The 57,671-nt window shown below is 43.3% G+C and carries 53 protein-coding genes (2 of these 53 only partly in view); 47 read left to right on the top strand and 6 right to left on the bottom strand.

From position 1 onward, the window contains the following. The 26 genes from atpD to NI389_RS10020 form a co-directional block, all read left to right on the top strand. Nucleotides 1–107, top strand: the 3' end of a protein-coding gene (gene atpD / locus NI389_RS10145) for a F0F1 ATP synthase subunit beta (RefSeq protein ID WP_208841942.1). Its footprint begins 1,279 nt before the window's first position; only the last 107 of its 1,386 coding nucleotides appear in the window; its start codon lies beyond the left edge, outside the window; the stop codon is at nt 105–107. A 13-nt stretch (nt 108–120) separates the two neighbouring features. After that, on the top strand, nt 121–537 hold the full coding sequence (locus NI389_RS10140) for a F0F1 ATP synthase subunit epsilon (protein ID WP_208841941.1): 417 nt from the start codon (nt 121–123) through the stop codon (nt 535–537). Nucleotides 538–675: 138 nt separating this feature from the next. After that, entirely contained in the window at nt 676–2,799 is a 2,124-nt protein-coding gene (locus tag NI389_RS10135; RefSeq protein ID WP_308359727.1) for a winged helix-turn-helix domain-containing protein, read from the top strand. 587 nt (nt 2,800–3,386) lie between these two features. After that, nucleotides 3,387–3,533, top strand: coding sequence for a hypothetical protein (locus tag NI389_RS10130; protein WP_208841938.1), 147 nt, complete (start codon nt 3,387–3,389; stop codon nt 3,531–3,533). 48 nt (nt 3,534–3,581) lie between these two features. Then, a complete protein-coding gene (locus NI389_RS10125) occupies nt 3,582–4,082 on the top strand; it encodes a hypothetical protein (RefSeq protein ID WP_308359724.1) in 501 nt (166 codons plus the stop codon). Nucleotides 4,083–4,848: 766 nt separating this feature from the next. Then, nucleotides 4,849–5,199, top strand: coding sequence for a hypothetical protein (locus NI389_RS10120; protein WP_308359722.1), 351 nt, complete (start codon nt 4,849–4,851; stop codon nt 5,197–5,199). Beyond that, nucleotides 5,199–6,443: an HlyD family secretion protein gene (locus NI389_RS10115; protein WP_308359720.1), complete on the top strand. Its 1,245-nt coding sequence runs from the start codon at nt 5,199–5,201 to the stop codon at nt 6,441–6,443. The genes NI389_RS10120 and NI389_RS10115 overlap by 1 nt, the downstream gene beginning before the upstream one ends. Continuing rightward, nucleotides 6,443–8,653 carry a peptidase domain-containing ABC transporter gene (locus tag NI389_RS10110; protein WP_308362540.1) on the top strand — a complete coding sequence of 737 codons (2,211 nt, stop codon included), beginning with the start codon at nt 6,443–6,445 and terminating at the stop codon, nt 8,651–8,653. Before NI389_RS10115 ends, NI389_RS10110 begins: the two co-directional genes overlap by 1 nt. Before the next feature lie 3,163 nt (nt 8,654–11,816). Then, entirely contained in the window at nt 11,817–11,957 is a 141-nt protein-coding gene (locus NI389_RS10105) for a hypothetical protein (RefSeq protein ID WP_308359718.1), read from the top strand. 124 nt (nt 11,958–12,081) lie between these two features. Next, entirely contained in the window at nt 12,082–12,234 is a 153-nt protein-coding gene (locus tag NI389_RS10100) for a hypothetical protein (RefSeq protein WP_208841934.1), read from the top strand. A gap of 17 nt (nt 12,235–12,251) precedes the next feature. After that, a complete protein-coding gene (locus tag NI389_RS10095; RefSeq protein WP_280117639.1) occupies nt 12,252–12,380 on the top strand; it encodes a hypothetical protein in 129 nt (42 codons plus the stop codon). A 21-nt stretch (nt 12,381–12,401) separates the two neighbouring features. Then, a complete protein-coding gene (locus tag NI389_RS10090) occupies nt 12,402–12,530 on the top strand; it encodes a hypothetical protein (protein ID WP_308359715.1) in 129 nt (42 codons plus the stop codon). Nucleotides 12,531–12,602: 72 nt separating this feature from the next. Continuing rightward, the gene (locus NI389_RS10085; protein WP_308359713.1) at nt 12,603–12,770 is read left to right on the top strand and encodes a hypothetical protein; all 168 of its coding nucleotides are present in this window, start codon (nt 12,603–12,605) and stop codon (nt 12,768–12,770) included. A gap of 1,598 nt (nt 12,771–14,368) precedes the next feature. Beyond that, a complete protein-coding gene (locus NI389_RS10080; RefSeq protein WP_308359711.1) occupies nt 14,369–14,542 on the top strand; it encodes a hypothetical protein in 174 nt (57 codons plus the stop codon). 17 nt (nt 14,543–14,559) lie between these two features. Beyond that, nucleotides 14,560–15,483, top strand: coding sequence for an ATP-grasp domain-containing protein (locus tag NI389_RS10075; protein ID WP_308359709.1), 924 nt, complete (start codon nt 14,560–14,562; stop codon nt 15,481–15,483). A 39-nt stretch (nt 15,484–15,522) separates the two neighbouring features. After that, a complete protein-coding gene (locus NI389_RS10070) occupies nt 15,523–15,678 on the top strand; it encodes a hypothetical protein (protein ID WP_208841929.1) in 156 nt (51 codons plus the stop codon). Nucleotides 15,679–16,238: 560 nt separating this feature from the next. After that, entirely contained in the window at nt 16,239–16,439 is a 201-nt protein-coding gene (locus NI389_RS10065; protein WP_208841927.1) for a hypothetical protein, read from the top strand. A 92-nt stretch (nt 16,440–16,531) separates the two neighbouring features. Next, nucleotides 16,532–16,699 (top strand): hypothetical protein, encoded by a 168-nt coding sequence (locus tag NI389_RS10060; RefSeq protein ID WP_308359707.1) that lies wholly within the window; start codon nt 16,532–16,534, stop codon nt 16,697–16,699. 1,254 nt (nt 16,700–17,953) lie between these two features. Continuing rightward, on the top strand, nt 17,954–18,118 hold the full coding sequence (locus tag NI389_RS10055) for a hypothetical protein (protein ID WP_208841925.1): 165 nt from the start codon (nt 17,954–17,956) through the stop codon (nt 18,116–18,118). 603 nt (nt 18,119–18,721) lie between these two features. Further along, a complete protein-coding gene (glmU, locus tag NI389_RS10050) occupies nt 18,722–20,080 on the top strand; it encodes a bifunctional UDP-N-acetylglucosamine diphosphorylase/glucosamine-1-phosphate N-acetyltransferase GlmU (RefSeq protein WP_308359704.1) in 1,359 nt (452 codons plus the stop codon). A gap of 236 nt (nt 20,081–20,316) precedes the next feature. Then, nucleotides 20,317–21,561, top strand: a complete 1,245-nt coding sequence (locus NI389_RS10045; protein ID WP_308359702.1) for an HlyD family secretion protein — start codon at nt 20,317–20,319, stop codon at nt 21,559–21,561. Further along, nucleotides 21,558–23,705 (top strand): peptidase domain-containing ABC transporter, encoded by a 2,148-nt coding sequence (locus tag NI389_RS10040; protein ID WP_308359700.1) that lies wholly within the window; start codon nt 21,558–21,560, stop codon nt 23,703–23,705. The genes NI389_RS10045 and NI389_RS10040 overlap by 4 nt, the downstream gene beginning before the upstream one ends. A gap of 154 nt (nt 23,706–23,859) precedes the next feature. Further along, entirely contained in the window at nt 23,860–25,071 is a 1,212-nt protein-coding gene (locus tag NI389_RS10035) for a lanthionine synthetase C family protein (RefSeq protein ID WP_308359698.1), read from the top strand. 210 nt (nt 25,072–25,281) lie between these two features. Next, nucleotides 25,282–26,496 (top strand): lanthionine synthetase C family protein, encoded by a 1,215-nt coding sequence (locus NI389_RS10030; RefSeq protein ID WP_308359696.1) that lies wholly within the window; start codon nt 25,282–25,284, stop codon nt 26,494–26,496. Nucleotides 26,497–26,505: 9 nt separating this feature from the next. Further along, on the top strand, nt 26,506–29,652 hold the full coding sequence (locus NI389_RS10025; RefSeq protein WP_308359694.1) for a lantibiotic dehydratase: 3,147 nt from the start codon (nt 26,506–26,508) through the stop codon (nt 29,650–29,652). A gap of 122 nt (nt 29,653–29,774) precedes the next feature. Further along, nucleotides 29,775–30,287, top strand: a complete 513-nt coding sequence (locus NI389_RS10020; RefSeq protein WP_308362539.1) for a hypothetical protein — start codon at nt 29,775–29,777, stop codon at nt 30,285–30,287. Nucleotides 30,288–30,309: 22 nt separating this feature from the next. On the opposite strand, the gene NI389_RS10015 is transcribed toward NI389_RS10020, so the two are convergent. Then, nucleotides 30,310–30,954: a hypothetical protein gene (locus NI389_RS10015; protein ID WP_308359692.1), complete on the bottom strand. Its 645-nt coding sequence runs from the start codon at nt 30,952–30,954 to the stop codon at nt 30,310–30,312. Nucleotides 30,955–31,220: 266 nt separating this feature from the next. Here NI389_RS10015 and NI389_RS10010 point away from each other — a divergent pair, with 266 nt between their 5' ends. Then, nucleotides 31,221–31,997: a substrate-binding periplasmic protein gene (locus NI389_RS10010; RefSeq protein WP_308359690.1), complete on the top strand. Its 777-nt coding sequence runs from the start codon at nt 31,221–31,223 to the stop codon at nt 31,995–31,997. Here the strand turns inward: NI389_RS10010 and NI389_RS10005 are convergent. Next, complete coding sequence (locus NI389_RS10005) at nt 31,994–32,554, bottom strand: hypothetical protein (RefSeq protein WP_308359689.1); 561 nt, start codon at nt 32,552–32,554, stop codon at nt 31,994–31,996. The genes NI389_RS10010 and NI389_RS10005 overlap by 4 nt on opposite strands. A gap of 272 nt (nt 32,555–32,826) precedes the next feature. On the opposite strand from NI389_RS10005, the gene NI389_RS10000 reads away from it, so the two are divergent. The 8 genes from NI389_RS10000 to NI389_RS09965 all read left to right on the top strand — a co-directional run bounded on the left by NI389_RS10000 (nt 32,827) and on the right by NI389_RS09965 (nt 40,816). Continuing rightward, nucleotides 32,827–33,123, top strand: a complete 297-nt coding sequence (locus tag NI389_RS10000; protein WP_308359687.1) for a DUF6482 family protein — start codon at nt 32,827–32,829, stop codon at nt 33,121–33,123. 91 nt (nt 33,124–33,214) lie between these two features. Continuing rightward, nucleotides 33,215–33,988 (top strand): DeoR/GlpR family DNA-binding transcription regulator, encoded by a 774-nt coding sequence (locus NI389_RS09995; protein ID WP_308359686.1) that lies wholly within the window; start codon nt 33,215–33,217, stop codon nt 33,986–33,988. A gap of 38 nt (nt 33,989–34,026) precedes the next feature. Beyond that, the gene (gene glmS / locus NI389_RS09990; RefSeq protein WP_308359684.1) at nt 34,027–35,847 is read left to right on the top strand and encodes a glutamine--fructose-6-phosphate transaminase (isomerizing); all 1,821 of its coding nucleotides are present in this window, start codon (nt 34,027–34,029) and stop codon (nt 35,845–35,847) included. A 225-nt stretch (nt 35,848–36,072) separates the two neighbouring features. Continuing rightward, nucleotides 36,073–36,972, top strand: coding sequence for a LysR family transcriptional regulator (locus NI389_RS09985; protein WP_308359683.1), 900 nt, complete (start codon nt 36,073–36,075; stop codon nt 36,970–36,972). Nucleotides 36,973–37,110: 138 nt separating this feature from the next. After that, nucleotides 37,111–37,707 (top strand): NAD(P)H-dependent oxidoreductase, encoded by a 597-nt coding sequence (locus NI389_RS09980; RefSeq protein ID WP_308359682.1) that lies wholly within the window; start codon nt 37,111–37,113, stop codon nt 37,705–37,707. Nucleotides 37,708–37,720: 13 nt separating this feature from the next. After that, nucleotides 37,721–38,473: an SDR family NAD(P)-dependent oxidoreductase gene (locus NI389_RS09975; RefSeq protein WP_308359681.1), complete on the top strand. Its 753-nt coding sequence runs from the start codon at nt 37,721–37,723 to the stop codon at nt 38,471–38,473. 97 nt (nt 38,474–38,570) lie between these two features. Continuing rightward, complete coding sequence (locus tag NI389_RS09970; protein WP_308359680.1) at nt 38,571–39,716, top strand: low temperature requirement protein A; 1,146 nt, start codon at nt 38,571–38,573, stop codon at nt 39,714–39,716. A gap of 158 nt (nt 39,717–39,874) precedes the next feature. Next, nucleotides 39,875–40,816, top strand: a complete 942-nt coding sequence (locus NI389_RS09965; RefSeq protein ID WP_308359678.1) for a catalase — start codon at nt 39,875–39,877, stop codon at nt 40,814–40,816. Between the two features lie 105 nt (nt 40,817–40,921). Here the strand turns inward: NI389_RS09965 and NI389_RS09960 are convergent, their stop codons facing one another. After that, a complete protein-coding gene (locus tag NI389_RS09960; RefSeq protein ID WP_308359677.1) occupies nt 40,922–43,468 on the bottom strand; it encodes a M9 family metallopeptidase in 2,547 nt (848 codons plus the stop codon). Between the two features lie 649 nt (nt 43,469–44,117). Here NI389_RS09960 and NI389_RS09955 point away from each other — a divergent pair. The 4 genes from NI389_RS09955 to NI389_RS09940 are packed head-to-tail and all read left to right on the top strand — an operon-like array spanning nt 44,118 to nt 45,711. Further along, nucleotides 44,118–44,681: an RNA polymerase sigma factor gene (locus tag NI389_RS09955; protein ID WP_308359676.1), complete on the top strand. Its 564-nt coding sequence runs from the start codon at nt 44,118–44,120 to the stop codon at nt 44,679–44,681. Then, entirely contained in the window at nt 44,668–45,030 is a 363-nt protein-coding gene (locus NI389_RS09950) for a DUF3619 family protein (RefSeq protein WP_308359675.1), read from the top strand. The genes NI389_RS09955 and NI389_RS09950 overlap by 14 nt, the downstream gene beginning before the upstream one ends. Next, nucleotides 45,008–45,286 carry a hypothetical protein gene (locus NI389_RS09945; protein ID WP_308359673.1) on the top strand — a complete coding sequence of 93 codons (279 nt, stop codon included), beginning with the start codon at nt 45,008–45,010 and terminating at the stop codon, nt 45,284–45,286. The genes NI389_RS09950 and NI389_RS09945 overlap by 23 nt, the downstream gene beginning before the upstream one ends. Next, entirely contained in the window at nt 45,274–45,711 is a 438-nt protein-coding gene (locus tag NI389_RS09940; RefSeq protein ID WP_308359670.1) for a DUF3106 domain-containing protein, read from the top strand. Before NI389_RS09945 ends, NI389_RS09940 begins: the two co-directional genes overlap by 13 nt. Nucleotides 45,712–45,728: 17 nt before the next feature. Here NI389_RS09940 and NI389_RS09935 read toward each other — a convergent pair whose 3' ends face one another. Both NI389_RS09935 and NI389_RS09930 read right to left on the bottom strand, forming a co-directional pair. Next, on the bottom strand, nt 45,729–46,610 hold the full coding sequence (locus tag NI389_RS09935; protein WP_308359668.1) for a hypothetical protein: 882 nt from the start codon (nt 46,608–46,610) through the stop codon (nt 45,729–45,731). A gap of 171 nt (nt 46,611–46,781) precedes the next feature. After that, the gene (locus NI389_RS09930; protein WP_308359666.1) at nt 46,782–47,417 is read right to left on the bottom strand and encodes an EF-hand domain-containing protein; all 636 of its coding nucleotides are present in this window, start codon (nt 47,415–47,417) and stop codon (nt 46,782–46,784) included. 254 nt (nt 47,418–47,671) lie between these two features. Here NI389_RS09930 and NI389_RS09925 point away from each other — a divergent pair, with 254 nt between their 5' ends. The 7 genes from NI389_RS09925 to NI389_RS09895 all read left to right on the top strand — a co-directional run bounded on the left by NI389_RS09925 (nt 47,672) and on the right by NI389_RS09895 (nt 54,819). Beyond that, nucleotides 47,672–48,529 (top strand): mechanosensitive ion channel family protein, encoded by an 858-nt coding sequence (locus NI389_RS09925; RefSeq protein ID WP_308359663.1) that lies wholly within the window; start codon nt 47,672–47,674, stop codon nt 48,527–48,529. Between the two features lie 11 nt (nt 48,530–48,540). Continuing rightward, on the top strand, nt 48,541–49,368 hold the full coding sequence (locus tag NI389_RS09920) for a magnesium transporter MgtE N-terminal domain-containing protein (RefSeq protein WP_308359662.1): 828 nt from the start codon (nt 48,541–48,543) through the stop codon (nt 49,366–49,368). Continuing rightward, nucleotides 49,365–50,699 carry a magnesium transporter gene (locus NI389_RS09915; protein WP_308359660.1) on the top strand — a complete coding sequence of 445 codons (1,335 nt, stop codon included), beginning with the start codon at nt 49,365–49,367 and terminating at the stop codon, nt 50,697–50,699. Before NI389_RS09920 ends, NI389_RS09915 begins: the two co-directional genes overlap by 4 nt. Nucleotides 50,700–50,974: 275 nt before the next feature. Beyond that, nucleotides 50,975–51,751, top strand: coding sequence for a deoxyribose-phosphate aldolase (gene deoC, locus NI389_RS09910; RefSeq protein WP_308359659.1), 777 nt, complete (start codon nt 50,975–50,977; stop codon nt 51,749–51,751). Nucleotide 51,752: 1 nt separating this feature from the next. After that, on the top strand, nt 51,753–52,454 hold the full coding sequence (deoD, locus tag NI389_RS09905) for a purine-nucleoside phosphorylase (RefSeq protein ID WP_308359657.1): 702 nt from the start codon (nt 51,753–51,755) through the stop codon (nt 52,452–52,454). Between the two features lie 278 nt (nt 52,455–52,732). Further along, entirely contained in the window at nt 52,733–53,770 is a 1,038-nt protein-coding gene (locus NI389_RS09900; protein ID WP_308359655.1) for a flavin reductase family protein, read from the top strand. Beyond that, nucleotides 53,767–54,819 carry a fatty acid desaturase family protein gene (locus tag NI389_RS09895; RefSeq protein WP_308359653.1) on the top strand — a complete coding sequence of 351 codons (1,053 nt, stop codon included), beginning with the start codon at nt 53,767–53,769 and terminating at the stop codon, nt 54,817–54,819. The genes NI389_RS09900 and NI389_RS09895 overlap by 4 nt, the downstream gene beginning before the upstream one ends. 77 nt (nt 54,820–54,896) lie before the next feature. Here the strand turns inward: NI389_RS09895 and katG are convergent, their stop codons facing one another. After that, nucleotides 54,897–57,104, bottom strand: a complete 2,208-nt coding sequence (katG, locus tag NI389_RS09890) for a catalase/peroxidase HPI (RefSeq protein WP_308359652.1) — start codon at nt 57,102–57,104, stop codon at nt 54,897–54,899. Between the two features lie 276 nt (nt 57,105–57,380). Between katG and NI389_RS09885 the strand changes: the two genes are divergently transcribed. After that, nucleotides 57,381–57,671: the 5' portion of an ArnT family glycosyltransferase gene (locus tag NI389_RS09885; RefSeq protein WP_308359650.1), read on the top strand. Its footprint extends 1,188 nt past the window's final position; the window shows 291 of its 1,479 coding nt (coding positions 1–291); its start codon is at nt 57,381–57,383; its stop codon lies off the right edge, out of view.

Genomic DNA, 57,671 nt, shown 5'->3' with positions numbered 1-57,671 from the left:
CTGGCTTCAAAGGCATCCTAGGCGGTGACTATGATGATCTTCCAGAGCAAGCTTTCTACATGGTTGGCTCAATCGACGAAGCGATCGATAAAGCTAAAAACATGTAATTAGGGGGTCGTTATGACAATGACTGTACATCTTGATGTCGTAAGCGTTGAAAAAAGCCTGTTTTCAGGTGATGTTGCTTCGATTCAAGTGACTGGTAGTGAAGGTGAATTGGGTATCCACCCAGGTCACGCGCCACTATTGACCACCCTGAAGCCTGGTATGGTACGTTACGTAACAGCAGACGGTGCAGAAAACATCGTCTACGTTGCAGGTGGTACGCTGGAAGTTCTTCCAAAAGGCGTAACGGTACTTGCAGACGTTGCAATGCGTGGCGAAGATCTTGATGAGCAAGCCGCTGAAGCGGCAAAGCGCGAAGCTGAAGCGCAGATGGCATCATCGAATGCCTCTGAGCTTGACTACCACGAAGCTGCGGTACAGCTTGCAGAAGCAGTTGCTCAGCTACGTATCATCAGCCAGCTACGTAAGTAAGCTTACACTTAATCGAAAAACCCGCTCACAGAGCGGGTTTTTTTTTGCCTCATATATTGTAAACTGTTTTAAATATCGGAAAAATCGTTAGAATGATGCTAGGTGTAGATTACTAAACGTTACAAATCTATTGCTATTATGAATGAAGTCAGTTTTTCAAGAACCGTAAAAGAAGTGAAGTTTGGCGCTTGGGTATTAGATCCTAAGAGGCAAACGATAAACGATGGTGAGCACGAACGAGAACTTGAACCTTTGTTGTTCAAGATTTTGTGCTATTTAATGATCAATAATGACCGAATAGTGACCCGACAAGATTTGGTTGATGATGTTTGGTGTCAGAAGTATGTCGATGACAACGCGATTAACCGCGCGATGTCTGAGCTAAGGCGAGTACTTAAATCCAATAAGCAACGTGGTATTGTCATAAAAACACATTACCGCAAAGGTTATAGTTTCTTTCTTGAACGCGACATCGTATATCATGATGTTGTCGTGACTGCCAATGTAACCCCCAACATTTCTGAATCTCGTCCTCAAAATGAATTAAAGACAGCAAGTTCAAATCATTGGTATTACATCGCGGCAAGTGTTTTGTTGTTTGTCGTATGTTTAGCGGTGTATTTTCAAACTGCGTTAGTCAAAAATGAGCCTCAGCCAATTATTGCATCGGACATTACAGTTAAATATCGAGAGAACATTTTATCTTGGCTGGAAGGTAACTATTTCCTGCCCAAATTACATCCTTCTCAACACAAATTAGCTTTCTCTTATGTTCCAAAAAATTCAAAGGATCAACATCTTATTCTTAGAGATTTAGCTTCTGGGAAAGAGGATAAAGTGGCTTTACCAGGTAAACAGCTTGAAGCGTTAGGGTGGTCTTCAACAAAAAATGTATTGTATTACATGTCTTTTAAGGCCGGTGACAATCGGCAATGTGAACTGTGGCAAATGGATTACACTGCACCGGAACATAAACATGAAAAGGTCATGGAGTGCGATCCTAATCAGCTGATGGTCGCAGGTTTCAACGATAAGCTAATCTATGAACGATATGGCTACCGTGGTAATCCGGAATTATCCGTATTAGTACTTCGTGACCTGAAAACGGGCGATGAATTTCAGATAACATCGCCAAACGTGAACTCGTTTGGGGACAAATTACTATATTTTGATGCGCAAAATGAAAAGCTCTATTTCGAGCGCGTTCAACTAGATCAATCGGAACTTTTTGTTACTGATATTGAAGGTATGGAAGCCCAAAAGCTTGCTGTCCAGTCTCAAAGAATTTGGGCTGCAAACATCGTTGATGGCCATTTCTTGGCTTGGTTTAATGGTATTGAAAATAAGTTTTTCCGGTATGACATTTCTAACAAGAATGCAATTGAAGCCGTTATACCTCTCTCGAACGAAGATTTCTATTACGCCATTTTAATGTCTGATATGCGCGTACTCGCGTTTACCGAACCTAGAGAGTGGGACATATACGTAATGGACATTGATTCCACACAAGTAACGAGCTTTGCGACCAATGACATAAAGGAGTTTGCGTTTACTAGCCGTAATTCCACGCAAGCCTACCTTGCAGGGTCGAAGATGAATAGAAGCATTGTTTTAGTTAAGGGTGATCAAAGAACGACAATCAATACGGATACCAAAGGGGTAAAGCAACTTATTTTTGGTGATGATAATCAAAGTTTGTTTTTGATAGGTGAGCACTTTATTAAGCAACTTGATATCAGTACCGGTACTATTGTTCAGGAGAAGTTGCTGGAAGAAAGTATTGTGGACGCCTTCTACGCAAAAGAAGGCTATTTGGGGCTGATTATGCATTTAGATGTGCGGGCTCCAAGTACATCTGTACTTTATGAAACAAAAACGAATCAGCTCATTAGTTTTCCCGTGAACAATCTTCAGTGGTTTGGTTTTATTGGTAATGATAAATACGTTATCTTTAATTCTGAAAACAAGTTAGAGGTACTCAACGCTTCGTTTGATGTTGAAAATGAGTTTGAATTATCCGGTTTCGAAAATAAAACCTACAAACACCTTTTCACTATCAAAGGAAATGAACTCTTATACAGTGATGGTTATGGACTGTACCAGTTGGATTTGGCTAATCAAACGCTCTCATTATCGAAGATAAGCCAATTTGTTGATAAGTTAATTACGAGCATTGAATGGTCTTCTTCGGACAATAAGCTGTATATTGGAACAGTTGAAACTCGTTCAAATCTAATGTTAATGGCGATGCCTGAACAGTAACGCTCGGCTATTTAGTGTATAGAGGCTGTATCTACTTGTGCCTCTATACCTCCTTATTCCTTTTTCTGCTCGTCATTTGCTCACACCTACTTCGAATCCCCTGCTAATAATATCCAGCCAATGGCTTATATCACGTGAGTCCCTTAGTCAGTTTCATTGTTCATAAAGGCATGAAAGTATGGGAATTCGGTGAATCTAAATCGCTACGAACAATACGCTTCTTTAAAGTACGACAAAGTCAATTCATCGAGAATAAAAGCATAGGAAAGCAGAATTTCGAGTATAGAATGAGAGAAAATCTAAGAAACGCCCAAAGCATGGCGGTGCTTTGGGCAATACAAATGCGAGAAATGCAGATGTAATAAGGAGTCATTAATCTATCAAACCAAGAAAAAAATCAACACTTATATCTCATTAAGTAATAATGTTATTACAACAATTTTAAAAACAATAACTTACCTTTAAAAATTATGATGATTTATAAGGTTTGATAACTAGTCTATTTTGATTTTAGTCGGTAACTTTGTAGTCAGTTAAACGAAATAACACAAAACGAAATACCAACTTTAATTAAAAGGAAATACACAATGTTTAAATTGACTCTTAAAAAGAAATCACTAAAGCAACTTTCTGATGCGTCACTAATTAATGCTAAACACACACACAAAATTGGTGGTGGACTTGAAGATATCTCGCACTCAACGAAAACAGAGCCTTCACGAACACAGGCATAATTTTATTGTAGGGAGATGACTGCTGCTCAAGAATGGAGGCAATAGGCTATGCTGAGCAATATAATTCTACACATGGCATTGGTGAGTAGCACACCTACACTGATTGAACCTCAAAATGAGTATATTTATGCTTCGGAAAAGGGAAATTGTATTCAGAGGTTTATTGATATAGATGACGAAGTTCAAATCAATGATAAGGTTTTAAGCTATTGTGATACAAAAGGAAAGCATAAAACTATAGTCGCTTCATTTTCAGGCTCTGCCTTTCAGGTTATAAAAAAAGAGTCCTTTGATGAAGGTGAGTTATTGGTTGGCATAAAACCGAATATCATTCAAGGTGTGCTGGCGGATGACACTACGCAGTTTCAAGTAGGTAGTTTATCAAAGCTGTGTATTGATGGTCGCGCGGTAGAAGTAACCTTTGTGCGTAAGCAAGGAAATTGGATGTTTTTTCAAGGAGAGCTCGCAGGAAACGAGCGGTTGAACGAGTTTAAGCATCTTTCCATGCAGGCCATGCATGAACATTGTGAAACGTCTGGGCTAAACTAGTAGCCCAGATATTTCAATATCCTTTTTATGTTATTCCCCATTTTCAAACCCCACAAATACCCTAATTAAAATACATCTTTTCAGATACTAAATTTATGTCTCAATTGGGAAAATCCCTTATTTCTGCAAAGACTTCTTTTGGTATTCTGGTGCAATAACATGATATACCATCACTGTATTTTCAATTGCGGAGGGATTGAAATTCAACGGCTATACATTCGTTACTGCCCAAAAGTCCCTTTGTATTTCGTCTTGCCAGCATAAATCAAGAAGTGCCCCCGCCTTTTGATCTTCATTTAATGGAGCAAGAGGATATTTATCGGGTTCGGCATGAACTATTGAACGATAGAACTTGATGGAGAGCGTGAACCATAAACATCACATCCAATGTATGTTCTGCAGTAGGACATCGGTTCGTTCTTCGCATTGCCCCTTTACTCACTGAAGGCACATCCATTTCACCATATCGAAACTGAGTTGTAGGGTGACCGCACCGCTCAATTTGAACTCTTTCACTCAGTGAAATAATAATTTGCCTCGAGAGGATTATCAATTTCGGTTTTCACTCCTTTAAAGCTTCTAATTAAAGCAAAGATTGTCAATATCTCAAGATAATATTTAATCTTAACTGTAAGAAAATAAAAGAAAAAATCATTTTTTTCAGGTTTTGATTTTCGTTGCTCGTTTCGCCAATATACCAACAAGACGTTCGATACAACGGACAAGTTTTAACAACGATAAGAAGGCGTGAGGCAAGGTGACTAAGATGGCAATGACGTTGAGAGAATATTTTGACAACTACTATTCAGTAATAAGTCGTGGCGACCTCGCTGATCTTGATGCTTTTTATTTTCCCAATTCGCCACTTGGCGAAACGAACAAGCAGCAATTTGAGGCGATGCGAAAACAATTCAGCTTTGAATTGAAATTGATGGATGTCTCGTTACTTGCAAAACAAGACGAGCTTCTTATTGTGCGTGATCAATTAGTGTTTGAAGCCACGATTGAAGGAGAAACTCGTACAAAGCGTTCGAGCAATATCCATACTTTGGTTAAATCGGATGACAACTGGTGTGTATACAGCAGCAACCCTCTACCTGAATCAATGGTGTTGTAATGTCTGATTTATTTCGTAAAGAAGCCATCCAACATCAAGGACAAAAGTTAGATGGTGAAGTGACTATCGCGACACACATGTCGTTCAATTGGATATTGGCACTCATTGTGGCCATTGTGGTGATTGCCTGCAGTTATCTATTCTTGGGTGAATATCATCGTAAAGAAGTGGTTGCAGGTTACCTACAACCTTCTCAAGGGTTGAGCAAAGTTTATCCGATTAATATGGGCACCATTGATGAGCTGCTCGTTGAAGAAGGCCAGCATGTTCGTAAGGGCCAGCTTCTTGCGCGGGTGCGGATGGAACGTTTGCTCAATACCGGATTAGACATGAATGTGTTTATTAGCGAAGAGCTAGGAAAACAAAAACAGTTACTCGAAGTCAATTTAGTCAATCAAAAGCAATTGTTTTCCGTAAATAAAGACAAACTTGTCTCACAAATCGCCTCAGCGAAGTTGCAGTTAGAGCAAACGAGAAAGCAACACCAATTACTCTCTGAACGTGAATTATTAAGTAAGAAACGAGTAGAAGACGTAACCGTTCTAATGAAGCAAAACTTTGTTTCACAGACCGATTATCAAAGTCTAACGGATAATTTGTTGGCATTGCAGCAGCAAAAGCAGGAATTACAAAGTCGTATCTTTAGCTTAGAAGAGCAAGTCAGCCAACTCGAGTTTGAAAATACTCAAATGCCTATCCAAGAAGAGGAAGCGTTATCGCAGTTGCAGTCGCAGTTGGCAAACATTAATCAACAATTGGCACAAGCTGTCGCACAACAAAGCTTTGAAGTGCGGAGCCTGCGAGATGGCATCGTCTCTAATTTGCAAATAAAGCCTGGCATGGTCGTTCAGCCCTCGACACCAGTGATGACGATTCTCCCAGCAGACTCGGATTTAGAAGCGGTGCTGTTTGTTCCTACGCGTGCTTATGGATTTGTGCAAACTGGCCAATCTACACGGATCCGTTATCAAGCGTTTCCATATCAACGTTTTGGGATCTATGAAGGGGAAATTGTAAAAGTGTCTAAATCCATTCTCCTTCCAACAGAGGCGACCGTGCCTGTGCGTCTGCAAGAGCCTGTATACCAAGTCATTGTGAAACTAGATTCACAAAGTGCGAAAGCCTATGGCGCATCAGTGCCATTGCAAGCAGGAATGCTATTAGAAGCCGACATTATGGTTGATAGTCGCACACTTTTTGAGTGGTTATTTGAACCATTTTACAGCATGAAAGGAGCCATATGATGGAAAACCCAATGCACTTGCTTAAATTCAGTGGCAAAAAACGTTTGCCAGTGATCATTCAAACCGAAGCGGCTGAATGTGGGTTAGCCAGTTTAGCTATGGTTGCCGCATATCATGGCTACCAGACGGATCTTACTACGCTGCGTCAAGCGCATGAAATCTCACTCAAAGGCGCTAACCTAGAAGAGCTGATGCAAATTGCAGACAAGCTGAAGTTGAGTTCTCGAGCGTTAAGACTCGAAATGGAACATCTTCCTCAGTTGAAAACGCCCTGTATTTTGCACTGGGATATGAACCACTTTGTGGTACTTAAAAAAGTGAATAGAGACTCGGTTGAAGTTCATGATCCTGGCCTTGGTTACCGTAAATACACCATGGCAGAGTTTTCGAAGCACTTTACGGGTGTTGCATTGGAGCTCAATCCAACGGAAGAGTTTAAATCGGAAGATACCCGAGTCAATTTAAAGCTATCTGACTTTTGGAGTAAGGTTACAGGCCTAAAATCAACCTTGGGCAAAGTGTTTTTACTTTCTCTATTGTTGCAGGTTTTTGCGATAGCAAGTCCTTACTATATGCAGTTGGTAGTTGATGAAGTGGTACTAAGTTACGACCAGAATTTGTTGGCCATCTTAGCACTTGGATTTGGGCTGCTGTTAATGATTGAAATGGTGACCGGGGCCGTACGTAGTATTCTGTTGCTGCATTTTGGTAACCTGATGAGTATTCAACTAGGTGCAAACTTATTCCATCATTTAGTGCGACTGCCGCTTCAATATTTTGAAAAACGTCACATTGGTGACGTGGTTTCACGTTTTGGCTCTTTGCAAAAGGTGAAAGAACTACTTACAACCGGTGTGATCCAAGCGTTAATTGATGGTGTGATGGCTATTGCAACGCTTGTGATGATCTTTATTTATAGTCCTAAATTAAGTGTCGTTGTACTTATTGCTACCGCTATTTATGCCGTGTTTCGCATTGCCATGTATCGACCACTTCGTCAAATGTCGGAAGAAGTGATAGTCAATCAAGCGAAAGAGCAATCTAACTTTATGGAAACCGTACGCGGTATTCAAACAATCAAGTTGTTCGGGAGAGAAGTACAGCGACAAAGTGTTTGGCACAACAAATTTGCAGACAGCCTAAACGCAGGGATCCGAGTCGGACATCTAAATATTGGCTACGAAGCATTTAATAAAATGATCTTTGGTTTAGAAAACGTGTTGGTGGTTTATTTTGCTGCACTTTTAGTGATGAGTGGGGATCTGACCGTTGGGATGCTTTTCGCTTTTATGGCGTACAAGCGACAGTTTATAGAAAAGATGGCAAGCCTTATTGAGAAAATGATCGAATTTAAAATGCTTAGTTTGCACTTTAATCGACTTGCCGATATTTCGCTCTCTGACAAAGAAAGTGATATTGAGAGCAAAGTAAAGAGTCGAGAACTGTCCGGTGAAATTGAATTGCAGAATATTCAGTATCGATACAATAAAAAAGAAGACCCAGTATTTCGAAATTTGAATTTAAAAATAAAAGCAGGAGAGTCTATTGCCATTATCGGACCTTCCGGCTGTGGCAAGACGACGCTGGCAAAGATAATGCTGGGTTTATTTGAACCAGACTCAGGAAAGGTACTTGTAGATGGTGTGGATATCCGACAAATAGGGCTCGGACATTACCGAGGACAGATAGCTGCAGTCATGCAAGATGACCAACTACTCTCAGGTTCCATCGCGGATAATATCTGCTTCTTTGACCCTAATATGGACATGGAGCGGGTTCGATGGGCTGCAAAAATTGCGGCAATTGACAACGACATTGCCAAAATGACCATGGGTTACAACTCGCTTGTAGGTGATATGGGGGCTGCACTGTCAGGCGGGCAAATACAACGATTACTGCTTGCTCGAGCCTTATATCGAAAACCGAAGATTTTGTTCATGGATGAAGCAACGAGTAATCTGGATACACGATTGGAAAGCTCAGTAAATGAGGCGGTTAAACGGCTTGATATCACTCGAATTATCATCGCTCATCGGCCCGAGACGATTGCCAGTGCAGATAGAGTTGTAGAACTTCGGTATGGTGATGCAATCGATGTCGATAGGCCTAATTTAGACGGGCGAATATCCAATAAGATAAAACCTAGATTATGTATTAAAAAAGAGTTTTGTAAAAACACTAGTTTTAGTGGTGATTTTTTAATGGTGTAATTTTTGTATTTATATAATGTAAAAATTAACAATATAATTTGTTGACATTTTAATTTTGTGTGTTAATTTAAATTTAAGCTTAAATCTTGGCGGAGATAAGCTTAAATCAAAAAGTGTAATAAGGTTGCGAGATAAAGTCTCCTTTATATTTTTAATTAAGCTTTCTTTTCTGGTTTTTAAGTTTCTAATTTTTAAAAGGAAAAATCATGAAAGAATTAACAGCATTAAATCTAGTTTCTGGTGGTCAGAACTACGATCCAAAACTTGACCAAACCAAGCTTTGGAATCAGCTTCCAAACTAGATAATACTAAAATAGGCAGTTTTAAATTTGTTCGGTAATTTGCTGTTATCTTAATTTTCTGTCTATTTTATTTTGTTTTAATTTCTTAATATGGAAGGTTTGTTATGAAAGCATTAACGTTACATAGTCTTAAAAAAGTGTCTGGTGGTGAATCTGGTGATGATGTGCCTATGTGTCCAGATATTGAAGAGTATACGCGATAGAGAGGTATTTAAAATGTATTTATTAAATGACTTTGAAATTAATGATGTATTTGGTGGAGCTGGGCGTGAATATGATGACCCTTGCGATCCTCGAGACTTCTTTAATTAATTAGTGTTTGAAAAGAGGGTTTTATGAAAGAGTTACTTAATTTGAAAGACGTTTTTGGTGGAAGTTATTGCGAATACTGCGGTGAAGAGTTTGCTGAATTTGAGAAAATTCTTTAGGTGATTGCCATGATAGAGCTGGTTTTTAAAGAAAGAGTTGCAGGTGGACAAAGTCCAATAGGTAACAGCTGCGACATCATTGAACATCAATTTTGCGAATAAGGTTTAAAAATGAATTTATTAAGTTTAGAAAGTGTAAAAGAAGTGAATGGCGGCATTGGTTATTATTTGGAATATAATGCTGATACTGGTTCGGTTGGTTTTGGTATTACTGTTAGATTTTAATTTGGGGGTTTTAAATGGTTGAATTGAATAGCTCAAGTGTTGCGTTGGTTGCTGGTGGTGTTGATTATTACATCGAATACAATGCAGATAATAAAACAATTGGTGTTGGTTTTAAAATTAGATTTTGATTTGGAGTTTTAAATGGTTGAATTAAATAGCTCAAGTGTTGCGTTGGTTGCTGGTGGTGTTGATTATTACATCGAATACAACGCAGATAATAAAACAATTGGTGTTGGTTTTAAAATTAGATTTTAATTTGGAGTGGTTATGAAAGATATTAATGGTGTTATGTTAAGTGAGATTTCTGGCGGTGTTGATTATTACATCGAGTACAACGCGGATAACCGGACAATTGGTGTCGGTTTCAAGATTAGCTTCTAATATAAGGTTTTATGATGAACGAAATTAATAAAAATCTACTTGGCCATGTTTTTGGTGGCGTTAATTACTATGTGGAATACAACGCAGATACAGGTTCTATCGGTGTTGGATTTCAAATCAGTTTCTAAGTTGTAAGGTCAAAAAATGAAACAATTAACTCAAAACGACATTCAAGCCGTAAATGGTGCTGGTTCAATTACAGTGAAATACACCAAAGGTAATGAATCACTAGAAATCAAATACCAATGGGACTAAGTCTCAAGTAGATAAAAATAGGAGAAATCAATGAAAACGTTAACTCAAAACGACATTCAAGCCGTAAATGGTGCTGGATCAATTACAGTGAAATACACCAAAGGTAATGAGTCACTAGAAATCAAATACCAATGGGACTAAGTCTCAAGTAGATAAAAATAGGAGAAATCAATGAAAACGTTAACTCAAAACGACATTCAAGCCGTAAATGGTGCTGGATCAATTACAGTGAAATACACCAAAGGTAATGAATCACTAGAAATCAAATACCAATGGGACTGAGTCTCAAGTAGATAAAAATAGGAGAAATCGATGAAAACGTTAACTCAATACGACATTCAAGCAGTAAACGGTGCAGGCTCATTTTCGGTGAAATACACGAAAGGCGACGAGTCACTAGAAATCACATATCAATGGTAAGGGGACAGACAATGAAAACGTTAACTCAATACGACATTCAAGCAGTAAACGGCGCAGGCTCATTTTCGGTGAAATACACGAAAGGTGACGAGTCACTAGAAATCACATATCAATGGTAAGGGGACAAACAATGAAAACGTTAACTCAATACGATATTCAAGCAGTAAACGGCGCAGGCTCATTTTCGGTGAAATACACGAAAGGCGACGAGTCACTAGAAATCACATATCAATGGTAAGGGGACAAACAATGAAAACGTTAACTCAATACGATATTCAAGCAGTAAACGGCGCAGGCTCATTTTCGGTGAAATACACGAAAGGTGACGAGTCACTAGAAATCACATATCAATGGTAAGGGGACAAACAATGAAAACGTTAACTCAATACGACATTCAAGCAGTAAACGGTGCTGGTTCTTTTACGGTGAAATACACCAAAGGTAACGAGTCACTAGAAGTCACATATCAATGGGACTAATTCTCTCTTCTCTTTTGGCGGAAAGATAAGCGAGATTTTGATGAATAAGGAGTGATATCACTCCTTTTTTTATGCCTGTAAATTTGTCTGTTTGTCTGTTTGTCTGTTTGTCTGTTTGTCTGTTTGTCTGTTTGTCTGTTTGTCTGTTTGTCTGTTTGTCTGTTTGTCTGTTTATCTGTTTATCTGTTTATCTGTTTATCTGTTTATCTGTTTATCTGTTTATCTGTTTATCTGTTTATCTGTTTATCTGTTTATCTGTTTATCTGTTTATCTGTTTATCTGTTTATCTGTTTATCTGTTTATCTGTTTATCTGTTTATCTGTCGGTGTAGATGTGTTTTTTATATTTATTCTTTCTTCTTTTGAGGTGTCGGTTCGATTAAAAGCGGTTTTCTATAATCCTTTTTTTGATTACTGGTGCTCAGCCTCTTATAGAAGTGAGCGCCGCACCCCAACTTGACTTATCAATCAGTAAGTTCAGTACAGGGAAATGGAAAATGAAAAATTTTCTATTGTTACTATTGCGATATGTATTAATCACTTTTTACTATTTCGCATTGATTTAAAAAGGTATTTTTGGTTTTTTGTGTTTTTGACTCATCGAGGAATTGTTGCTAATTTTCTGGCTGTACGATGTGTTTTGTACACGATGTGTAATGTAGTTGGAGATAACGATGAAGTTAAAAGTTAGCAAAAAATCGATTAAAAATTTATCGAACAATGAGGCATCAAAAGTCGTTGGGGCTGGTGTAGCTAGACCAAACGATATTATTGAAAATTCATGCCAAAGTGTCTGCACACTGGCAGCGCTTTAATTTTATATAAAGAGGTTTTTATGTTGAATATTGAAAATGTAAGTTTAGTTCATGGTGGCCGTTCTGAAGGTGGCTGTCTACCTCCACACTTGATCGATCTAATTAAAAAATAAAAGGTCATTAAATGATTAAGTTAAATAAAAAAGTAATGAAGGGTTTATCTGGTAAGCAATTCTCTGATTCATTAACGGAAAAAGTTGCGGGTGGTACACACACCGATCCAACAATGTATCGCGGTTGCCATAGCCAAAAAACGATAGAACAAATCGCATTCTAATTCATAAGGAAAACAAGATGAAACTTAAGAAACTAAATCTAAAAGAACTGAACAATGATTCTGTATTAGGCAAAGTAGCAGGTGGGTGTCCTCCTACTATCCATGGATGTGATTTTGACAGAACAATCCCTGAGTTTGCTAACTAATCAAAATTCGTAGGAATATTTATGAAAATTAAGAAAATCAAACTTAAAGAACTTCACTGTGACGCTACGTTAATTCAAGTTGCAGGTGGCTGCCCTCCAACAGTCCACTTTTGTGGAGAAACTATCGATAGAACGCTGGTTGAATTTTAATCCACGGGTTTGTTTGGGCATTTAAACCACACTTAGTTTTGTGCCTCTCTTTGTTTGAAAGGAGTTTCTAAAATGAAAGTAACAGTTAAGAAAATAAAAAACCTGAGCGTAAGTAAATCACTACCATTTGCGGCGACACCCGCGGTTGCCGGTGGCGTGATCTCCTCATGTGGCGTTGAATGTGGCTGTGGCGGCGGCGATCGATTCACACATGAGCAAGCAATGAAATTGCCAGTTTAATATCGTCAGAAAAGGAGCGAGAAATGACACTCACAGTTGAACAATTGAAATCAGTCATTGGCGGAAGCTTAAATCCAATTAAAGAAGACTATTCAAAAATTGAATGCGACCTTTAAAGTAAAGATTGGCCCTGTCTTTTATCGATAAAAGTGAAGTTCAGAGCATCTCTTGGTGACTACTACGGCGGTTATACCGTTTATCCTAGAAGTGGTCACAAACAAATTGAATGTAAGTTTTGCTCAAAAGTTTACGTTTGAAGACGGGATACATAGCGACTTTACGAACAACAAATAAATTATTTTGAATAGGTGATTTAATGAAACAACTTAGTGTTAATGATGTAGTAGCCGTAAATGGCGGTTTACCACAGAGTATCGAAGATATCGTCAACAGTTTAAGTAGCTTTGCATTATTCTAAGACCGCAAAAGCAGTTGGTTAGTTGTCGAACCGAAACCAGAGTCCGACTCTGTACTGAAATTACGCGCTTCACACCGTAATTTCTTTTTGAAAAAGGGAAGTAGAAACAGGCACTTCCCTTTTTTATTGCCTAAATGAAGTCGCTGTCTTTTCAATTCCGATAGCATACGACTTCTCTCTCCACTTTATTATCGCCACACACATTACCAATGAAACATTGAGCGATTGTCTCAGTTGATGTTCTGTCGTAGTTGATGCCAACAGCGTCTACGCCATACGTGTGATTGACTTTGAACACTCAGAATTCCAAGTGTTCGAGATACGTATGAAAACCTATTTACATCAAAGAGAGTGTCGTTCCTCCAACCAAAAAGTTATGGACGAAAGTTCGAAACGAAAGGGCTGGTATATCAATAATGTTTCGGAACTCGACTGGCGAATACGTTGTCGTTGGAATGGAAAGTGATGTGCATGTCGTACTACGGACGTTGGACCCATCGTTTTAACCCTGCAAGCTCGTCAACTGTGATCTTAATAAAAAACGGTGTAGAGCGATTCGACCAGATTGACTTCGTTTTAGTCTATCGACTTACGGATAAGTCAAGCTGACGGATGGTGAACAACCGAATATTTTTTTACTAGACCAGCGTGTTAAACAAGCCACATTAAATCCATCGTATCTGAGACAAACATTATTTCTTTGTTTTTATCTGGTTTAAGCAACAAAGTTAAATCAACCACACTATGTTGGCTTCTCCTGTCTCGAAACTGTACCCAAACTCAAAAACGCGTCTATCTTAACGCGTGATTATGCTCTTCAAAACCATCTCAACCAAACGTTTAATCATCAGCGTTATCTGCTAGGTAATACGCGGATAGATTCTTGTGTTTAGTGCATAAAAGTAAAATCAAGACTGACGCTTAAACAACCATATTTAGCCAATAATTAGCACTTATACAAAGATAATATTTAAACTTATCTTGTTGAATATTAAGTATAAATACGTTTTTTCTGTGGTTTGAAAAATATAAAAATGTTCGTCATGATGGTTTCCGTCGAGTGAAGAAACTTGGCAATAAACTAACACCTAAAAATGAAATTGGACCCGACATTGGTTAATCATTAAACGTCCTTACGTGCTCAGATGAGAAACGTCGGACAGGAAATAAGGCTTTAAATATGGCGAACAAAAAATTCTTTTATTCAGAGTACGAACTAGCACGATTTTTAGATAAACAAATGGCCGTGGACAGTATTGACACACTATTGATGGACAGTGCTTCAGCAGATTGCCATCTGTTCAATACTAGTGACAGCAATTTTGACCATTTAGATGTTCATCACATCCATTAATCGGCGAGGAGTAAGTCATGGCAGTAATCGTTATGGGGCAACATCAAGATCCGCATGCAATGCATATGTTAGAACAACTCAAACTACGTGGCGTTGAAGCGTATTTGTTGCAAACCTACGATTTTCCGAAAAAGGCGCAGCTGAGTATTTGCCCAAATGATGGTACCGGTCGGTTGACATTACCGGAAGGCAAAACGCTTGAATTAAGCGAAATTCAAGCCGTATTTTGGCGCAATTTTTCAGGAGTCAGTGATGAGGCTACTCGAAGCAATTTTATGTCCGAAGACAGTATTGCAGCACAAGACAGTTTAGCGTGTCTGCGTACATGGTTTCATTTAGATACTGGCACTAAATGGGTGAATAGCTGGACAGCCTTTCAGCACCATAAAGAAAAGCCTTTTCAATTACTTAAGGTCGGTCAGCTCGGAGTAAAGATCCCAAAGACCTACGTAGGTAACAGCTTAGAGGATATTCGCCAAGCTTTTGAAATGTTACCGCGTAGCATCTTCAAACCAGTATACGGTGGTGCCCATACGGAAATACTAACCGAAGCGCACTTAGCTTCAGAACGTGTTGCAAGTGCGCTGGCAAAATCGCCAATTACCGTGCAGGAATTTATTGCTGGAACAAATATTCGAACGTACGTGATTGGGCAAAAAGTATTTTCAGTTGAATTAAAAAGTGATCAGGCTGATTTCAGAAACGATGCGGCGATGGAATTGGTTTTAATTGATACTCCAAAAGAGATAGAAGAACAGGCTCTTAGTATAACAAAGACGCTGTTTTTGAATTGGACGGCCATTGATTGGCGTCGCAATGAACAAGGGGAATATTTCTTTTTGGAGGCCAATCCATCGCCGATGTTTATGGGATTTGAGCAAGGGTCAGGGATCCCTGTAACCGAATATTTGATTGACTACATGTTAGGTCAATCACACTAAAATTTATTAACGACAGTTCTTACACAAGAGGAAAAACAAATGAAATTAACTATCAAAAAATCAGTAGTAAAAAACCTAAACAAACAAGCAATGTCACCTTCATTGACAGACCAAGTTAACGGCGGCATGCCAAAAGTTGCATGGTCACAAAATGAAACATGTGGCTACGTGTGTGGCGATTGTATTCCTTACTAATCGTAACCCATTAAACACGTTAACAATAGGTGTTACCGGTTGAGATGAATAGGCTCAAAAAATTGATTGTCTGAGCCCTATCATCCACCGTTCTAATAAAATATACAGAGCATTTAAGACAAATTTAGGAGATCAAAATGCACCCATTTTCACTAACGAAAGTAGAACAGCAACAAGTTAATGGCGGAATCATCGAAGGCGGTTGTATGACAGTCGTATTCGCAGAGCACGGTGCTCAAAACTAAGGATTTACTATGTTATCTATTGATAATAAAGCACTTTCATCTATTTCAGGTGGTCATCCGGCTCAAACGGAAATCGACAACTTGATTGAAGTACTTCGCAATTTCTTCTAAATAAAGAGTGCAATGAAGTACGTTTGAGTGACGTGGACTCAAACATCAAGCACACAAGATTAAAGTATGTTTTATCACATGCTAGGTTAGTCAAATCCGTGTTTGAATTTAAAAGTAATGAAAGTTGAAGAGTCTTGGCGGAGTCTATCAACTTTAACACGCCCATCAGGGCACCATTGAGAAATCAGAAATAAGGAGACTATTATGCACCCATTTTCATTAAAAAATGACCAATCATCACAAGTAACAGGCGGCGTTGTAGCTGGCGGCTGTGTCACATACGAATTTAAAGAAACTGGCGGTGTAGAAATTACATTGTCACTGAAAGAAGCGGGCGGCCCAGTTGTAGTAACGCAAGCAATCCCAGAAGACGGTAACGATCCGCGTCTAGAACTAACGATGTAATCGTCCGTAGGGAAGGTGAATCTTGGCGGAGAAACCTTCCCAAAACAACCTGCCTTTGGCACTTAAGAGAAATCAGAAATAAGGAAACAAACATGCACCCATTTTCACTAAAAAATGACCAAGCTTCACAAGTTACTGGCGGCGTTTTTGCTGGCAATGTAGAAATTACGATGTCACTGAAAGAAGCGGGCGGCCCAGTAGTGGTAACGCAAGCGATCCCAGAAGACGGAAATGATCCGCGTCTAGACCTAACGATGTAATCGTTCGGTGGAGAAGGCTTATCTTGGCGGAGACAGCCTTCTCTAGACTTACCTACTTGGCTGTTATGGTCACGTAGTCACGACAGCAATTGCCAAAGGGGATTGGCTCATCGTTTCCCGACAACACTGTAATGTAATGCTAAAGCCATCAAGTTGAAATCCACCACATCTATCCTGATTTTTCCTCATCTACCTATCAAGCAACTTATTCCTCTGTAACTAAAGGCAACGTCTATATCCGGCCAAGGAATGTTCTCCTAAAAACCTTATGGGTTAGACAAAAGGCGAGTTTTCACCTACCGATGGCGTACTTTCCAAACTATCACGAATGAGATAAACATAAGTAAAACCCTTTAAAATTAAACGCCCGCATTCACTCGTATAAACGAACCGAGTGTGCATATTTGGTCGTCTATGATTGTCGATAAGCGTGTTATGTTTGCCGCTAACTTCTATTGTCCAGCCATGTTTGATGAATATGTTGGTTTGTCTAACGGTGTAATTTGATGTCATCGTCTAAACAGATATTTGCCTTTAGGTTGTGTTGCTTAAAGGCAAGTGACACTCTTTGTTACCCGTTATTTATTGATGAAAAAGACATGTTCAGTTGGGGGTCAAAGACCCAGGTGAACGAATACCTCATAACAATGTTCGTGAGAGTGATTTCGGGAATAAGGTTGTGCTTCTGCAGTGTCGGAAATCACATCAAATGATCAATCTAATGCAAGATAAAATAGCTGAATTTGCACATTGTTTGCTGCGGTCTGTACAAACTCACTTGCAGCAAACCTTAATTTTCATCGTTGTTTTATTGCGAATCGCACATTTCATTTCTCCGTTTTGTTCTAAGGATATTTACCGCGTAAATAGTCGTTATATGCAGATAAGTTTTTAACTTATTATATTGATATGTAATGATAATTTTATTTTTCGCTTGATTTGATTCTTTCTTTTTTTAAGCCAACATGGCTTCATCAATTTTCGAGGGGGCGTGTTTAGTGGACTTGTTTGTCCTGATAATGACACCAAAAACCCCGACAACGTAATGAGTCTTAACATGGTGACTTCAGCGAAGGAATTACGCGCTTTGGACCAGGACGTCCACTTTTTTCATCCTGTCGTCATGTGCTTGCGCCGCAAAAAAGTGCGCATTTAAATAACGAATTGAGAGGTCGGGCATTCTTGGCGGAGTAGACCGACCTTAAATACGCCAATAATGGCATTTCAATCACTAAATGTAATAAGGAAACAATCATGCATCCATTTTCTTTGCAAAAAGAACAATCTTCACAAGTTACAGGTGGTTCGGTAGCTGACGGCTTCGTTTCATCTGCACTGAGAGAAAATGGGGGTCCTATCATGGTAACGATGGCGATTCCTGAAGATGGCAGCGACCCGCGTGATTTTAAAATAATGTAATTTTTGCTGGATGGAACTTGGCGGGACCATCCACTTAAATAAGGGCCTTTCTAGGCATAATTTAGAGAAACAGAAATAAGGACAGGAAAATGCATCCATTTTCATTAACAGCAGAAGAATCAAAAGAAGTAACTGGTGGCATCGTTGCAGGCGGTTGTGTTTCATGGCGCGGTCAAGAAGTTGGCGAAATGTTCAATTAATTAGGAACAAGTAAAATGCGTACATTGAATACCCAAGAGTTGAAACAAGCGAATGGCGGCGTAAACACAAATTATTTTGGTGCAGAACAAGCGCTCGTTGACGCTATTTTAAGCTTATTTTAAGTAAGCAACGTGGGTGTTCTGGTTAAGAACACCCACAATCCAGTCACTTTGTCTGTTCGCAACGCGATTGAATCGACCCCATTCCACGTGTCACTAACCCTCACCTGTAAAACAGCCTTACATTTCACTTAAAAAAAGCATCTTAGCTGGCTACAATAGCAATCAAATTTTGTGATTCTCCACTTTCGTTGCGCTTGAGTATCCATGCGCGACCAGTCTGACAACACCAAGAGAATCATTTAGTGCTAATAAAGCGATAAAAAATAAGGATTTAGTGTTCATGACACTATCAACAGTGATTTTAGCTGCGGGAAAAGGCACTCGCATGCGCTCAAAACTACCAAAAGTACTTCATCCCGTTGCTGGTCGTCCCATGGTGCAACACGTTATCGATAATGCGAAAGCCCTAGGTGCACGGGAAACGCATTTGGTGTTTGGACACGGAGGCGATCAGTTAAAAGAACAATTGGCGCACAATGAAATCAATTGGGTACTGCAGGCGGAGCAGTTGGGCACGGGGCATGCGGTGTCTGTTGCAAAAGAACACTTCGCGGACGATGAAACAATCCTTATTTTATACGGTGACGTGCCACTGACAAAACAAGATACATTGCAGCGTTTGCTCGATGTGACGCCAAAACAAGGATTAGCGGTGTTAACTGTCGTGTTAGAAAATCCAATGGGTTATGGTCGAATGATCCGTGAAAATGGCAAGTTAGTTGGGATTGTTGAACAAAAGGATGCGACGCCAGAGCAGTTGAACATCAAAGAGATCAACACTGGGATTATGGCGGTTAATGGTGGCTTGCTGAAATCGTGGTTGGGCAAATTGTCTAACAACAATGCGCAAGGAGAATACTATTTAACGGATATCGTCGCGATGGCACACGCTGAAGGTGTTGAAATTACTTCGGCGCACCCTGTGCACCCGATGGAAGTTGAAGGGGCGAACAATCGCGTACAACTTGCGGCACTTGAACGCGCTTACCAAGTCTGGCAAGCGGAAGCATTGATGCTCAATGGTGCTACATTAGCCGATCCGTCGCGCGTTGACGTACGTGGTACCGTGGTGACGGGTGAAGATGTACACATTGACGTGAACGTGATTTTTGAAGGTCACGTGGAACTGGGTAACAATGTGGTGATTGGCCCAAATTGTGTTTTGAAAAACTGTAAAATCGCCGATGGCGCGGTTGTGAAAGCAAATACGATGATAGAAGACGCCATCGTCGGCGCTAAATGTACATTGGGACCATTTGCGCGTTTACGCCCAGGTGCGGTGATGGAAGACGATTCGCACGTGGGTAACTTTGTTGAAATGAAAAAAACGCGCCTAGGCAAAGGTTCAAAAGCCAACCATTTAACGTATTTAGGTGACACAGACGTCGGTGAGAAAGTAAACATTGGCGCTGGCACCATTACGTGTAACTACGATGGCGTAAACAAATCAAAAACCATTATTGGTGACAATGCCTTTATCGGTTCAAATTCATCGTTGGTTGCACCGGTTGAAATTGGTGCAATGGCAACGGTTGGAGCAGGCAGTGTGATAACTGCGAAGGTTGATGATAATCAACTTGCTGTAGCGCGCACAAAGCAGCGCAACTTAGATGGTTGGCAACGCCCAAGCAAAAAATAAACAGCTCGACTGAATATAAACAAAACGCACAGTAGTGCGTTTTGCTTTATTCGGTACAAACGTTTCTTTGATTATTGAGAAAACGTTAATTCCTAAATTGTGTTCGCCAGCAATTTACAACGCCATTCTGTCTTGTAAGCCTTTATAAAGCTCATTTCGTTCCCTTATCTGGCGGAGCATGGTAAATTGGTTGTTCAGCATAATAATATTAACAATAATGTTACCCCAATTAAGCTATGGACAACTTATTTCGCCGCGAAGTATTCGAATACAAAGTTCACCGACTTGAAGGAACGGTCAGTCTAATTCAGCCTCCTGTTTTTTATCGTTTGGCTGCACTCATCGTACTCATAGTTATTATCTCTCTTCTCTTTTTAGCGTGGGGAAATTACACACGCAAAGAACGCGTCAGCGGCTTTATAGAGCCAAATACTGGCGTACTCAAACTTTTTGCTCCTCAAGTAGGGGTCATTTCCGAGGTATTGGTCAAAGAAGGCGATACGGTTGAGCAAGGGCAACCCATCTTACGTATCGAGTCCGCTCGCCACAGTGTTGAAGGTTTGGAGCTGAATCAAGGGCTACTCAATCAATATCGTTTTCAAAAACAACTTCTTGAAGCGCAGCTTGCACAACTTCAACAGCAGCATGATTTAGACATGGCACAACTTCGTGCAGAAAAACAGAGCCAAGTCTCGCGTTTAGATGAACTGCGAAAACAGGCGCATACCTTTCAAACACGTTTAGCGCTCAATAAAGGCATCGTGGAGCAAATTAGTACATTGAAAGGCAGTGGTTACGTTTCTGAACTTGAGTTGACGCGTCAGCAAGATACCTTGCTCGCTTTAGAGCAGCAGTCCTCATCTATTCATAATGAATCATTGTCGATTGAGAACTCAATTTCACAGCTTGAGAGTCGTCTTGCCACGTTACCCCTTGAACACGAGCGACAAGTCGCCTCGTTGAATTCTCAAATTGCCGATGTGGATATTCAACTTTCTTCGACGCAACAACTTAGGTTGGCTGAAATTCGAGCGCCCAAGTCAGGTACGGTGACGGGTCTATTGGCTAAACCGGGAAAACAAGTGGGCCTCAATCAAAATTTACTGAGTATTTTGCCAACCCATAGTGAAATGCAGGCGGTGATTTACATCCCAACTGAAGCGTATGGTTTTATTAAAGAGGGCCAATCGACGCGTCTTCGATACCATGCTTTCCCTTACGAGAAGTTTGGCATTTATGAAGGGCAAATCGTTGAAGTGAGCGCTTCGGTGATTTTGCCTGAAGAAGCTGCTTTGCCCGGCATTATCTCAACGCCCGCGTATCGTGTCGTGGTGAAATTAGCAGAGCAAAACGTCACCGCATACGGTAAGGCCACGCCGCTGCGTGCGGGGATGACCTTGGATGCCGATGTTGTGATAGAAGAGCGTAGCCTGCTGCGTTGGTTATTTGATCCTGTTTTCAGCATTAAGGGACAATTATGAGTACGGAACCAGAACAACAAAACGAAGATTTGTTTGATAATCCACGAAGCTTGCTGGAGTTTTGGTCCAAAAGTAGTTTGCCCGTCATTTTACAGTCAGAAGCGGCTGAATGTGGGTTAGCTAGTCTTGCAATGGTTGCGGCATACCATGGTTATCACAGTGATTTAGTGTCGATGCGGCAAAAGTTCAGTATTTCAATCGAGGGCTGTACGCTCCTTGATATTATGCACTTTGCTGAGAAATTAGGATTGGCAACCCGACCCTTGCGTATTGAGCTTGAAGAACTTGAATTGTTGCAAGCGCCAAGCATTCTTCATTGGAATTTGAATCATTTTGTCGTATTAAAAAAAGCCACCGATAAATACGTCATCATTCATGATCCTGCAGAAGGAGAGAAAAAACTCTCGTTGGACGAAGCGTCGAAGCATTTCACGGGCGTTGCGTTGGAACTTATGCCGACCAAGGAGTTCGAGAAAAAAGAGAAAAAGGCGTCGTTACGATTCTCTGACTTTTGGAGCAAAATCTCGGGCCTAAAACGTTCATTGTTACTGATTTTCTCGTTGTCTTTGTTACTGCAAATTTTTACGTTGGCAAGTCCTTACTATATCCAACTCGTCATTGATGACGTGATTTTGAGTGGCGATACATCGCTCTTAACGGTGCTCGCCGTCGGGTTCTTTTTAGTGCTCGGTTTTGAGATAGCCACCAATGCGTTGCGCGGCTTTACGTTATTGCATTTTGGTAATCAGATGAACATTCAGCTCGGCGCGAATCTGTTTCATCACTTAGTTCGTTTACCGTTAACTTACTTTGAAAAGCGCCACATGGGAGACATCGTGTCTCGCTTTGGGTCGCTGCAGCAAGTGAAGCAACTACTTACGCAAGGGGTGATAGAAGCGATTATCGACGGTTTAATGGCGTTAGTTACACTGGGCATGATTTTTTTCTATAGTCCAACACTGTCGGCTGTAGTCTTGGTCGCGGTATTACTTTACGCAGGCGTTCGAGTGGCAATGTATCGTCCCTTTAGAACGATCAGTGAACAAGAAATCATGGCTCGAGCTGAAGAAAGTTCTAATTTTATGGAGACCGTGCGTGGGATCCAAACGATTAAGTTGTTTGGCTCGGAAGTCAAACGCGAGGGTCAATGGCAAAACCGCTACGCGAAGGCAATAAACCAAAGCATTCGCTTGGGTAATTTTCAAATTGGTTACGACTCAATCAACCGAGCTTTGTTTGGAATTGAAAACATTGTCGTGATTTTTCTTGCCGCCAAATTAGTGATAGCGGGTGGTTTTAGTACCGGTATGCTCTTTGCCTTTATGGCATACAAACGTCAATTCATTGAGAAAACAGCGAAACTCATCGACAAGTTCATCGAGTTTAAGATGCTTGGCCTGCACTTTGACCGGATTGCGGATATTGCACTGACAGAACGTGAAGAGTTAACGCCAAAGCAAATGAAAGTGCATAAGGTAACGGGCAAAATTGAGCTTCGCAATGTGTCTTTCCGCTATTCGGACGCTACGCCCTTTGTTCTTAAAGACGTGAACCTCGCTATTCAAGCGGGTGAGTCTGTCGCGCTCACCGGGCCGTCTGGCTGCGGCAAGTCAACGCTGTTAAAAATTATGTTAGGCCTCATCAAACCAACCGATGGCGAGGTGCTTATCGATGATATTCCTTTGCACCAAATAGGCGCGAGACAATATCGACAGCAAATTGCGGCAGTAATGCAAGACGACGAGCTGTTTTCCGGATCGGTGTCCGATAACATCGCGTTTTTTGAATCGCCAGTGGATATGGAGCGTGTTGTTTATTGTGCGGAACTGGCCTCTATCCATGATGATATTAGTGCAATGCCGATGGGGTATGACAGTTTAATCGGGGATATGGGCTCGAGCCTGTCTGGAGGTCAGAAGCAGCGTATCATTTTGGCCCGTGCTCTGTATAAAAACCCACGCTTACTCTTTATGGATGAAGCGACAAGCCATTTGGACACCAAGCTGGAGTCCGACATCAACGAAGCGGTCTCTGGACTCAAAGTGACGCGTGTGATTATCGCGCATCGAAAAGAAACCATCGCTTCGGCACAACGTGAAGTTAAATTGAAAAAATACACGGAACAAAGCGTGGAGCGTTACTAAATACGTTCCTCCTTCCGATTGGACTTAATAAGCAACGCATGACGTTGCTTTTTTTTGCTCGGATTTGCTTGTACCTGAAAGATAGTTACAAGTGTTTACATATTGATAACTAAAAGGTATTTTTGTTTCTAATAAGACACCGTTAAGGAAAAACATGAGCACCGTATTTCGTTTAGAACCCGCAGATAAAGCGCTTGTTTATGAACTCATCGAAACTCTCAGTAAAAAGGTTGCAAACCATGTATCAGACACCACGATACCGCACGGTTTGTTGAGTGGCCTTGCAGGAGAATTGTTGTTTTTATTTAAAGCTCATCAATTCAATCCTGAGTTTGTCGAAGAATCGGTATTTCAAGAACAGCTCGATGTGCTGCAAGAAGGGTTAGGCGAACAATCCTTGGAATTAAGCAATGGATTGGCAGGGCAAGCATGGTTATTAGAGTATTTTAATCAATCGGCCCCAGACGAGTATGACCCTGAGCTGCTAAGTGAAATTGATGAGTTATTTACTAACGCGTTAAAACAGAGTCCGTGGTCCGGTGAGTTAGAAATGGTGCTTGGATTAGCCGGATATTCGCCTTACGCTGCTCGTCGAGCAAGGCATGCAGATCAAACCGAATTGTTCGACGCCATTGTTTCTGGCTTTGAAAGTACCGTAAGCCAATTGAATTTAAAGCACCTCACCTGGGCGCAACCGAAAGAGTCTGTATATCTTTTTGATAGACAGAGCAATGAAGCGGAGTACAACTTAGGTTTAGCGCATGGTGTGCCGGGCATCATCGCAGCATTACTTCCCGCGGTTCGCGTACCCTCGTTAACACTTCGCACGAAAAGATTGTTGGAAGGGGGATGTGAATGGTTGCTCGCGCAGCGTAACCCCAAACAGGATGATTATGCTTGTTTTGGTACGTGTGTCGGGGATCAGCATCGTTCTCGATTGGGGTGGTGTTACGGTGATTTAACGATAGCACTTACATTGGCTCGTGTTGGTTTGGAATTACAACGTGATGATTTTATTGAATCCGCGTTAGAAATTGCCTTACATTCAGCTTCACGAGATGAATCCTCAGCAGTCATTTATGACGCAGGTCTGTGCCATGGTAGTTTAGGTTTAGCTACGATTTTTCAAGCGATGAATCAACTGTTGCCACACCCTGAACTCGCCGCGGCGGCGGATCGATGGCTGCACATTTTCCTTGCAAACTATAAAGAAAAAGGCGAGTCGGCGCTGTATTTTTATGATGCGCAGAATAAATGCTATACGGAGAATTTTGGCTTTTTAATGGGTTATTCAGGGATGGCCTTGTCACTCATTGGCGTGGTGGATGACCGACTTGATTGGATTGACAGTTTGTTAATGGCTTAACATCGATAGGGAAGAGCTTAGACCTGTGACTCTTCCCCAAATCAGCTTAAATACAAGACATCGCTTGTCCCCTAATTGAATTATATTGTTTATTATTTGTGTATAATGGGTTAACTTGTTCGTATTGATCAGGGTGTCTTTGGCAACGTCATTTTATCTCGTTCCCCTGTGTTGTAGCTTCAGAATAATAATAAGTGTTAAGGATGATTTATGGCGCTTTGTGCACAAAGCATGGTTTCCGATGAACAGCGAGAAACCATCAATTCGATTCTCACCCTCCTTACTCAAAAAATATCGATGCATATACAGTCAAATCAAGAGTATGGTCTGCTCGGTGGTGTGGCTGGGCAATTGCTGTTTTTATACAAGATGCATCAGTATCAACCCGACGCGGTGAATGAGGACCTTTTTGGTCAGCAATTTGAGCTTCTTCAAGACAATATGGCAGGAAGTCAATTTGGCTTGGCGAGTGGTTTAGCAGGTCAGGCTTGGTTAATCGAGTTGCTGAATCAAGCGGAACATGAGGGTTATGATGCAACGTTGTTGAACGACATTGATGAACTACTGCTGAGGGTCATGTCGGTCGAATACTGGGAAGGTGAAATTGAAGCGATTAACGGACTTGCAGGTTACGCCCCGTATATTATTCGCCGTGCCAAAACAACCAATCAGGATTTGTTGTTTGAACGCCTAGTTACCTATTACGAACAGCTTCATACCGCATTCCCTGATGGGACTTTGAGCTGGTCACAACCAAGCTACTCGGCATTTCGATTTGAAGGCAGCGACCGTACTCAACCTGAATTCAATTTAGGTTTAGCGCATGGCGTGCCAGGGATCATTGCCGCGTTATTGCCTGCACTGCAATCTTCTACACTTCATGCTCGAGCACGCGCCTTGTTAGAAGGCGCGTGTGATTGGTTAGTTGCAGAGCGCAACCCGGAACACCGCGCTGAATGTGCTTATGGATGCGCTACGGGTTCTCATCGGAGCCGCCTTGGTTGGTGCTACGGAGATTTGACCATTGCACTGACTTTGGCGCGGGCAGGGATAGCGCTCGATAGACCTAATTATGTGGACCACGCGAGAGAAGTAGCCTTGATGGCTGCGACACGAAATGCACAATCCGCCTCAATAGAAGATGCGGGATTGTGTCATGGCATATTTGGATTGGTGACGATATTTCAGTTACTAAACCGCATTGTTCCTCACCCTGAATTTTCAAAAGCTCACCATTATTGGCTTGAGTATGGTTTAGCGAAATACGCAGAATTAGGAGAGCAAGCCTTCTACACGTATCAAGGTATACCACCAAGTTATGAAGAAGAATTTGGCTTTTTAATGGGGTATGCAGGCGTAGGACTTGCTTTGTTGAGCGTGCTCAACGAAGACCTCGACTGGACTGAAAGTTTATTAATGGCATAAGGAGTACCGATGTCAAACGCATTACAGCACGATAACTTTTTCGTTATTCGTACACCGAGACTCAGTCTCACCACGCTACATCAGTTAGCCGACAAGCCTGACGAATTTCAAGCACAATTAAATGATTGGCTAGAGCAAGATGAAGTAAAAGAAGCGCTTTATGCAGCCAGTCCCTCTTTACTTGAACGTGTGGCGCAGTGGCGTGCTAAACCCGACTCTAAACAAGGCAAGAAGGTTGCGCAGGCGCTACTAAAATACCTTATTCGGATGGCTTCTCGCCCTACGCCATTCGGGCTTTTTTCTGGGATCACGTTGGGTCAGATTGCCGAGCAAACATCGCTAATTTCAGGCTCGTTTAAGCAAGATAGTCGCAAAACTCGCCTAGACATGTTCTTCCTTTCTGCGTTGAAAGAACACGTAATTAAACACTATAGCCGAGCAGAGTCGCTTCAATATCGACTGAATCCCTCACATTATTTTATTGAAAATCAATGTCGTTATATTGAAAGTTATCTTTCGGAAAAAGAAGTTCACTACCGTCTTAGTGCCATTGAAAGCGATGAATACTTTACACAATTTCTAGAGTTGGCCAAACATGGTTCAAGTTTTGAACGCTTGGTTAATGAGTTTGTCGCGTTGTACAACGATGTGGAACGCGAGGAAGTTGAAGAATACATTCAGTCCTTGATTGATGAAGGCATTTTAATTGCGGATGTTCCATTACCATTAACGGGGGAATCACCGGATTTAGCCTTGTACCGTTCACTGGTGCGAGTAGGTGCAAATAGCGAAGCAGACAGCCTTGCAACGGCCTTATCTTTAATCGAACAGTTGGATCAGCAAGGATTTGGCGATATTTCAAAATACAAGGCGCTGATCACGCACCTTGAAGGGCTTGGGATCCGCATCGAAGAGAACAAGCTTCTGCAAAGTGATGTATACCGTCAGTTCGAGCAATGCTCGTTAAGCGCGCAAGAGCTGACCCGTGTGCAACGCACATTAGAGTTAGTTTCAATGTCGAGCGAAACGCCGTCAACCGAAGCGTTAAGTGCCTTTATGAGTGCGTTTCAAGCCCGTTTCGAAGGACAATTTGTTCGTTTAGACCAAATTTTGGACGATGAAACAGGCATTGGTATTTCCAGTGAAACCGGTTACGAAGCACCGCTGGTGGCAGGATTACAACTTGCGAGAAGTGGTGGACAGGATACGGAAAAAGTACGAACAAGTCCCTTGCAAAAACTGATTGAAGAGGAGCTGACAAAATCGGCTAATCGCAGTAAATCTTGTATTACCATTAGTTCAAAGCAGCTCAAAGAAGTCGCGAAATTTAAAAGTGAAGTGGCCAAAATCCCATATTCAACAGGTGCGATGCTAAGCTTATTTGAAGATGAGAATGAGCGACCTGTCTTCAAATATAACGGGTGTTACGGACCCTCTGCAGCAAATCTTTTAGGGCGTTTTTGCCATTTGAACGAGAAACTGCAAGCGTCGGTAACTGACCATCTCGCACAAGAACAACAGCATATGGAAGACGTTATTCTTGCTGAAGTCGTTCATATGCCAGATGGGCGTCCTGGCAACGTTATCGCGCGTCCCCACTTGCGTCCGTACGAAATCGTCTTTATGGCGGACAGCAGTGTGGAGCTTGAGTATCAAATCCCGCTGAGTGATCTGTACGTTTGGATTGAAGGGCAAACGGTAAAACTATGGAGTAAGCGCCTGAATAAACGGATTATTCCTCGTTTGTCTTCCGCTCATAACTATGGTGCTAGAAGCCTAAGCGCCTATAAATTCTTGTGTATTTTGCAATCACAAGAAGGGAATACGCCTGCTGTTATGCTGCCAAAGTGTGTACGTAGCGCGGCGTTTGTTCCGCGGATCATGATAGACAACTTGGTGGTCTTTGAAAAAACGTGGCGTGTAGAACGTAAAAAGTTAGAAGCGGTGTTCGAAAAAGGTATTCTGAATACAACGAAACTCAAAGCGTTTTTAGAAGAATATCAACTCGACCGTTGGGTGAGTTTTTCAAGTGGTGATAACGTTCTACGGATTGATTTAACACATCCTGAAATGCTCTCGGTGTTAATCGGTGAAACTACTTATCATGAGACAATTGAACTAACCGAAGTATTAACGACAAGCTATCGCTCTCGAGTACGCGATACGAGCGGTAATCAATACAACAATGAAGTGATTGTGCCGTTGTTCAATACGAGTGCAAACCCACCTCGTCACTTTGCAGCGAATCCACAGGCCAACATCACCGCTGTGCCGATTAAACGCCGATTTAGTGCGGGATCTGAGTGGTTAAGCCTCAAAATTTACTCTGGAAATACAGTCGTTGAGCAATTGCTCACTGAAACGTTGATGCCATTTATTCAAGAACATAAAGCGTTATTTGAGAAATGGTTCTTCATTCGTTATGGCGATCCTAACTGGCATTTGAGGCTGCGTTTTTATGGTGAGCCGAGCAAACTTTGCGGCGAGTTGTTACCAAAACTTAATGCGTTGCTTGATCCTAAAGTGGAAGCGGGTGTGCTGCATAAAGTGGAATTGATGACCTATGAACGTGAAGTTGAACGTTATGGCGGGCCTAAATCCATGGAATTGGTTGAGCAACTCTTTATGCTCGACAGTGAATTGATTGCACAGACCTGCACACTAGTCGAAGAATTGGACGAATCACTTCGTTGGCGTGTGGCTATGTTGTATACGCACAACTTGTTTGATTTATTTGGTTATTCTCAAGAAACACGCTTCGATTTGGTCTCTAATTTACGCCAAGGTTTCGGCAAAGAATTCAATGAATCAGCCGCCCTCAGAAAGAAACTAGGGGAGCGTTATCGTGAGTACGAAACAACAATAGACAACGATTTCGCAAACTGGGCAATTTGGATTGAACGTGGTCACCTAGATGCCGAGCTGGCGCCTTTGTTTTCGCTCGTAGCCCAGTGGCGTGATCAAGCGGCTGCGGTAGTGTCACAGTTGACGAGTCTCAATGCGAACGGTGACTTGAATTGTAGTTTGAATGATTTAATGGGCTCATTATTACACATGCACAACAATCGCATGTTTAAGGCTTACGGCCGAGAGCAAGAGTTGGTGGTGCATGATTTAATGCGACGCAAATATGTGTCGATGCAACACGGTAGTTAATCGCTAATCGTTGTTAAAAAAGCCAGCGCTGCTGGCTTTTTTATTGTCTGGTAATTTCATTAAACTACCGCTAGGCTTTTGTCATGCGGATTAATTGGATAGAAATAACAATGAAAACAATAATGAAATGGCTGTCTGTATGGTGTTTTTGTAGTGCGTTCAACGCCGCCGCGGACGCCGAATTGGCGCCTGAACTACGCGTATTTGAGCCATATTTTGGAACGTGGCAAGCGGATTTTCCGGTAGCGGAAGGTCAACCGGCGATGCAGGACGTTTCACATTGGGCACGTGCGCTCAATGGCACTGCGGTGCGAACTTTGCACTCCATCAATGATGGGCTTTACGGTGGTGAGTCACTGATTTTTTGGGATAAAAGCAAAAATAGTTTGGTGTTCTATTACTTCACGACGGCTGGATTCTACACACAAGGCACAATGGAAATGGTGAACGATCACGAATTTATTGCCTACGAGGACGTGACGGGCAACAAAGATGGCATAACAAAAGTGAAATCCACCAGCACGTTACGTGACGGACAAATCATTGTCAGTACGCAATATTTAAAACAAGAAAAATGGACATCACCGGAAACGCGAGTTTACCAACCGAGTGAAAAAAACGTGAAGTTTAAATAGGCGTTAGGTGCCGTGAAGACGGTCATTGGGCAGTTTTAAAAAACCAATCAATGGCACGATGCCACCAGCTTAACTTGGGCGAGCGAGTACTCATTAAAAGTTGTTTTACGCGCTCGTTACGCTTAGCGGAAACCCCAACCCGATGACATTCGAGCGCAGCAGCCTGCCAATCTCGAGCTTGTATTGCTGCATTGAACTTTGGCCATTTTGTCTGTAGCTGCGTCTGCCCCAAATTATAAATCATGTCGAGCAGCGCCAGCTTGATACTGCGTGGCAGGCTTTGATAAAACGACTCACCGTAAATAACCATTAACTCATGTTTAAACTGGTTTATTTTCCCCTGTAGCACTTTTTGGCATGCTCTGTGAGATAAATAAAGTTCACAGTGTTGGGTATAAAAGTTCGCCGCATAGCCGGGAGGCAAACGCTTTATACGGTCAAATTCACTTAACTTGTGATCCCGACTTGCCGCCCGCTTGGTGCGGTTTTCGCGTAAGGGTAGGTTGGCAAACGCCGCTTTATTTGGAATATGGAACCCAGCTCCAATGGTGGGATTGCCTTTAGAATCCAAATACAAATGGTTTACTTCACCTTCATATAAACACAAATGACGGATGGCTCTGAGCTCATCCGGTTCAAAAGCTTTGAGTGATAAGCGATTAAACATAAAACCTCCGCATAACGACAATGGCAATTGTTGCTACGGTTCCGTGTAATCGACCTAGTTATCAGTCCCTATGTTCAGTATAGCGCCTATCTGAATGTTGAGCATAAATACCGATCTAGACGTACAAATTGACCTAAAAAACCAGTCTTTATTATGATTAAAAGAGAAGGGATATTTGTATATACAAGTAATCTGTCATGAAAAATGCGTTGAGAAGCTGGAAAGTCGATAAAATTTAGGAACATTCTACACTTAAAAGCAGCAGCATGATGAAAGGTTTGTCTATGCGTTGGTGGTGGAGTGCCCTTTTTGCCACTTATTCGTGGTCCTTGCACGCGGCGTGTTACACCGTGATGATTTATCATGGCGCAAATCCGCCATATAGCTTTGAAAGTAACGGTCAGTTCAGTGGTTTGTTCGTTGATATTTTTGATGAAATCTCGGCGCAAACAGGATTATGTTTTGAATATCTTCCTGTGTCTGTAGCGCGAGGGCAGCGTTTGTTTGAAAAAGGCGAGATTGATATTGAACCAGGCGTCAGTCCTACTTGGCGACAAGAATCAACAAATCCGGGGATTTATAGCTATTTTTACGCGCGTTCTAGAGAAATCATCCTCGCTCGGGTTGGCCCTATTTTAACGTCGCCCGAACAATTGTATGGCAAGGTCATCGGTCGGGTCAGAGGTTATCGCTATGGTGGGTTCGAAGTGCATTTCAATCGGGAGAACGAAACGAACAAAATCACCGTATATGACAATACCTCCGAACGTGAATTGCTTGCTCAATTGTATCATCAACGCTTTGACTACATGATGATAGGTGACATCACGGCAGACTATTACAAGTTAACGCAGCCAGAATATCGCAGTTTTCAGGAGGTTTATGAAATTTCCAATTTACCGGTTGCGATGCGAATACAACCACGTCTTAGCTCATTGCGCGATACGTTGAATCAGGTGCTGGAAAAGATGGTCAATTCGGGGGATGTTGCGCGAATTTACGCGCAATATGGTAGCCGGATGGACGAATCCAATGAACCCTAGAACATCATGGAGATTTGTACACCACTGAAAACGGAGTTCTTTGCTTCCCAGTTTTCACTGTCAATTTGGCGATAGCGAGTAAACACTTCTATTTTGAATGGTTTTGCATTAACACCTGCACCTAAACCGATATACCCATCAATGCTGTTGTTTCTCGGTTCATCGTCCGTATCGAGATAAAAGCCATCATTATAGGCGACCCGATGTGAGCGAGAGAGATCATAGAAAAGTAATTCAAACAGATCTAAACCGACTTCACCATACACAAAGACATCCGCAAAATAACCCACTTTGATACCCGTATCGAGCGTTGCGTAACTTTCTTTACCCTGTTGGTTTTTTACGCTTACATCGGCAATACCAAGTGCAGAGCTTACGCTAAAGCCAAATGGCGATCGATTAAAGTACCCCATTGCTTCAATTCCAACACCAGTGATGGTATCGGAGTCGTGCCATTCATTTTTAAATATCATGCCAATAGACGTCGCATTTTGATAGGTCGAGTTGGCGTGAACAGAGCAGGTAAATAACAGTCCTAGAATCAGAAGAATAGGCATCAGACGAACTCCTTGTGGTTTTTAACCGGAGTGTAACGTGAGGAAACACGACAAGTTGTAAAAAAGTGTCTGTATTTATTCATAAAAATTACATTTAGTCGCAAAAGGCGACGTTAAGCATGTTTGTATATACAAGTGTTGTGTCTCTTCATTTTGAGCGAGTTGGCAATTTATCTGTCCAGTTTGATGATTTCTGCGTAGCGAAGGGCTGAAGCTGGATTCGACTTTGCGAAATAACCCACTAGGGTGAAGAAATAGACAGAGGTACTTGTATGAATCACGCACACTTTGCAGCTTTAGTTGACAATCCCCTCTATACACCAATAGTTACACATTGTAGTGAAGCGACGCACTATTTTATTGGGGTGATAGATAACCGAGGAAATCATTACTGGTTAGCAGATGACAATGGCGATCCAATTTCGTTTGCTTCGCTGAAACAAGCCCAACAAAGTCTTTTGGACTTTAACCTGAGTGCGGCTTTCTTTGAAATGCATAATCCCGATACGGAAATGGTTGGCGGATTTGCTGACATTACCAGCTATATGCCTATATACCTTTCGAAATGAAACAAAAAATCACCAAAGATCGCTTGAAAATGTGACTAAGTTTCGTTTAAAATCCAAAAACTTTCGAAACGAAACTTATTTGATCCCATCGATGACTAAACGCAACACGCAACAACGACGCCATACAATTTTGTCTTTAGTGAATGAGCAGGGCGAAGTGAGTGTCGAGGCGCTAGCCGCAGAATTTGCGACCTCAGAAGTAACGATCCGCAAAGACTTAACCGCGCTTGAGCAAAGTGGTTTGTTGCTTCGTCGTTATGGTGGCGCTGTGGCACTGCCACAAGAAATCGTGGCAAAAAGTGACGAAAAACGCGATTCATTACGCAAACAAGCGGTTGCAAAGGCAGCGGCAGATCTCATTAAAGATCATAACCGCATCATTATTGACAGTGGTAGAACAACCGCTGCGATGATCCCAATGCTGATTTCAAAGCGAGGATTAGTGGTGATGACAAATGCTATCAATGTCGCTAACCGTTTGCTTGAACTCGAGAATGAGCCAACCTTATTGATGACTGGTGGCACGTGGGATCCGCATTCCGAATCTTTTCAAGGGCAAGTCGCAGAGCAAGTTTTGCGTTCTTATGATTTTGATCAGCTCTTTATAGGTGCGGATGGCATTGATGTTGAAAGAGGTACTACGACCTTTAACGAGCTGGTTGGTTTAAGCCAAGTTATGGCGGAATCCGCGCGTGAAGTCATCGTCATGGTTGAGTCCGATAAAGTAGGTCGAAAAATCCCGAATTTAGAATTACCTTGGCATAAAGTGACGACGCTTATCACTGACAACAACCTAGACAGCAGAACGCGTCTAGCGATTGAGAAGCAGGGCGTCACAGTAATATGTGCTGATGTGAACGAATAGCCGAAAGGCTCACACAACGTGCAAATAATGGAGAAATTATGTGTGGAATCGTAGGGGCGGTCACTGAACGTCCAGTAAACAAAATTTTAATCGAAGGCTTAAAGCGCCTTGAATACCGCGGTTATGATTCCGCAGGTGTTGCGCTTGCAGACAACGGCCAACTTCACACGGTAAAAGCGGTAGGTAAAGTAGCGAACCTAGAAAATGCGCTCACGCATGCGGGCGTGAAAGGAACGACAGGTATTGCACATACCCGCTGGGCAACGCACGGTGGTGTTACAGAAACGAACGCGCATCCACACGTTTCAAAGAATCACATCGCGCTCGTTCATAACGGCATTATTGAAAACCACGCAAGTTTACGCGAAGCGCTGAAGGGTGATGGATATGAGTTTTTGTCGGATACCGACACAGAAGTCATGGTTCACCTGATTCACCAATTGCGCGAACAACACACCTCGTTACTTGCGGCGGTGCAAGCGGCAGTAAAACAGTTTGAAGGCGCATACGGCACGGTGGTTTTTGATAAAAACAATGCCGATGAAATCATTGTGGCACGTTCTGGCAGCCCACTGGTGATTGGTTTAGGTCTTGGTGAAAACTTTATTGCGTCGGATCAACTTGCCCTGCTTGCGGTCACCCGCACGTTTATCTTCCTAGAAGAAGGTGATGTAGCGCGTGTTACACGTGAAACAGTTGAAATCTACAACAAAGCGGGTGAACGTGTTGAACGTGAAATCGTCGAGTCGACCATTCACCAAGACAACACCGGTAAAGGCGAATACCGCCATTACATGTTAAAAGAGATTTACGAGCAACCAGTTGCAGTACGTAACACGTTGGAAGACCGCTTAGAAGGGTCGCGCGTGGCGGTGAAAGCGTTCGGAGAACGCGCCACTGAAATTTTTAAAGATGTGAAACACGTCCAAATCATCGCATGTGGCACGTCATACCACTCAGGCATGGTTGCGCGTTATTGGCTAGAGCAATTTGCGGGTGTAAGTTGCAACGTTGAAATTGCGTCTGAATTCCGTTATCGCCAATCGTTTGTGCATGAAAACAGTTTGCTGGTGACCATTTCACAATCGGGTGAAACGGCCGATACGCTTGCAGCATTGCGTCTTGCAAAAGAGCAAGGCTACATGGCTTCAATGACGATTTGTAACGTCCCAGGTAGTTCGTTGGTTCGCGAATCAGACTTAGCGTTTATGACCAAAGCCGGTGCTGAAATTGGCGTGGCATCCACAAAAGCCTTCACGACTCAGTTAGTTGGTTTGTTGATGCTGACTGCTGCAATCGCCCAAGAAAAAGGCATCGATGCAACACATATCGTGAATGCGGTTAAGTCACTGCCATCGAAACTGGAAGAGGCGTTGACGCTGGCTGGTGGCATTGAAACGCTTGCTGAAGAATTTGCAGATAAGCACCACTCTCTGTTTTTAGGCCGTGGTTCACAATACCCAATCGCAATGGAAGGCGCGTTAAAGCTGAAAGAAATTTCATACATTCACGCGGAAGCCTACGCGGCGGGTGAATTAAAACACGGACCATTGGCGTTGATTGATGCTGACATGCCAATCATTGTTGTTGCACCAAACAATGAGCTATTGGAAAAGCTGAAATCCAACGTTGAAGAAGTTCGTGCTCGTGGTGGCATTATTTATGTGTTTGCGGACAAAGAATCGCATTTCGAGTCTGATGAGACTATGCGCGTAATGAACGTCAATCACGTTGAAGATGTCATTGCCCCAGTTGTCTATACAATCCCACTGCAACTTCTATCTTATTACGTAGCAGTGATTAAAGGTACAGACGTAGACCAACCTCGTAACCTCGCTAAGAGCGTGACAGTAGAATAAAAAAGAGGCGCGAAAGCGCCTTTTTTGTAACTTAGGAATAAAGTTTCATACCAACTTGCAAATCGCAAAGCCGACTCTCATGTCGGCTTTTGTCATTTTAGTACCATTGCTAAGTTGAGATAGATCGGAAAGAAAGAGTCGATGGCTAAAAGTAGGATGCTCATTACAATTAGTAATCAACTAGTGATATAGTGATTTAGTATGGTAATGATTAGGTTGATATATATGATCAATTCAGAGTGGTTGAAAACTTTTAGCATACTTGCTGACACTGAGAACTTCAGAAAAGCAGCGAACATTTTGCATATGACTCAACCTGGCGTTAGTCAGCACATATTGAAGTTGGAGCAACATTTAAATCAAACACTTATCATCAGAGACGGAAAGTCGTTTGAAATTACTCCAAAAGGCCTTGAGGTTTTACTCTATGCAAGAGATTTGTTAAAAAACGAACAATTGCTGAAAGAGAGGATTAGTGACGTAGATCCCTATAGAGGTATATGCAGATTATCGATGCCTGGTGGTGCCGGAAATCTTATATACCCATGGCTGCTTGATCTTCAAGTTAAGTTCCCACAGCTTAAGATTCACATAGAGTTTAACCCTACTAAAATGGTTGAAAGCCGCGTTTTAAGTAATGAGTGTGATATTGGTCTGGTAACTCATGAAATAAATAGTTCGCTATGTGACAGTGAACCTTTTCTTGCAGAAAAATTATGGCTGGTATTACCTAAAGGGGTTGAACCAACTAGCTTTGAACAACTTCAAAAAATAGGCTTTATCGATCATCCTGATGGAAAAAAAATGGCGGAAAAAGTTCTGCCGTATTTATTCCCTAAAGAATACTCTACTGCTGACTCACTTTGTGTTTCTTCTTATACGAATTCGGCTCCCAAAATTTGTCACCATGTCGCTGAAGGCCTAGGTTATACCGTTTTAGATGAATTCATGGTACGCCTCAGCCCTGTGTTCGACAAACTCAATATAGTGAATTCTGAAAATGTTTCGTCCGACGAAATCAATTTCATCTACAAAAATCAATGGCCCCTACATCCTCGAAACCGCTACGTCATGGACTATCTGGCGGAGCGAGTAAAGTTATATTCAAACAACCTGCGTACATAAATATAAAGGATTTCAATTGATGCTCTATCGATAGCAAATTGTTATCACACTAATATCAATTGATAATTATATTTTTTTGATAATCCTCGCTAAGCTTTCAGTGTTCTCACTTAGACCAAACATAATTGTGGAGGCTTTATGAAAAATGCTTTAATTATCAATGCACATCACCCATATCCTTTCTCAGAAGGAAAGCTCTCTGCGGAACTTGTCCGACGAATTGAAAATAACTTACTCGCGAGAGGGTTCGATGTAGAGCACACAAAAACATCTGTTGATTATGATGTTGATCGTGAGCTAGAGAAGCATCGCTGGGCCGATTTGATTATTATCCAAGCGCCATTGAATTGGTTCAGTATTCCGTGGTCTATGAAAAAATACATGGACGATGTTTATACCGCAGGGCTTGATGGCAGGGTCTGTAATAGCGATGGAAGAATTGTAGAAAAGCCGAAAGAAAACTATGGTACCGGCGGTACGCTTAATGGCAAAAAATTGATGCTTTCAATGACTTTTAACGCACCAGAAGAAGCATTTGATAATCCAACTGAATTTCTCATGCAAGGTAAAAATGTAGAAGATTTGATGTTGCATATGCATGTGAATTATCGTTTTCTAGGTATGGAATCATTACCGACATTCGTTTGCTATGACGTGATGAAAAACCCTTCAATTGAGGAAGACTTCGTTCGCCTTGAGGCACACCTCGATCATTATATCCATGCTACGCGATAATTTTGGAGGCTTTATGAAATACGTATTAATTACGGGTGCTAGTTCTGGAATCGGACTTGCCATGTCACATGAGTTTGCTCAGAAAGGTCACAACCTGATCATTGTCGCAAGGAGTGAAGACAAGTTACTACAGCTTAAGCAGTCATTGATATCTGAGTATGGTATAGATGTTCAGGTCAAAGCGGTTGATTTATCAATATCAGGTGCTGCGCAAAGTCTTTACGACCAATGTAAAAAATTCGAAGTAGAGGTTTTGATAAACAACGCAGGTTTTGGCGATTTCAGCAATATCTGGGATATGAATTTAGAGAAAGCAGAGAACATGCTGAATCTAAATGTAAATGCTTTGACAATGCTGTCGTTAAATTATGTGCGTGACTATCATGACAAGCCAGCAACACTTATCAATGTTGCTTCTATTGGCGGTTACAAAATGTTCCCCACAGCGGTCACTTACTGTGCAACTAAGTTTTTTGTATCGGCATTTACTGAGGGTATTGCTGAAGACCTAAAGGTGGGCAATAAACAAATGAAGGCAAAAGTACTCGCGCCAGCTGCGACAGCGACAGATTTCTTCAATCAAGCATACACAAATGCTGGCTTAGAAGCAGAAGCTGCAACAGATCGATCTCAATATACGCCAGCATCCGTTCTAGCTGACTACACCTATCAGTTATATCAAAGTGATCAAGTTGTAGGCTACGTAGAAAATGAACAGCTAATTTTGCAAGGGCCTAAGTTCGACTTCGTTGCTAACAAATTGTAGTGACTCTCTGTTGTTTAGCTGGATTTGAGCTAAGGTCGCTAATGTGCCTTAGCTCGCTTTTTGATAGAACGAAGTAGTATTGGTGTAGGAGGAGATTATGAAAAATGACCTTAACCAGGATAAAAATGAACTAAGGGTATCCACTCTGGAGCTCTTTTTCGATTTGGTCTTTGTGTTCACTATTACGCAACTTACTGTCTTTGTAGAGCATCATTTGTCATTAGTTGGAATATTAAAAGCTACAGCAATTTTCACGCTGCTGTATTGGATGTACAGCGGATATTCTTGGTTGACCAATCAAGTTCCTCCAAACGCCCTTTCAAGGAGAGTTTTGTTACTTGGTGGTATGGCAGCATTTTTAACTTGTGCCCTAGCGATTCCAAATGCTTTTGACAAAAGTGCTTTAGCGTTTGCAGTGAGCTATTCATTGGTCGTCTTGGTGCATTCCTGCCTTTACGCTTTGGAGCACCGAGCTACTGTGTGGCGCTTTGTGCCTTTTAACCTTATTGGGGCAATATGTTTGATTGCTGCTGCATTTACAAATGAGAGTATACAGGTGGCTTTGTGGGGAGTAGCTATTGGGCTACTGTTTTTGGTCACTGCACTGCTAGCAGGAAACATCAGCGATCAGAAAAGTTCAGGTTACAACCTGCAACCAGGACACTTTGTCGAACGTCATGGATTGTTGCTAATCATTGCCTTTGGTGAATCGATTATTGCTATTGGCATTGCATTAGGTAGGGTCGAATTTACACCTATAGTATCCTTTTCCGCATTACCGGGCTTGGGATTGATTTCTTCATTGTGGTGGTTATTTTTCACATCGGACCAAGTATGGTCCGAGCGTAGACTTCATGCCGCACCAGTAAAAGATAAAGTGCGTCTTGCTCTGCTAGGGTATTATTTTACGTTTATTCCCATCATGCTCGGGATCGTTTGCTTGTCGGCAGGGCTTGGACATGCGGTAAGCCATATTACTCATACTCTACCATCTGAATTCGCATTGTTGCTCGGTTCAGGCACAGCTCTATATTTATTGGGTATTTCTGCGTTTAGGGGCGTATTCGATTTACACCCTGTCTTCATAAGGGTAGTAGGCGCTATTTGTGCAATTGCAACATATTGGGCTGGAGTTGGTTGCTCTGCTCTTATCCAGGTAGCTCTGTTGATTATCATTGTTATGCTTTTAATTTTCGTTGAATCCTGGTTTCCTGAAACGCATAGTGACCGCATGACTTACTGATGAAATCAATGTGCTCCACAACGTGGAGGTTTTATGCAGGCTTATAATAGTAACCATGGTGAATCGTCACCAACATTCTAGACATTTATCAACCCGAATCTCTGAATGATTTATCTCTGCGCTCCGGTCTTTTCAATGTCATCAATTTGGAGAGAGCAATGAACGCAATCGTTTTGTTACTGATAGCGGCTGTACCTTTTGGGGTAGCAGCAAACCAAGTCGACCCGAACGCGGCTATCAGTGCGTTTGAAAAGAAATTTGGGGTGTCTGAAGGCAAACGCCGTAATCACACGAAAGGGCTATGTTTTGTGGCTACGTTTACGGCAACCCCTGAGGCTGCCAAGTACACGGTGAGTCCTATTTTTAGTGGTGAACCTATCGCAGTCGTGGGACGCTTTTCTCATCCGGGCGGAAACCTTCATAGTGAGGATGCGAAGACCAAAGTGCTGGGGATGGCGCTGGATTTTCGTTATAACGACATTCATCATAAAATGGCGATGTTGAACGTGCCATTTTTTTCAGTCCCCACGCCTGAGGCGTTTGTTGAACAATTGACGATTACGCCAGCAGAACGAGAGGCATTCAAAGCAAAGTACCCTTCAGTTGGGCAATTTGAACAGGCGCTGGTTGAGCGTGTAGCCGGTTCCCATGATTACTTTGAGCAATATTACAACAGCATTCATACGTTCTATTTAGTAAACAAAGCGAAAGAAAAGCAACCAGTACGTTGGACTTTTTATTCGCAGACTATGCAGGCGTTGGCGGATGGTGCTACGCTCAATTTTGAACAGCAAGCCGAGCAAAAATTGGCGTTAGGTCCGGTGACAATGGACATGATTGTGTCTTTCCCTCACGAGTCAGACAAGCTCAATGACCCGACGTACCAGTGGGTAACTTCTGGTGAACGGGTTCATTTTGGTCAGTTACACATTACAGGGCTTGGAGCGGATTGTGAGCCTGTAAATTTTGACCCGACAATGGTAAGCCCTGGGTTTGAATTATCAGATGATCCTGTGTTGAGATTTCGTTCCCCAGCTTACGCAATATCCTTTGGGAAGCGCCTATCTGAGGCGGCAAAGCTAACGCAAAAACGCGAGTAAGCGTTTTGCGCAGGCAAGGGGTTGGTTGTCAGAAATACCGTGTTCTCACATGACAAAAGAACCTGCTTTGAAGCGGGTTCTTTTTGTGTGCGAGAACTAGGTGATTTAGTTCATCTTAGTGAGTAAAGCCGCACCACTGTGCTGCCCCGTTACCATGAGATAGTGCCAGCCTGAATTTGGGCTGCTGATAGTTATACTATCGTTATTGCTGCCTGCAGCTGTTGATAGGTGATCATAGCTACTGGTGTTCGGCCAACCGCCTGCTTTATGATACATTGTCAGGTCACCTGTGCCATGGCCACCCGTAAACGCCAAGGTTGACTTGCCAGCGGGTACCCAAATAGACAAGTAGGCTGTACGGCTGCCATCAAGGCAAATGGTGTTGTCAGGTGTAAGGTTGCCAGAACTGACCGGATTTTGAGAGGTGCAGGCATTGTCAATGGTTGAGCCGCCATTGTCACCACCCGTTTCCATCCAGCTTGCAGTCAGTTTCACATCGGTCATCGCTTGATTACCGTACGGACTCACCATGATGTGCCAACGACCAGACTGTGGCGTGGCAATACTCACGGTTTCATTGCTGCCCGATTTCCATGGGCGAAAGTCATAGTCCGTGCGAGTTGCTTCACGACCGAACTTGACGTGTAAATCCGCATCTCCCGATGTACCGCCACTGGTTTGGATCACCAAATTGGTCGCGCCTGCAGGCACGTCCACGAAATACGCAGGTAGCTCTGTACCATTTGAGTTTACCGTAACGGATTGATTGTTTTTTAACGATCCAGCGTGGTCATTGCCATTATCATCATTACTTTCAACGGTTTGTAGCCAGCTTTTGAAACCACTGTTGTACTGTGTACCGAGATTTGCGAGGTAACTATCAAATCCAACGTAGTCACCGTCACGCAATTCGACGAGCATTCCATCAATATCGGCGCGGTGCTCTTCAAACAAATAGCGAACGGCTAAATAGCCCCAATCGTAGATGCGTGTTGAATCATGGACTTTATACTTGGTTTGAAACAGCTCACTGAGGTTGTATGTACTCTTACGCGCTTGCACAATCGCTTTGTCATTACGGTTTTTCTTCGACACGTATTCCGCTAAACCTTCTCCCCACCAGACGGTATTGTGGTTTTCCCCATCCTTATAATTGCCTTTCTTGTTGAAACGTCCATCTAAATAATGAACGTACTCGTGTTCTAAATTCCAAACGGTAAATTCAGGAAGCCATTCCGCTTCATGTGCCATGAAACGAGGTACGTTGCCTTGCACGGAAGGGTTACCTTCTAAATAAATCCCACCGTTGTCTGTGCTGTGGTTGAATAAAATGGCGGAATAAAATTTGTAATCCGTAGAATTGTTGTAAATAACAAGCTCAAGGGTGGAATTGAAATCGTCCGCAACAGGCACATTTCCCGTGTTTAACTTATTATGAAAATAGGTTTCTTGCGCTGCGAGATCACTACAAATCCCGACTAATTGTTCGTTGGTCAGTTCTTGTGCGCGCACTCTCAGGGTTGACGAACAGCTATAGGTAATTGGCAGTACTGTGGCTTCGAGAGTTTGCTTATAGTTACAAATATTGTAGTAATTACAGTTGTTGCCATCATGGTAATCCACTTGACCGGCCATGTTAAACCACGCTTTGCGATGATTACCTGTCATGCTGTTTGCGGTTAAAAAGTCGCGCACGAGGACTTTCGTTTGTTGGTAGGTTTGTCCACCCACACCTAAGAGTCGCGCTAGTTCTGAGGCTGCATCGTTATATTGGTATTCGTTTTTATGGCCAATCAAATGCTCGTTGTTGGTTAAAAAGTCACTGAGCGCAGTAACCAAAGCACGATCTTTTTCTACAGCAGCTTTAAATGCACTGTCGCTGCCGCCGCGGTAAAACAACGTTAACGTTTTGGTTAGTAGGCGTTGCATATCAGAGCCCCAATTCACATCGTAACGCTGTAACCAACCTATACCCGCTTGAATATACCGGCTACGCCAACCTTCGACATACATCAAAATCATCGCTTCTTTGACATTAAATGCATTTACACTATCGGTATTGAAATAATTTGGGTTGGCAACCAACGCGTCTAAAAAGTTTTGCATTGCAGACGTTAAGTTTGTGCCACGATTATTGCTAACTGCCCACAAGCCGACGCGCAGATAGTTAATAAAATTGCGCAAACCATTGCTGTCGGTGCCATTGTATTGCGTAGCTAAGACTTGCGCGCGTTGTGCAACCGCAACCAGAGTGGCTTGATCAAACAGCGATGTTTTAAGACTATCTGCAACCGCCCACATGTTGTTTTCAAAACAGGCGTAGTCGCGGTTCGTTTCTAACAAATCAATACGCTGTTGGCCGCTCACCGCGGCCAATTGTGTTGGTGTTAAGCAGATGGCTGCGGCAGTACTGTTTTCATTACGTAAAGAGGATGTCAGGTCCGCACGAGTGACGTGTGTATGGACATGACTCATTTGATCTTGCGCTTCAACGTGTTCGAGTTGTAAAGGAGTTATCCCTAATGTTGGCGCTCGCAGGTATTCAGGCATGTTCTCTTGATTGTAAGCATGGCTTGGGTGTTCATTCGCAGATGCAAGTGAGCTACAAAAAGCGGCACTTGCGATAGCGAGACTTAGCGATATTTTTTTCATTATGTGTACTCTGGTTATTAGCAAAACAGTTCTTGTTGTTGGGAAATAGCAACGTAAAAAACCTACGTTGATGGTGTGTGCCTAAAAACTGCACAGGACACAATGTATACAATATAAAATATATTGTGAAGTTTTATTTCTTTTTTCTTTACATTGTCTTTACAGAAAGATGAATTTTTTGGAGTGATTCACTGATATTGAATAAGATGTTTTGTTTGGATAGTCGTGCGGCAGCACCGAATAACACGAGAACGAGCGTGTTAGATAAGAGATTGGTTTTAAGTCTTTGAAATAAAGTTCTTTTGTTTGTAAGTGCGCGTTTGGTTACAAGGCTGAAGATCGTAGTCCCTCTGGTGCGGATTAAGGGTTCAGTAACTTATGTTGATGTTATTCGACTATATAATTGGTCAGTGAAGCCTCTTCATTGAGGGTCTCATGAGACCTGATGTGTCTTTTTCAGCAAGCAAGTTTGGGCATGCTGTATCCAAAACCCAAAAAGTAAATCACAAATCATTGCGATATCGGCAACGCAAAAAATTTGCGTTGTATTGTCAACCGAACGCTTTGCGGAACGTTATAAGGTGTAGAAACGCGCAATTTTCAGTCTTTGTGATAGGATAAAACAACAATTCAACACGTTAGCACCAGTATGGTATCCAATCATGCATCGACACAGACTTTCCCTGTGAGCATGGACGCATTTTTACAGCAGGTCGAACGCAAGGGCTACCGGATGGCGGAAATGGCGCTAGGTAGTCATGCCGACGCATTGGATGTGTTGCAAGAGGCGATGACGAAATTGGTCATCCATTACAGTGACAAACCTTGCGAACAGTGGAAACCATTGTTTTATAAAATTTTGCAAAACGCGATCCGAGATTGGCAGCGCCAGCAAAAGTTAAAAAACATGCTGTTTTTCTGGCGCAACCAAGACTCCGATGATGAAATGGATTGGCCCGACAACGCGGATTCGCCGTTAAGTGAGCCGGATGAACAATGGGCAAAGGCGGAACAACAAGCACAATCACTGACGGTACTGAAAGCGTTACCTACGCAGCAACAACAATGTTTTTTATTGCGCAGTTGGGAAGGGCTCTCGGTAAAAGAAACGGCGGACGTAATGGGGTGTTCGGAAGGAAGTGTGAAAACGCACTACTCGCGTGCAGTCGCTAAATTAAAAGTCGTATTGGAGGGGCAAGATGACAAAGGATAATCAAGAACCGCTCGAGCAGCAGATGATCCAAGCCCTTGATGCTCACAACGCGCAAATGAGTGATAAAACGGTGCGCGCTATTCGCGCGGCACGACAAGAGGCGCTTGCAGCACGTTCTCAACGAAAACCTCACTGGTTTATGCACCCCGTAACCTATTCGATAGGCCTGAGTTTTGCGGTGTTGTTTGCCGTGCTGTTGTGGCCCAGTTGGCAGTCACAATCCGTGCCGTCAATCACAGTAATGCCAAATGTGGCGAGTGCAGATGTGCCATCGGAAGATTTGGCGTTGTTGGAAGATCTTGAGTTTGCAACGTGGTTGGCGGCAAATGAAAACCAACAGATACTTTAATTTTATGAGTGCGTCGCTGATTTGCGTGGCGATACCGTGTGTAGGACAAAATGACCTCAAGGTTAAGCCCGAATCACCTATTGTTAATGAATCGACACCAAGCAAAGCCTTTTTAATGTATCTCGCTGAGCTTGAACGAGTGAATGAAGAATGGGTCGGTCCACTCGATATGGACGCATTACTTGAGCAAGAGAACAAACGTAGAGATGAGGTGGATGTGAAGTGTGATAGGAGTAAAAACGAATGCAAAAAATAATGTGTTTGTGTTTTGCGCTTTTCTTGTCAGCATCGTCTTTTGCATCAGACAGTTGGCAATCATTGAGTGCAAGCGAGCAACAGGTGCTTGCAGAATTTAAGTCCGGTTGGTCAGCACTGTCGAGCCAAGAGCAAGAAACGCTTCGACTTGGTGCAAAACGTTGGTTGTCGATGGATGAGCAACAGCGCCAACAAGTGAGTGAACAATACAAAACGTGGGAGGCGATGCCCGCGGAAAAGCGTCAAGCGTTAAGCGAGAATTTTAAACGCTTCAAACAGTTGCCCTTGGCGGAACAACGTAAAATTCGTGATGCGCACGCTAAATTTAAACGTTTGCCGATAGATAAGCAAAAGCAGCTACGAGAGCAATTTAAACGAAGTCGCCAAAATAACCCTGTGCGTCCGCCCAAACGCGGTGGGCACTAATGTATCCGTATGTTGGGCTAGAATTGATAGCCCAACATGACCGAAAAAGCATCATCACTGTAATCACTGTTAAGTGGATACGCGTAACTGGCGGCAAGAGACCAATCTGAAGCAAATCCGTAGGTTACAAACACACTCAGTTGGCCTGAGTTTTCATCGCGATAACCCCCTTCAAATTGCTGACGACGAACGGTGGCGGGCTGCCTTGTTCTGGGTGTACGAGTCGCTCGAATTTGCGTTTGCGAATGATCTGAATCTAGTACTTGATCCCAATACATACTGCTTCCGAGATACAGACTTTGTGATTGGGTTATTTCAATCCAATAGGAGGCTGTAAGGCCAATCGAAGCTGTTACGCTCGCACTGTCTTCCTCTGTACGGGTGGTTACATTACGATCTTTTGTTGCTACGGAGTCTATTTCGTATTCGCCGTAACTGAGCCCCACATCGAGTCCGAAATACCAATTTGTTATCGGGAATTGATATTGTGCAGCAATACTGATGCTTGGTGAGGCGGCGCTACTGGTGAACAACTCTCGAGCGTCAGGGCGTAAAACGGCCACTTCATCACGGTAACGTGCAACATTAAGCGAGTAAGACCAAGCATCTTGGTAAAAACTCAGTGTACTGCTTAGGTGTTTGGTCTCGAGGTTGGTACTTAGACGCTCGTTGAAAGGCTCGTTGCCAGATGCGCGACCAACATTAAAAGACCATTGCCATTGGTCGTTAAGCTCGAAACTGGTCGTGAGTGTGCTGCCAGTTGCATCGACCGTGGCCGTCGTATCGAGCACATTATGCGTCTGTTGGCTTTGGTCATAACTGACGTAAAACTGATGGGCAAATACGTAGGTAGGCAGCATGCCGAGGCTGAGCGCAAAGAGTTGTGATCCAAAACGCATGGTGTAGTCAACAATTCAGATAATAGGTTGATTAGTCTATATCAATTTTATGAATTTAGAGAAGCGTGTCGTGAAAGGGCGAAGCACGGACAGGTTGATGTCGAGAGATGGTCGGCGTTGAGGGGTTAAAGAATGGGGAAAAGCAAGCAAACTTGCTTTTCCGTTTGACGATTACTCTTCGTCGTCGAGCAACTCTTCAGCACATTGTTTTACTGCGTGTTTTGTGGCTTTTCTCACTTCGGCCGCCGCAGTAAATTCTTCAAGCGTGACTTCACCGTTGCTGTCCGAATCCATTGTCGTAAACGCACTTTCTATCTGCGTTTGCATATGTGTTTGTAGCTCTTCAAGCGTGATACCGCCATCCGAATTTGCGTCGATAACTGCAAACTTGGCTTCAGGCGAAGTAAATTTGCTTGCCTCAGGTACAACAATGTTGTCATCTCCCGATTCAGCTTTTATCGCTGCGACACATTCGACTAATGCGTCAGCAATCGCTGAATAGTCGTGGACATGGGGTTTTGCTGCTAAATACTCTTCTAAACTTATTGCACCACTGGTGTCGCTATCCGCGCGAGTCAGCTTTTTCTGCGCTTGGTCCGCGATATTCGCGGTCATTTCATCAAGTGTAATGGCACCACTTTCATCTGCATCAAGGTGTTTAAATTTGCCCGAAAGGCGATGTTCACCGCCTTTTTGTTTACCCTGGTGTCCTCCACGGGCTTCGTGATTGTCCGCGTACGCCGCATTCATTCCACCCACGGCAAGTAATACAACACTAAGATTTAATAGGCTTTTTTTAAAATTCATGAGGTTATCTCCTGTTATGATGTGTCATAAGCGTCACAATCTATAAAACGGGTGACCGCTCATTCGGTTGACACGTCAAAGGCGTTTTTTTGAAAGTTTTTTTATTTATTTGTTTTTATAAGGATTTTTTTATTCATTCGAACCAAAAAGGGTGTGCAATTTCTGGACAATACATCATCCAGTCATCACAATAGGATGAGAATAGCGCCTCTCGATGGCGAGTCGATGCTTAACTAACTGTTTCGGAGGCGCGAATGGAAAGTGCTCAAAATACCAATGATTGGCAAAGTATTCTGGCGGGTAGCTATGAACACCTTGTTTATCAAATCGTTAGCTACTTGCCGCAAGTGACCGCGGTGTTGGTTTTGTTACTCATCGGATGGCTGGTGGCGTGGTTACTCAGCAAAGTGACCGCGGGCTTCCTTGCGTTTACCAATCGCGCAGCGATTGGGTTTAGCCAAAAACTGCACTCTGATAAGCCGTTTCAACTTCGCCCCAACCACATGTTGCTTATTAGTCGGGTCGTTTTTTGGCTTACGATGATGTTCTTTTTCGCGGCAGCGGCGTCTTCTCTTGGGTTAGATTTTTTTAGCGGCTGGTTAGCGTCATTGTTTGGCTATTTACCTAAGCTTATTGCTGGTGTGCTTATCATTATCGGCGGCTATTTAGCTGGCAACGTGATAAGCGTGATGGCGCGAGCGAGTGCGCAGTCGATAGGTTTTTCGCGTGTCGACACCGCTGCTCGTGTTGCAAAACTCATTGTGCTCTTCACCGCTGTCGTTATTGGTGTTGAACAACTGGGTATCAATATTCAGTTCGTGACACATTTGGTTATCGTGCTTACAGGTGTGATGTGTTTTGGTATTGCGCTTGCGTTCGGACTTGGAAGCCGAGATTTAATCGCAAACACGGTGGCCGCACGCCAAGTACTTCGCCATTGCCGGGTCAATGACCAAATTGAGATTGCAGGTCTGTCTGGTAAGTTAACGGAAATTACCGGAACAATGGTCGTGATTGAAACCGAAAAAGGCCGCACACTGATCCCCGCCAGTGTTTTCCTTCAACAGCCTTGTTCGGCGCAAGCCGCGTCAGTTAACGAATCTTCACAGTAGAGGAAGCGGCTATGTCTTCATTGTCATTAAAACTCGCACAGCATTTTTTGCAAGAAGAACCCGCGGGAGCAGCGCGGCGGTTGGAGCTGCAATCGCCTGAGGTCGCGGTTGAGCTGATCAAAACGCTGCCTTTGGAAGCGGCAATAAAGGTACTGAAAGTAACGCACCCGAGTTTTGCCGCGGAGTTGTTTATGCACATCGATGATGTTGAGGCAACGCGTTGGCTCGATGCATTGAATACGACAGACATCGCCGCCATTTTTAGGCATCTAGACGAACCTTTTTTTGCACAAAAACTCGCGCTTTTGTCTCTCAAAAAACAAACTTTATGCAAAATGTTGGTGAGTTACCCAGAATACACGGTTGGCGCTTGGATAGAAGCTTCGACGTTGGTTTTGGATGACAAAATGAGTGTAGAAGAGGTGTTGCTACGACTTAAAAAGCGCCGTTACCAAGGCAGTGAACGTCTGTTTGTGCTGAATGCGGAGCGTAAGTTGGTCGGTCAAGTATCTTTATACGATGTACTCAGGTTATCACCCCATGAATCGATTGCAGCAACGATGCGCATGCAAAGTGATGCGCTAAGTGGTGTGACCGAGTTGGCCGCGGCACTGCAATCGCCATTGTGGAAGCAAACGGACTGTGTTGCTGTTGTGAATCGAACGGGCGAGTTTATCGGTGTTCTTCAACATCATCGTCTGCGAGCAGCACTCAACCGTTTTCAACGAGATAACCAACAAACGTTTGATACGCCTGATTTAGTTGATGCTTATACACGTTCAATAGCGAGCTTGTTTGAGTTAGTCATGCCTTCCACAGGACAAGGAGCTAAATCATGACACTTTCGATTGCTAAACTCGACTCGGTTGCAGAACAACTTAGCGAGACCTTCTTAAGCCATTATCCACTTAAAAGCGCGCAGCATTTGGCGTCGTTACTGCCTAAAGAAGCAGCAACATTGTTGGAAAGTCAGCCCATGCACGTAGTCTTGCGAGTGTGGAAATACTTAACGCCAAATGTGTCAGAAGCGCTCTTTCAGGCCTTTCCCTTGGCATTTCAAGTGACCTTTATTGCCGAGCTCGAAAGCCATATTGCCATAGGTTTGCTGCATAAATTTGAGCCTGAACGTCAGTCTGCCTTATTGAATCAACTGCACGAAACCCACGCAGACATAAGCCAAGAATTAAGCGATTTACTGGAATACCCTGAGAATACCGCTGCGCGAATGATGAGTTGCCATGTGCAGGCATTTTATGGCGATTTGACCGTGCGTGATGCTATGTCGCAGCTCAAAAATCAGAGTCGCCCCGTGGCTGACGTGATATACGTACTCAACAGTGCTCGAGAAGTCGTCGGCGAGATCACACTGAATACGCTGGTAGCCAGTGTGTCGACACAAACCCTCGCAAACCTTGCCAGCCCAGTGAAAGCACGGTTGAACGTCATGGATCATAAAGACAGTGTCATCGAATTGTTTGAAGGTCTGCGTTGCAGAACACTGCCTGTGTTTGATGCGCATATGCAATTAGTTGGGCAAGTGCGCTTTTTCGATGTGTATCAATCCACCAAAGAAGAACTCGCGAGTGATATGCAGACGATGGTGGGGGCTAGTAAAGATGAGAAGGCTTTGTCGAGTAGTTGGTTTGCGGTAAAAAAACGTTTACCGTGGCTGCAAATTAACTTGCTCACAGCCTTTGCGGCGGCGGCCGTCGTCGGCGCGTTTGAAGGGTTGATTGCGCAAGTCACGGCGCTGGCCATTTTATTGCCCGTTGCGGCGGGTCAATCGGGTAACGCGGGTGCACAAGCCCTAGCGGTAACGATGCGCGGGTTGACGTTGCGTGAAATATCCACAAGACAGTGGTATCAAGTGATGATCAAGGAAATGTTTGTGGGCTTGATGAATGGCGCAGCCATCGCGGTCACGTGTGGACTTGGCGTGTATTTGTGGAGTCAATCCATTGGCTTAGCGGCAGTGATTGCGCTGGCCATGATTTCATCGTTAGTCATCGCTGGTAGTTCCGGGGCTATTGTGCCGATCGCGCTCAAAAAATTTGGCTTAGACCCTGCGCAATCGTCGTCGATCGTGTTGACTACCATCACAGATATTGCTGGATTTATGTCGTTTCTTGGAATTGCTCTGTTGCTATCTGACTTTCTTCCCAAAGGATAATACGCCGTAGCGAGCGCTACGTGTTTGTCGGTGTTTCGATACTTTGCGCTAGCGCAACAAAGCATGACTTTAGTAGCATTTTGGTGGCTATTTTCTAAATGGTCGGTTTAAAATGCAGGCGGTTTAAACGGATTTGAATTACCACGGTAAGTCTTCAAGGAACCAAGTCCACTCATGTTCTTAGAACGGATGAGTGGGATGAGTATTATCGAGGCAAGTTTGCCTGCTCCCTTTCGTTGTTCTGGGATCATTCTTTTCATGGTAAGGAGAAAAGCATGGCCTTAAACACTTTATCAGATCATGACGCGGCGCTGATTGCGTTACGTTGCATGGATTTAACGTCGTTAAATGAGAACGATACAAACGAGCAAATTTCTCAACTGTGCGCGCAAACTAACCAAAAAGCAGGGCATGTCGCGGCGGTATGTGTGTATTCGCAATTTGTTCAACTCGCAAAACAAACCCTAGGTAACGAGGTATTTGTTGCGACTGTCACCAATTTCCCACATGGCAATCCAGATGTAGACAGTGCGGTTCGTGAGACCGCAGACGCGGTAAAAACCGGTGCGGACGAAGTCGATGTGGTCTTTCCCTACCGCGCGCTTTTGGCTGGCAATGAGCAAATTGGCTTTGAGCTAGTGTCTGCTTGCAAGCAAGCTTGCGGTGAGCGTGTTCTATTGAAAGTGATCATCGAATCAGGTGAGTTGCAAACCCCTGAAGCCATCCAAAAAGCCAGTGAAATTGCCATTCGCGCAGGCGCGGATTTCATTAAAACCAGTACGGGTAAAGTGTCAATCAATGCGACCTTGGACGCGGCTGAAATTATGTTGAAGGCAATTCAAGTCAGCGGTAAACCGGTCGGGTTTAAAGCCGCTGGTGGTGTGAGGACGGTGGCCGAAGCTCGCAAATACATTCAACTCGCTCAGCACATCATGGGGGCAGATTGGGTCTCGCCTGCTACATTCCGTTTTGGTGCGTCAGGGCTATTGAGCGACGTACTGCAAGTGCTTGGCTCAGCTGCACAGAACACCACCACACAGACGGGGTACTAAAATGGCAACGCCACACATTCAAGCTGAGCTAGGTGCGTTTGCTGATACGGTATTACTGCCAGGCGATCCGTTGCGTGCTAAGTTTATCGCTGAAACCTATTTAACCGATGTGGTGCAAGTGAATGCCGTACGCAACATGCTGGGTTTTACGGGGTATTACAAAGGTAAACGAGTCTCTGTGATGGGGACTGGGATGGGGATCCCTAGTTGCGCACTTTACGCCACAGAGCTGGTGACGCATTTTGGGGTTAAGCATCTTATTCGCGTGGGCAGTTGCGGAACGGTACAGGACGACATCGCATTGGGCGACATCGTCATTGCGATGGGGGCTTCTACGGACTCTAAAACCAATCGACAGCGTTTTGCTGGGCATGATTTCGCGGCGTTAGCCGACTTTTCTTTATTGAATCGGGTGGTGACAACGGCACAACAACACGCCATCCCAATCCGCGTTGGGAATGTGTTTTCGTCTGATCTGTTTTACACACCCGAACCCGAAATGTTTGACGTTATAAAACGCATGGGTGTATTGGGTATTGAAATGGAGGCGGCGGGGCTGTACGGCGTAGCAAGTTTTTATGGAGCAAAAGCGCTCACGTTGTTAACGGTGTCCGATCACATTACGCAAGATCTGCACGCCAGTGCTGAAGCTCGTCAAAAATCCTTCAAACAAATGATAGAGTTAGCGCTTGAAAGCGTCTAAGTTTCGATGCGGTTGAGCAAATTAAAGGCTTCTTTTTGAAGCCTTTTTTCTCTTCAATGCAGTACCCTTCGGGTATTTCCCATCTCTGTTCGTCAAATCATTATGCCAACCTGAACCTTCCACTTTTGCCACTTCTCACGGTGTTTTTCCGCCGGTTTGGTCACTGCTCGGATACATTGAAGAGTTTTTACTCTAATCACCGTTGCCATTTTGAAATTTTGGCGTACACTTGTGCGCTGAGTGAGCTTACAAGTGTACGCTGAAATAAGGCACATGCTATGATTGATACAATGACGCAGTGGTTTTTGCACCACCAACAACTGGCTGGGTATTTAGAGCCTATCATGCAACGGTTTAAGCCTGCGTGGCGGGCAGGGTTTTACCGTGCAGAAGTCGCCTGCATTGAACCAATAAATGAAAAATACCTTGAACTTTGGTTAGCACCAGAGTCGACTTGGCCTATTCATAAGGCAGGTCAACACCTTGAGTTAACGGTTGAAATGAATGGTCAACTGCGTACTCGAGTGTTTACCATTGCCAGTTCTCCCGAGCAATATCGTGCATCTGGGTTAGTTCGATTGCTTATCAGAACGCATGAGCTAGGTCGCTTTACGCCTCACTTAACCACGTATTTAGCCAGTGAAAGCTGGTGTAACATTTCAGCACCTCAAGGGACGTTTCTGTTTCCCCAAAGGAAAATGGGATCGACGCTCATGATTGCAGGAGGCTCAGGGATCACGCCTTTCTTAGCCATGTTGTCGCAACATTTAAGTGAAGCGTGTAATCCCGTCAAACTCATTTATATCGCTCGCACCGGCGAACATCTAGCAGAAAAAGAACTCAATGCACTTGCTGCGCGTTTTGCGCATTTTTCCTATTTTCCGATTGGGCGTGCTGAGTTTAAGCCACTGACGCATTACCTTAACGATCTCGATGCCCCGGTGGTTTTCTGTTGTGGACCACAAGCGGTAATGGAGCAGGTTGCAACGCAGAGTCTTGCAGCAAACGTAACGTACTTTGATGAACCTTTTGGTTTGGCAACGCACATCAATATGGCTGAGCGCACCGAGCACGTCGTGAAAGTCGCTCACAATCAGTATGCTGTGGACAATCAACGCTCGTTGCTTGATCAATTAGAACAACAACATGTTTCGGTAAGGCGAGGGTGTGGTATGGGGATTTGTCATCAATGTCAGTGTGTTAAGAAGCAAGGTCTAGTTCGAGACATGCGTACTGGCGCATTGTCGGATGCCGGTGAATCGTTAATTCAATTGTGTGTTGTGCAAGCGGTGACGGACGTGGAGATTGCGTTATGAACGAACAAAACTTAATCGCTTTTGCCAAAGAACTTGATGACATCAAGGCCTCGACGTTAGCGAAAGTAGGTCAAACGGATGCAGACTACATTCGTCGTGTCGTTCGTCGTCAACGTTATTTTGAATGGAGCGGACGTATACTGTTAGTCGCCGGTTTTTGGATGCCTTGGTTGTGGGCGGTAGGTGTTATTTTGCTTGCTCTGGCTAAAATTCTCGACAACATGGAAATCGGTCATAATGTCATGCATGGGCAATACGATTGGATGAACGACAAACAGCTTAACTCGAAAACCTACGAATGGGACATTGCATGTGATGGGCAAAGCTGGAATCGCGTACATAATTTTGAGCATCACACCTACACCAATATCATTGGTAAGGACCGAGATTTTGGTTACGGTTTGCTGCGTTTATCGAATGATTTCCGTTGGCGCGTGAAGAACTTGTGGCAGTTTGTGACCTACCTTTTATTGAGTGTGTTGTTTCAATGGGGTGTGTCTTATCACGAACTGGCCGCTGAGCGTGTTTTTATGGGGAAGAAAAAAGCCAATCGCGATGGCAAAGTGTCGCATGAAGAGCTTAAGCGACGTTTCTTCAGCAAAGGGGCAAGACAGCTAGTCAAAGATTATGTGCTCTTTCCCTTATTAGCTGGACCTGCATTTCTTTGGGTATTAGGCGGGAATTTGCTGGCTAATTTACTGCGCAACGTGTGGACTTCAACCATCATCTTTTGCGGTCACTTTACTGAGGCTGTGCAAACCTTCAAAGAAGCGGATTGCGTAAATGAATCACAGGGTCAATGGTATTTCAGACAGGCATTGGGGTCGTCGAATTTACAAGGTAAGCACTGGTTTCATGTGTTAACAGGACACCTCAGTTGCCAAATCGAACATCATTTGTTTCCAGACATGCCTTCGTCACGGTATCAAGAGGTTGCGCCTCAAGTGCAAGCGGTGTTTGCAAAATACGATGTGCCCTACAACACAGGCCCTTTTTGGCGTCAATATACGTCGGTCTTAAAACGTATTTTGCGTTATTCATTTCCATAACGAAGATAAGAAAAGGGCACATAGTGCCCTTTGTTTGTTACCCATTAGGAGAGTGGGTAGATGTTGATACCGTAAAATTAAATGTCGAAACGATCGGCGTTCATCACTTTATTCCAAGCTCGAACGAAATCATTAACGAAACGTTCGTTCGCATCGCTTGCCCCATATACTTCACTGAGTGCACGCAATTGTGAGTTTGAGCCAAACACGAGGTCGACGCGTGACGCTGTCCATTTGATTTTACCCGAGTGAATGCAGCGGCCATCAAACGTTTGTTGTGCGTCATCTTTCGCAAACCATTTCGTTTCCATGTCTAATAGATTCACAAAGAAATCATTACTCAAAACGCCAGGACGAGGTGTTAGTACCCCTAAGCTCTGCGCGTTATAATTGGCGTTGAGTGCGCGTAAACCACCGACCAGTACGGTCATTTCAGGAGCCGTAAGGCCTAACAGTTGCGCTTTATCTAACAGCAACTCTTCGGCAGAAAACGTGTACTGCTGTTTTTGATAGTTACGGAATCCGTCAGCAATGGGTTCAAGAACCGAGAACGATTCTGCGTCCGTTTGCTCTGCCGTTGCATCGGTACGACCTGCTGTAAAAGGAACTTCAAGGTTAATACCGCCTAACTGGGCGGCTTGTTCAATCGCTGCGGCACCAGCGAGCACAATCAGATCCGCAAGAGACACTCGTTTGTTGCTTTCTTGGGCATGGTTAAATTGCGTTTGTACTTTTTCGAGCGCCGCTAACACTTGAACGAGTTGGTTTGGCTGATTCACTTCCCACGTATTTTGTGGTGCAAGTCGAATACGAGCGCCGTTTGCACCACCTCGGCTGTCTGAACCTCGGAAGGTTGAGGCGGACGACCAAGCTGTATAGATCAAGGCATGAGGTGCGATACCGGTGTTGAGTATGGCTTGCTTCAGCGCCTTAATGTCGTGTGCATCAATTAAATCGAAGTCTCGAGCTGGCACTGGATCTTGCCAAATCAACTCCTCAGTGGGTACTTCAGGGCCTAAGTAACGTACTTTTGGTCCCATGTCGCGATGAGTCAGTTTAAACCACGCGCGTGCAAAGGCGTCGGCAAATTGATCTGGGTTGTTCAAGAACCGTAAAGAAATTTCGCGGTAAATCGGGTCCTCACGCATGGCCATATCGGCTGTAGTCATCATGATCCCAACTCGTTTGGACGCGTCTTCGACGTCTGGTGCGTGATGTTCTGGTTTTAAATCGATAGGAACCCATTGTTGTGCGCCAGCAGGGCTCTTTGCGAGTTTCCATTCGTAGCCAAAAAGCACCTCAAAGTAGCCATTGTCCCATTGGGTAGGATTCGGTGTCCAAGACCCTTCAATGCCACTGGTGATAGTGTCACTGCCATGGCCTTTTCCGTGTTTGCTTGTCCAGCCAAAGCCCATTTCTTCCAATGGCGCGGCTTCTGGTTCTGGCCCAACGAGCGCGGCATCGCCTGCTCCGTGGCATTTACCAAACGTATGGCCGCCAGCCGTCAATGCAACGGTTTCTTCGTCGTTCATCGCCATTCGGGCAAAGGTTTCCCGAATGTCTTTCGCGGAGGCGAGAGGGTCAGGGTTGCCATCTGGCCCTTCAGGGTTTACATAGATTAAACCCATTTGTACCGCCGCGAGCGGGTTATCTAGGTCACGTTCACCGCTGTAACGCTCGTTATCAAGCCACGTGGATTCTGCCCCCCAATAAACGTCTTCTTCAGGTTCCCAAATGTCTTCACGGCCTCCCCCAAACCCAAATGTTTTCAACCCCATAGTTTCAAGGGCTACGTTACCCGCAAGAATAAACAAGTCAGCCCAAGATAAACGGTTGCCATATTTTTGCTTTACTGGCCACAGTAAGCGGCGAGCTTTGTCTAAATTAGCGTTATCTGGCCAGCTGTTGAGTGGTGCGAAGCGTTGATTACCTGTTGATGCGCCACCTCGTCCGTCACCTGTACGATAAGTCCCCGCCGCGTGCCACGCCATGCGGATCATAAATGGGCCATAGTGACCATAGTCGGCAGGCCACCAAGCTTTTGAATCGGTCATCACATTCGCTAAGTCTTTTTTTACCTCAGCAAAATCAAGTGAATTAAACGCGTCAGCGTAGTTGAACGTCTCACCTAATGGATTAACTTTCGTGTCATTTTGATGAAGGATGCGGAGATTCAGTTGATTTGGCCACCAATCGACATTTTTGGTACCCGACCCGCCTAGGCGCGTGTTGCCGCCGTGCATAAAGGGACATTTTCCACTCGAATTTGTATTGTGTTTATCCATCGTTAGATCCTTACCGTTTATTGGTGACAGTGTGCAATGTTTCGAATTGCGCAATTTATAGCCTACACTATAGGGCAGGATTTGTGAGAAGGATAACGACTTAACTAGATTGTATTAATCTAAAAAATAAATCAAATGTAAATCATCTATTCATTTTTTGAATGTTATATGTCATCGGCGATTCCAAAATTCATCATCAATTTGTCACACTAATTTTTCAGACTGCACGAATACCTTAAGCAATTTTAACTCTGTTAAAAGCCTTTGGAGGATTAGGTGGAAGGTGCTGCGCTAGACAAATCAGGGATAAACTCAAGTGCAAATTACACAGTGCCAATGCTTTTGGTTCTGCTTCTCGCGCATATATTGATTGGGCCCTTTCACAATTTAGCGCTGTTTTACGACGAAGCGTATTATCATTTCTGGTCTACCCAACTTGATTTTGGTTATTACTCCAAGCCGCCTATGATTGCGTGGCTTATTGCGGCAACCACGTCTATTTTTGGTCATGCAGAGTGGGCCGTTAGATTGAGTTCGGCCCTGTTGTATTTTTGCACGGCGCTGGTA

It is taken from the genome of Pseudoalteromonas xiamenensis, assembly GCF_030994125.1.
Taxonomy (GTDB): domain Bacteria; phylum Pseudomonadota; class Gammaproteobacteria; order Enterobacterales; family Alteromonadaceae; genus Pseudoalteromonas; species Pseudoalteromonas xiamenensis_B.
Note: the sequence above shows the minus strand (reverse complement) of the source record. Positions and strands in the feature narration are given on the sequence as shown.

Coding starts and splice junctions, on each gene's coding strand:
- NI389_RS10140 (WP_208841941.1), top strand. CDS start 121: ATGACAATGACTGTACATCTTGATGTCGTAAGCGTTGAAAAAAGCCTG.
- NI389_RS10135 (WP_308359727.1), top strand. CDS start 676: ATGAATGAAGTCAGTTTTTCAAGAACCGTAAAAGAAGTGAAGTTTGGC.
- NI389_RS10130 (WP_208841938.1), top strand. CDS start 3,387: ATGTTTAAATTGACTCTTAAAAAGAAATCACTAAAGCAACTTTCTGAT.
- NI389_RS10125 (WP_308359724.1), top strand. CDS start 3,582: ATGCTGAGCAATATAATTCTACACATGGCATTGGTGAGTAGCACACCT.
- NI389_RS10120 (WP_308359722.1), top strand. CDS start 4,849: ATGGCAATGACGTTGAGAGAATATTTTGACAACTACTATTCAGTAATA.
- NI389_RS10115 (WP_308359720.1), top strand. CDS start 5,199: ATGTCTGATTTATTTCGTAAAGAAGCCATCCAACATCAAGGACAAAAG.
- NI389_RS10110 (WP_308362540.1), top strand. CDS start 6,443: ATGGAAAACCCAATGCACTTGCTTAAATTCAGTGGCAAAAAACGTTTG.
- NI389_RS10105 (WP_308359718.1), top strand. CDS start 11,817: ATGAAGTTAAAAGTTAGCAAAAAATCGATTAAAAATTTATCGAACAAT.
- NI389_RS10100 (WP_208841934.1), top strand. CDS start 12,082: ATGATTAAGTTAAATAAAAAAGTAATGAAGGGTTTATCTGGTAAGCAA.
- NI389_RS10095 (WP_280117639.1), top strand. CDS start 12,252: ATGAAACTTAAGAAACTAAATCTAAAAGAACTGAACAATGATTCTGTA.
- NI389_RS10090 (WP_308359715.1), top strand. CDS start 12,402: ATGAAAATTAAGAAAATCAAACTTAAAGAACTTCACTGTGACGCTACG.
- NI389_RS10085 (WP_308359713.1), top strand. CDS start 12,603: ATGAAAGTAACAGTTAAGAAAATAAAAAACCTGAGCGTAAGTAAATCA.
- NI389_RS10080 (WP_308359711.1), top strand. CDS start 14,369: ATGGCGAACAAAAAATTCTTTTATTCAGAGTACGAACTAGCACGATTT.
- NI389_RS10075 (WP_308359709.1), top strand. CDS start 14,560: ATGGCAGTAATCGTTATGGGGCAACATCAAGATCCGCATGCAATGCAT.
- NI389_RS10070 (WP_208841929.1), top strand. CDS start 15,523: ATGAAATTAACTATCAAAAAATCAGTAGTAAAAAACCTAAACAAACAA.
- NI389_RS10065 (WP_208841927.1), top strand. CDS start 16,239: ATGCACCCATTTTCATTAAAAAATGACCAATCATCACAAGTAACAGGC.
- NI389_RS10060 (WP_308359707.1), top strand. CDS start 16,532: ATGCACCCATTTTCACTAAAAAATGACCAAGCTTCACAAGTTACTGGC.
- NI389_RS10055 (WP_208841925.1), top strand. CDS start 17,954: ATGCATCCATTTTCTTTGCAAAAAGAACAATCTTCACAAGTTACAGGT.
- glmU (WP_308359704.1), top strand. CDS start 18,722: ATGACACTATCAACAGTGATTTTAGCTGCGGGAAAAGGCACTCGCATG.
- NI389_RS10045 (WP_308359702.1), top strand. CDS start 20,317: ATGGACAACTTATTTCGCCGCGAAGTATTCGAATACAAAGTTCACCGA.
- NI389_RS10040 (WP_308359700.1), top strand. CDS start 21,558: ATGAGTACGGAACCAGAACAACAAAACGAAGATTTGTTTGATAATCCA.
- NI389_RS10035 (WP_308359698.1), top strand. CDS start 23,860: ATGAGCACCGTATTTCGTTTAGAACCCGCAGATAAAGCGCTTGTTTAT.
- NI389_RS10030 (WP_308359696.1), top strand. CDS start 25,282: ATGGCGCTTTGTGCACAAAGCATGGTTTCCGATGAACAGCGAGAAACC.
- NI389_RS10025 (WP_308359694.1), top strand. CDS start 26,506: ATGTCAAACGCATTACAGCACGATAACTTTTTCGTTATTCGTACACCG.
- NI389_RS10020 (WP_308362539.1), top strand. CDS start 29,775: ATGAAATGGCTGTCTGTATGGTGTTTTTGTAGTGCGTTCAACGCCGCC.
- NI389_RS10015 (WP_308359692.1), bottom strand. CDS start 30,954: ATGTTTAATCGCTTATCACTCAAAGCTTTTGAACCGGATGAGCTCAGA.
- NI389_RS10010 (WP_308359690.1), top strand. CDS start 31,221: ATGATGAAAGGTTTGTCTATGCGTTGGTGGTGGAGTGCCCTTTTTGCC.
- NI389_RS10005 (WP_308359689.1), bottom strand. CDS start 32,554: ATGCCTATTCTTCTGATTCTAGGACTGTTATTTACCTGCTCTGTTCAC.
- NI389_RS10000 (WP_308359687.1), top strand. CDS start 32,827: ATGAATCACGCACACTTTGCAGCTTTAGTTGACAATCCCCTCTATACA.
- NI389_RS09995 (WP_308359686.1), top strand. CDS start 33,215: ATGACTAAACGCAACACGCAACAACGACGCCATACAATTTTGTCTTTA.
- glmS (WP_308359684.1), top strand. CDS start 34,027: ATGTGTGGAATCGTAGGGGCGGTCACTGAACGTCCAGTAAACAAAATT.
- NI389_RS09985 (WP_308359683.1), top strand. CDS start 36,073: ATGATCAATTCAGAGTGGTTGAAAACTTTTAGCATACTTGCTGACACT.
- NI389_RS09980 (WP_308359682.1), top strand. CDS start 37,111: ATGAAAAATGCTTTAATTATCAATGCACATCACCCATATCCTTTCTCA.
- NI389_RS09975 (WP_308359681.1), top strand. CDS start 37,721: ATGAAATACGTATTAATTACGGGTGCTAGTTCTGGAATCGGACTTGCC.
- NI389_RS09970 (WP_308359680.1), top strand. CDS start 38,571: ATGAAAAATGACCTTAACCAGGATAAAAATGAACTAAGGGTATCCACT.
- NI389_RS09965 (WP_308359678.1), top strand. CDS start 39,875: ATGAACGCAATCGTTTTGTTACTGATAGCGGCTGTACCTTTTGGGGTA.
- NI389_RS09960 (WP_308359677.1), bottom strand. CDS start 43,468: ATGAAAAAAATATCGCTAAGTCTCGCTATCGCAAGTGCCGCTTTTTGT.
- NI389_RS09955 (WP_308359676.1), top strand. CDS start 44,118: ATGGTATCCAATCATGCATCGACACAGACTTTCCCTGTGAGCATGGAC.
- NI389_RS09950 (WP_308359675.1), top strand. CDS start 44,668: ATGACAAAGGATAATCAAGAACCGCTCGAGCAGCAGATGATCCAAGCC.
- NI389_RS09945 (WP_308359673.1), top strand. CDS start 45,008: ATGAAAACCAACAGATACTTTAATTTTATGAGTGCGTCGCTGATTTGC.
- NI389_RS09940 (WP_308359670.1), top strand. CDS start 45,274: ATGCAAAAAATAATGTGTTTGTGTTTTGCGCTTTTCTTGTCAGCATCG.
- NI389_RS09935 (WP_308359668.1), bottom strand. CDS start 46,610: ATGCGTTTTGGATCACAACTCTTTGCGCTCAGCCTCGGCATGCTGCCT.
- NI389_RS09930 (WP_308359666.1), bottom strand. CDS start 47,417: ATGAATTTTAAAAAAAGCCTATTAAATCTTAGTGTTGTATTACTTGCC.
- NI389_RS09925 (WP_308359663.1), top strand. CDS start 47,672: ATGGAAAGTGCTCAAAATACCAATGATTGGCAAAGTATTCTGGCGGGT.
- NI389_RS09920 (WP_308359662.1), top strand. CDS start 48,541: ATGTCTTCATTGTCATTAAAACTCGCACAGCATTTTTTGCAAGAAGAA.
- NI389_RS09915 (WP_308359660.1), top strand. CDS start 49,365: ATGACACTTTCGATTGCTAAACTCGACTCGGTTGCAGAACAACTTAGC.
- deoC (WP_308359659.1), top strand. CDS start 50,975: ATGGCCTTAAACACTTTATCAGATCATGACGCGGCGCTGATTGCGTTA.
- deoD (WP_308359657.1), top strand. CDS start 51,753: ATGGCAACGCCACACATTCAAGCTGAGCTAGGTGCGTTTGCTGATACG.
- NI389_RS09900 (WP_308359655.1), top strand. CDS start 52,733: ATGATTGATACAATGACGCAGTGGTTTTTGCACCACCAACAACTGGCT.
- NI389_RS09895 (WP_308359653.1), top strand. CDS start 53,767: ATGAACGAACAAAACTTAATCGCTTTTGCCAAAGAACTTGATGACATC.
- katG (WP_308359652.1), bottom strand. CDS start 57,104: ATGGATAAACACAATACAAATTCGAGTGGAAAATGTCCCTTTATGCAC.